Genomic DNA, 55,687 nt, shown 5'->3' on the forward strand with positions numbered 1-55,687 from the left:
CGGCATCACAGGGCCGATCGAGAGCCTCATGCCACCGATCACCAATGCGGCCAAGCTCGCAATTGCCGAGGTGAACGAGCAGGGCGGCATCGGCAAGAATGGCGCGAAGGTCGAGATGGTTATCGGCGACGATGGCTGCATCGACGCGGCCCGCGCTTCCGACGCTGCCGACCGTCAGGTGAACTCGGAAAAGGTGGCGGGCATCGTCGGCGCCATGTGCTCGGGTGCGACCATCGCGGCGGCCAATGCGGCGGCTATTCCGGGCGGCGTCGTCATGGTCTCGCCGGCCTCGACCTCGCCCGCTGTTTCGGCGTTGAAGGACAAGGATCTTGTCTTCCGCACAGCGCCCTCCGACGCCTATCAGGGTGAGGTTCTGGCGCGCGTCGTCAAGAAGAACGGCATCAACGAAGTCGCCGTCACCTATGTGAACAACGATTATGGCACCGGCTTCGCCCAGTCCTTCAAGACCGCCTTCGAGGCGGCAGGCGGCAAGGTGCTGGCCTCCGAAGCGCATGAGGACGGCAAAGCCGATTATCGCGCCGAGATCGGCTCGCTGGCGTCTTCGGGCGCGCCGGCGCTCGTCGTTCTCGCCTATGTCGATGGCTCGGGCGGGCGCATCGTTTCGCAGGCCCGCGAGACCGGCGACTTCTCAACCTTTATCGGCGGCGACGGCATGGTCGGCGCGGCGCTGACCAATGTCAGCGGCGGCGACGAGAAGCTGATCCTGACCCGGCCGGGTGGCAGTGCGGCAGCGGGCGCGGCGAAGTTCGCGGAAGCGGCGAAGGCGGCCAATCTCGACCCGGCGGCAACCTATGCCGCAACCTCCTACGACGCGACCTTCGCCCTGCTTCTGGCGCTCGAAAAGACCGGGGGAAGCCGCGACGGCCTGTCGGCGGCGTTGCGCGAGGTGACTAGCAATTCCGGCGAGGTCATCCTGCCCGGCGAATGGAAGAAGGCCAAAGCGCTGATCGATGCCGGCCAGAAGGTCAATTACGAGGGCGCGTCCGGCTCGCTTGAGTTCGACGCCAATGGCGACGTGCCGGGCTCCTATGACGAGGTTACCGTCAAGGACGGTAAAATCGTTCCGGTCGGTCCCGCGCAGTAAGATTAAGAAGGCCCTGTCCGCGAAATCGGACGCGGCCTTTTTCTCAATCCTTCAAGGGGTCGTGGCCCCAGTTCATCAGTGAATAACGCCAGTTCGTATCTTTGATGTCGCCCTTGGGCTTCTGCTTCGAATGGCGTTTGATGTAGCCGATGACCTTCTGCATATGCGCCCACTGATCGTCCGTCAGATCGGCTTTCTTGGTGTGTTTGATCTCGATGATCGCATGGCCGGACTTATGGCCGACGGACTCACCGCCCGACTCGCCCTTCTGGCCGACCTCTTTCGACTCTGCGGAGTCCAGCCATTTTTCGAGTTCGCTCGGCGTCATATTCACCAGCGAACGAAACTCGTCCCAAATCTCCTGATGGTCATCTGTCGCCATGGCTCTGCTCCGTTGCCCGATCTTGGCTGGCGCAACGGGATGATGCGGCGGCGGTTCCGGGACAGCCGCCGCATCTGCCTGATCTAGTGTCGCAGCCGTTCGGGCAGAACCCCATCAGGCGCAAAGCGCAGGACGAGCGTGATGGTGAGGCCGATAACGAAGACGCGCATCTGCAGCGCGCGCGAGTCGAGATCGGCGGGCGGGACCCAGCCGAACCAGGACGAGCCCCAATCGCGCGCCAAGGCGAAGAGCGACAGGGCGGCCGGCTCCGACATGGTCCAGACGATGTAGACGAAGACCGCGCCGAAGATCGCGCCTCGATTGTTGCCCGCGCCGCCAAGGATCACCATCACCCAGATCAGGAACGTGTGGTTCAGGTCCACGAAGCCGGACGGATCGAAGATCGAGGTGAAATGAACGAGGATCGCGCCGCCGAGACCCATGAGCATGGCGCCGAGAACAAAGATTTCCATCCGCCGCCCGTCCACGTTCTTGCCCATCGAACTTGCCGCCGCCTCGTTGTCCCGGATGGCGCGCATCATACGCCCCCAAGGGGCGCGGTAGGCACGTTCCAGAAGCAGCGTGACCACGATCAGGATCAGAGCCGTCAGCGCGAGATAGAGGCTGCGCGCCCAGAGGAAACCGATCTCGTTCGGCGTCGGCACGGGCCAGGGCAGGGGCGAGACGGTGAGCGTGCCGCGTGTCAGCCAGTCGGCATTCTTGAGAAAGGTCTTGATGATCTGCGCGATGCCGAGCGTCGCGATCGCGAGGTAATCGGCGCGCAGACCGAGGCAGATCTTGCCGATCACGAAGGCGATGCCCCCCGCGACGATGCCAGCCGCGATCCACCCGACCGCGACAGGCAAGCCGAAGCCGCCGATAAAGCCAGCCTCGGCTTCGATGGCCGTGGTGGCCGGGTCGAACTTCGCTGAGACCAGCATGAAGGCGATGGCCGCCGTCGCTAGCGTCAAGGCAGTGGCGAGCCCCTTCGGCACACCGATGCGCCTCGCCTGCGACACGAGGGCGACAAGCGCCACCGCGCCGATCAACCAAACCAGCGCCTCGCCCAGCATCGGCGCGCCCGTGCCCGCCCAGAAGGCCGGGTTGACCGGAAAGGTCATGAGGACCGAGGCCGCCGCGCCGGCGACGATGAAGCCCATGATGCCGACATTGAAGAGGCCGGCATAGCCCCACTGGATGTTCAGGCCGACAGCAATGATCGCGTAGGCGGCCGCTTCCACGAGCATCCGCGTCGCATAGGCCGAGCCTTGCAGCGCATAGATGAGAAGCACGAGCGCCAGGAGCGCTGCGACGAGCAGGATTTCGCGGCGAAGCCCGCTGGCCGGGTGAGCACGGGAGACAGAAGCATCGGTCATCAGAACACCCGTCCCTTGAAGATGCCAGTCGGCCTGTAGATCAGAACAGCCACAAGGATGAAGAAGGGCACGACGAGCCGATATTCCGTCGGAACCATGGCGAGGCTCGCCGGGATTTCCGTGCCGGCTGGAAGCCAATCGCGGAAGGGCCGCAGTAGAACCGAGAAGTTGAAGACCGCCAGCGTCTCGGCAAAGCCGATGAGATAGCCGCCCGCGATCGCGCCATAGGGCTGGCCGATGCCGCCGACGATGGCAGCGGCGAAGATCGGCAGCAGGATGTTGTAGGCGAGGTCGGGCTTCAGCTGCACGTCCATCGCCAGCATCGTCCCCGCGATGGCGGCGAGGCCTCCACCGATCGCCCAGGTCGCCTTGACGACACGCTCGATCGGAATGCCCGTCACGCGCGCCAGATCGGGATTGTCCGAGACGGCGCGCATGGCCTTGCCAAGGCGCGAGCGCGTCAGAAACAGATGCAGCGCGATGACCGAGAGAACGGTGAGCGCGATCAGCACCAGCTGCGGCTCGGTTAGAATGATGGGGCGTCCGCCGGTCGGGATGCGATAGATCGCCTTGGGAGCCTCCAGATACATGTCGCGCGAGCCGGTGCCGCCGAACAGGCGGATCACGCCTTGGAGCATCAGCGTGACGCCGATCGACGCCATGACCAGCACGACCGGCTTCGCCCCGCGCCGGCGCAGCGGCTGATAGAAGGCCTTGTCCAGCCCGATGGCGAATAGCGCCGTCAGCCCCATCACGACAGGCAAGAGCGCCAGTACAAGCGGAATGGGCAGGCTGACGCCGAGCGTCGAAAGAAGGCCTGCCAGTGCCAGCGCGATGAAGGCGCTCGCGGTCATCATGTCGCCATGGGCGAAATGCGCAAAGCGCAGGATGCCGAAGATCAGCGTCACGCCGACCGCGCCCAGCGCATAGACCGAGCCGATGATCAGCCCGCCGACCACGCCGCGATTGATGAAGAAGATCAGCTCGTCCACGGCTGGCCCCGTTGTCTTGATGCTGGCGTCAGCCGCCGAGGAAGGATTTCGCGACGTCGGGATCGGCGAGAAGCGCCGCGCCGCTATCGGTGAATCGATTGCGCCCGCCGGCGAGCACGAAACCCTTGTGCGCGATCCCCAGCGCCTGCTTGGCGTTCTGCTCCACCATCGCGACGGTCACGCCGGTCGCGTTGATGGCGAGGATGCGATCGAAGATTTCGCTCATGAAGAGCGGTGATAGGCCGGCCGTCGGCTCGTCCAGAAGGATCAGCTTGGGATCGATCATCAGCGCGCGACCAACCGCCACCATCTGGCGCTGGCCGCCCGACAACTCGCCCGCCGGCTGGTTTTGCTTGGCCTTCAGCGGCGGGAAGATCTCGTAGACGCGATCGAGAAGGGCAGACACGTCATCCTTGCGGACATAGGCGCCCATTTCCAGGTTTTCGTGCACACTCAATGTCCGAAAGACATTGTGCTCCTGCGGCACGAAGGCCATGCGGAGAGCGCTGAGGCTCTCGGTCGGGCGGTTGGTGATGTCCTGCCCGTCGAAGGTGATGGAGCCGGAGGACACGCGCAGCAGGCCGAAAATGGCTTTGAGAGTCGTGGACTTGCCCGCGCCGTTGGGTCCGACGATAACGCCGATCTCGCCCGCTTCCAGCGAAATGTCGACACCGTTCAGGATGGTGGCCGCGCCATAGCCGGCGACGACGCCGCGAACCGAAAGAAGGCTCATGCCGTGGCTCCGGGCAGGCTGGTGGCGTGTCCCGTGGGTGAGCCGCCGAAATAGGCTTCCACCACACGCTCGTCGGCCTGGATCTCGGCGAGCGAGCCCTTCATCATGACCGATCCGGCCGCCATGACGACGACGGGGTCGCAGAGGCGGCCGATCAGGTCCATATCGTGCTCGATGACGAAGAACGTGTAGCCGCGCTCGCGGTTAAGCCGTTCGATATTGCTGGCGAGGTCGTTCAGAAGCGTGCGGTTCACGCCGGCGGCGATTTCGTCGAGCAGCACGACCTTGGCATCCACCATCATGGTCCGGCCGAGTTCGACCAGCTTCTTCTGGCCGCCAGAGAGATTGCCGGCCAGCTCGTTTTGCACATGGCCGATCTGGAGAAAGTCCACGACCTCATTGGCGCGCTCGCGCACGCCTCGCTCAAACTCTCGCACCTTGCGACCGCGAAACCAGGCGTCGAACAGGTTCTCGCCGGGCTGGCCCGCCGGCACCATCATCAGGTTTTCCAGAACGGTCAGGCGCGAGAACTCATGGGCGATCTGGAAGGTGCGCAGGAGGCCACGGCCGAAAAGCTGATGCGGCTTCAGGCCCGTGATCTCCCGACCATCCAGAAAGATGGCGCCCGAACTCGGCTCCAGATTGCCGGCCACCATGTTGAACAGGGTCGACTTACCGGCACCGTTCGGCCCGATCAGCCCGGTGATGCTTCCCTTCTCGACGGAAAGATTGCAATCGTTGACCGCCACGAAGCCGCCGAAGCGACGGGTGACGTTCTTGACTTCGATCATTGGAGCCATGACGGGTCGCTCCGTTCGGCGGGCGCATGTGATGCGACGATGAAAGGCGAAGCGGCCCCCATACGCGATGCCGGTGATTTGTCAAATCTCGAACGACCGCGAAAGGACCGGGCGCAGGGCCATTCATTCTTCAACAGACTCTTCTATCTAAAGCGGACGACTTGCATCCTCCGCGAGTCGGGAAGCTCTGGGAAAAGCCTTGTGTTGAAGTCCGGTGTCGCCTCTCATCCCCCTGCCGACCGCGTGCATTTCCGGGAGGCGATGAGCCATTTCGCCGCGCCGGTCTGTCTTGTGACGACGGATGGTCCGGCCGGCCGACGAGGCGTGACGGTGACGTCGGTCTGTTCCGTCTCGGACGAACCGCCGACGGTTCTCTTCTGCTTGAACCAAACCAGTCTGGCGAACACGCGCTTCGACCAGAACGGCGTCTTTGCGGTCAATCTTCTGGCATCCCATAACGAGCCGGTCGCGCGCGCCTTCGCGGGAGAAGGCCAGTTGGAGCTCGAAGCGCGATTTGCCGCAGGGCGCTGGACGCGTCTCGTCACGGATGCACCCGTTCTCATGGATGCGCTGATCAGCTTCGATTGCCGCGTGATCGACAGCCGCCCGGTTGCTACGCACCGCGTGATCGTCGGCGAGGTTCTGGCCATCGGGGAGCCGACCGCCGGCAACAGCCTTTTGTATCGCGCGCGAAGGTATCATAGCCTCTGAAACGGTTCCGCGCGGGCGAAGCCACTGTCATCTGGGAGGATGAAGACCGTGAGTGATCTGCCGGCCCATATCGATGAGACCATCGAACTCCTGGCGGCTGCGGACTATGTGGCCGATCGCTCGTTGGCGACGGTTCTGTTTCTGGCGCTTAGGATGGGTCGCCCCTTGTTTCTTGAAGGGGAGGCGGGTGTCGGCAAGACCGAACTCGCCAAAGTTCTGTCGAAGGCGTTAGACCGCCCGCTGATCCGTCTCCAGTGCTATGAAGGGCTCGACCTCTCGTCCGCCGTCTACGAATGGAACCACGCCGCGCAGATGATCGAAATCCGGCTGCGCGAGGTGGCCGGCGATGCCACGAGCGAGGCGCTTCGGGCGGATATTTTCTCCGAACGTTTCCTGATCCGCCGGCCCGTCCTCCAGGCGCTCGAAGGCGAAGCGGGCCGTACGCCGGTTCTGCTCATCGATGAGCTCGACCGAACGGACGAAGCCTTCGAAGCCTTTCTGCTTGAGGTTTTATCCGACCATCAGGTGAGCATTCCCGAATTCGGGACGATCCGGGCGCAAGAGCCGCCGATCGTTATCATCACGACCAACCGCACGCGTGAGATCCACGACGCGCTGAAGCGGCGCTGCCTGTATCATTGGGTCGATTATCCCAGCGCCGAGCGGGAACTGGCGATTATCAGGTTGAAGGCACCCGGCGCGAGCGATGATCTCTCCCGCGAGATCGTCAGCTACGTGCAGAAGCTGCGCGCGGCCGATCTCTTCAAATCGCCGGGCGTGGCCGAGACGATCGACTGGGCCACCGCGCTGACCGAACTCGATGCCATCGCGCTCGATCCGTCGCTGGTCTCCGACACGCTCGGGGTTCTCCTGAAATATCAAGACGACATTGCACGGATCGAGAAGGGCGAGGGCCGCGAAATCCTGAATGCGGTGAAGCGTGAACTGGCAGTCGGCTGACGACATGCCAGCGACGGGCGACTTAGGCACCAACCCGGATGGCGGCCGCTTCGGCGACAACATCGTCCATTTCGCTCGGGCGCTACGCCGTGCGGGCTTGAAGACCGGGCCGGCCGAAACGCTGGACGCGATCGAGGCGCTCCGCCTCGGCGGGATCGGCTCGCGCGAGGATGTCTATTGGGTTCTGCATTCCGTTTTCGTGCATCGGCGCGAGGACAGCACTGTCTTCGCGGAAGTCTTCGACACGTTCTGGCGGTCGCGCCAGCTGATCGAAAAAATGCTGGCTCTGTTTTCCGGTCGTGCCCCAGCACGGCCGGCCGAGAAGCGGGCGGGGGCGCAACGGGCCGCTGACGCTTTCTCTCAGGAAGCACAGCCCGGAGCCCCGCGTGAGAAGCCCATTCTCGACATCGACGCGCGTTTTTCCATGTCGGGTGACGACGTGCTGCGAACCAAGGATTTCGCGCAGATGACGGCGGCGGAGCTGGAGGACGCCAAGCGAGCCGTGCGCCGCATCGCCTTCTCGGGCGACGAGCGGCGTACACGCCGCTTCCGCCCGGCTCCTCATGGCGAGCGGATCGATATGCGCGAAAGCCTGCGCGCCAGCGTGCGAACCGGCGGCGCCTTGCTTCTACCGAAATGGCGAACCGCCCGAACGCGTCCGCCGCCACTCGTGGTGCTCGCCGATATTTCCGGCTCCATGAGCCAGTATAGCCGGCTGTTCCTGCATTTCTTTCACGCGATCACAGCGCATCGCCGGCGTGTCCATACGTTTCTGTTTGGGACGCGGCTGACCAATATCACGCGCGAACTGACCCGCCGCGACCCGGATGAAGCGGTCGATCGTGCGGCATCGGCCGTGCGGGACTGGTCGGGCGGAACAAGGATCGGCGAGGCTTTGGAAATCTTCAACAAGGTTTGGTCGCGCCGCGTCCTGTCCGGCGGCGCGACGGTGCTACTGATCACCGATGGTTTGGAACGCGATCAGACGGAACGACTGGAAGAGGCGATGGTGCGGCTCCATTTGTCCTCCCGTCGGCTCATCTGGCTGAACCCGCTGCTGCGGTTCGACGGGTTCGAGGCCAAGGCCAAGGGAATGAGGGCGATGCTGCCGCATGTCGATGAGTTTCGCCCCGCCCACTCCGTCGCCTCGTTGGATGCGCTCTGCCAAGCTCTAACGGAAAACCGGGCGAATCGCGGCCACCTATCGCCGCAGCACTGGTTGCGCTCCGATCCGTTGAACCGCGAGATGGCTTGAGGACGAGACGATGGAAACGCTGCATGCATTGAGCGACGTCCTGCAAATCGCCGAAGACTGGAGCCGGGACGGGCCCGGCGTCGCCTTGGCCACCGTCGTGGAAACCTGGGGCTCGGCGCCGAGACCCGTTGGGAGCCATCTGGTGATCGATGCCGCCGGGGACTTCGCCGGGTCCGTTTCCGGCGGCTGTGTCGAAGGCGCGGTGGTGGCGGAAGCGCTGGACGTGATTGAAACCGGCGCGCCACGCATGCTGGAATTCGGCGTGGCGGACGAAACAGCCTGGCGGGTTGGCCTGTCCTGCGGCGGGCGCATCTGCGTCTATGTCGAGAAGGTGGCCTGATGGATCTCGCGCTTCTCAAGGCCTTGAACGAAGAGCGCCTCGCTCGCCGCGCCTGCATTCTGGTCACGGATCTGACCAGCGGCGCGCAGCGCCTCGTTCGCGAGGCCGAGGTCGAAGCGGACGATCTCGCGCCGGACCTTTCGAAAGCACTTCGAAGTGGAAAGTCTGGGCGGCGGGGCGATGACCTCTTCCTGAACGTGCATCTGCCTCCACCGCGCATCGTCGTGATCGGGGCGGCGCATATCTCGCAGGCCTTGGTGCCCATGGCGGAACTCGCGGGGTTCGACATCGAGATCATCGACCCGCGCACGGCGTTCGCGACACCCGAGCGCTTTCCTGGCGTTCGCCTCCAAGCCGAATGGCCTGACCTCGTCCTGAAGGATCGGCCGCTCGATTCCTATTGCGCGCTGGTGGCCGTGACGCACGATCCCAAGATCGATGATTTGCCACTGATCGAAGCGATCAAGGCCGGCTGTTTCTATATCGGCGCGCTGGGAAGCCGGAAGACCCATGCCAAACGGCTGGAGCGGCTGGCCGCAGCGGGGCTGCCGGACCATAAGACGGCTCGGATCGAAGCGCCGATCGGGCTCGACATCGGTGCTTCGACGCCCGCCGAAATTGCGGTGGCGATCCTCGGCTCGGTTATTTCCGCTTTTCGCAAGCGGAAGATGCACGCCGAGCGGCGCGGCGAAACGGAGGCGTCGTGAAGTTCGGGCCGGTCGAGAGTCGGTCAGCTCAAGGCTGCATTCTCGCCCACGCGACGCAGGTCGGCGGCAGCAAACTGCCCAAGGGGCGGTGTCTGACGTCAGATGATGTGGAGCGTCTTCTGGCGGCCGGGATCGATCGCGTCATCGTCGCACGGCTTGGTCCAGACGATCTGCCCGAAGACGAGGCCGCCGCCACGATTGCCGACGCCCTGGCGAGCGACGAGATCGGCGCGGCGCCGGCCGCCACGGGCCGAGCCAATCTCTTCGCGGGCGAGGCCGGGGTGTTTCTCGCCGATCGCCGTCTGGTGAATGCGATCAACCGCGTTCATCCCGGCATCACGCTCGCGACGCTCGACGATTTCGCGAGCGTCGAGGCCGGCCGCATGGTCGCGACGGTGAAGATCATTCCGCTGGCCGTGCCGCGTGCTACGGTCGAGCAGGTCGCCGACTTGCTGGCCGGCGAGGCGGCGTTCCGCCTCGCGCCGTTTCGCGGGCGCGGCGTCGGCTTGGTGCAGACCGTTCTTCCAGGGATGAAGCCCAGCATTCTCGACAAGACAGCCTCCGTGCTGGCTGAACGGTTGAAGCGAACGGGCTCGAATATCCTGCGGGAGGGGCGGGTCGGGCATGACGAAAACGAATTGAGGCGAGCCCTCTCGCAGGCTCACCCGGACGAAGCGATGACAATCGTCTTCGGGGCTTCGGCCGTGATCGACGAGGATGATGTCATCCCGGCTGCGATCCGGCTGGCCGGCGGCCAAGTCGATCACCTCGGTATGCCCGTCGATCCCGGCAATCTCCTGCTGCTGGGGCATCTTGGAGAGCGGATCGTCATCGGCGCACCGGGCTGCGCGCGCAGTCCGCGTGAGAACGGATTCGACTGGGTTCTCGACCGCTTGTTGGCCGATCTTCCCGTCTCGTCGCGGGAGTTGACGGGTCTTGGCGTGGGAGGCCTGCTGATGGAAATCGCCTCGCGCCCGCAGCCTCGCGAGATCAATCGCTTGGAGGCCCGTACCCCGAGGGTCGCGATCGTCGTCCTAGCGGCAGGCCGCTCCAGTCGCATGGGCGGGCCGAACAAACTCCTCGCGAGGTTCGATGGTCAGCCGCTCCTTCGCCGCTCCGTGGAAACGGCGCTGGCGTGCGGCGCGGTATCGGTCCACGTCGTTCTGGGTCACAGGTCGAGCGAGTTGAGGCGCGCGATCGAAGGGCTGGACGTCGTGCTACACGACAACCCCGATTATGCCGAAGGCCTATCGACCTCGCTCAAACGCGGCTTCGAAGCCGCCTCCCAGGATGCCGATGGCGTCCTCGTCATGCTTGCCGATCAGCCCCTTCTGACGTCCTCCCATCTCGACACGCTGATCGCAGCCTTCGAACCCTCCGGCGAAGGTTCGATCGTTCTGGCCTGCGACGGAGAGCGACGCGCCAATCCCGTGATTCTGTCGAGTGATTTCCGCAATGACATCGCCAGACTCGAGGGCGATGTCGGTGCGAGACAACTCGTGCAGCAGCATCACGACATCGTTCGCGAGATCGACATCGGCCCCGCCGCCTCGTTCGACGTCGATACGCCCGAACTGATGGAGCAAGCGGGAGGCATTCTCCCCCCGGCTTGATCCATCAGTTCGGCGGTGCGCGGGTCGTTCGATCCGTCTGAGCCGTTCCGCCATGCCGTTTGCGGCTGGCCTCTTTCTGGCAGCGATCCGAGCAGTAGAGAACCTGATCCCAGGTGCGCGCCCAAGCCTTGCGCCAAACCATCGGCTTTTGGCATTCGCGGCAGAGTTTGGAGGGGAGATCGGATTTCTTTTTCATTTTCGGCATGAGGCGGAGATGGTCTGTCGCTGGACCGAGACCAGCGCCCTGCGGCAACTTACCTCTATGGTTGGCCTTTCGCGTTGCACAAATTTTGTGCCGGCCTCTTAATTAGCTAAACCGCAAGGCTTCGTTAAGCTTGGGGGCGCAGCCTTGTCTTAGGCGCAGTTCAGCGCCGCCTGCGAAAGGATGCGACATGCCGACTGCACGCGTGCCCGACCCGCAATTCCGGAAGATGCTTTCGGGCTTCGGAATGACCTTTGCGGAGATCCTCTACCGGATGCCGGATCATCCGAGCTTCCTGCAAAGCTTCTCCTGGCAGTTCGAGGATATGGCGCCGGACTATCCGCGCCTGCGCCGCTTTCTCGACCACTGGGAGTGGGAAATCGAAGCGAAGATCCATTCGGTTCGCATCTCGCACGAGCGGCTCATCCGCCCGCAGGAAATCCGCCTCATGCGCGAGGTCGGACATCTGCATTGATCACATCAGGCGCAGGCTCTTGAAACTCGTGTGCCCGTTGCGGCCGATGATCAGATGATCGTGGACGGTGATGCCGAGCGGTCGGCATGTGTCCACGATGATCTTGGTCATCTCGATATCGGCATTGGACGGCGACGGGTCGCCTGACGGGTGATTGTGCACGAGCACGAGCGCACAAGCCGAAAGCTCCAGTGCGCGTCGAATGATCTCTCGCGGATAGACTGGGGTATGGTCGACCGTGCCGGTCTGCTGCACCTCGTCTGCGATCAGCGCGTTTTTCTTGTCGAGAAAGAGAACACGAAACTGCTCGCGCGTCTCATGCGCCATCGCCGCATAGCAATAGTCGATAACGGCCGACCAAGACGACAAAACCTCGCGCGAGCGCAGGCCGGAGCGAATGGCGCGCTGAAGGAGGGCGGCGATGATGCGAAGATCCAAGGCAGAGGACCGACCCATTCCGTCCACTTCCTGAAGGAGATGGATCGGCGCGTTCAACACATCTTCCAGCGTGCCGAAACGCTGGAGCAATGCCTTGGCGATCGGTTTCACGTCCCGTCGCGGAATGGAGCGGAACAGGACGAGTTCCAGAAGCTCGTAGTCGGCGAGAGCCGTCGCGCCAGCGTCCGCGAACCGATCGCGCAGCCGGTCGCGATGCCCGTCATGATGCTTGGGTTCGGGCGCGGGTTTGGCGGGCGCGACAGGTATGGGTTCGGCCGTCCGAAAAAGCTCGGTCGGCAGGAAGCCCGAGGCTTCATTCAGTCCCTTGCGATCCTTGCGGGGCGGCACCGGCAGCGAGCTTTCAGGCGGAGATTTCTGCCAGACGCTCGGCCGAGAAGCCGGGCATGTCGAGCCCGGCCGGAGAATAGGTGAAGACCTCGCACCCACCCTCGGTCACGCCGACCGTGTGTTCGTACTGCGCCGTCAGGCTGCGGTCGCGCGTCACAGCCGTCCAGCCGTCGGGCAGAACCTTCACATGCGGGCGACCGAGATTGATCATCGGTTCGATCGTAAAGATCATGCCCGGACGCATCTCCACGCCTTCGCCGCGCCGGCCATAATGCAGGATATTGGGCGAATCGTGGAACAGTTTGCCGACGCCATGGCCGCAGAAATCGCGCACGACGGAGCAGCGCTCGCCCTCGGCATAATCCTGAATCGCCGCGCCGATATCGCCGATATGGCCGCCCGGCTTGACCTCTCGAATGCCCAGAACGAGCGAGCGATAGGTGATTTCGCAAAGCCGCTCGGCCGCGCGCTTCACCTTGCCCACCAGATACATACGCGAGGAATCGCCGTAGAAGCCATCGACGATGAATGTCACGTCGATATTCACGATGTCACCTTCGCGCAGCGGCTTGTCGTTCGGAATACCGTGGCACACGACATGATTGATCGAGGTGCAGACGCTTTTCATGTAGCCGCGATAGTTGAGGGTCGCGGGCAAGGCACCGGCATCCATCGCGAACTGAAACACGAAATCGTCGATCGCCTGCGTGGTGACGCCGGGCTTCACGAGATCGGCGAGCTTGTCGAGGCAGGTCGCCGTCAGCAGGCAGGCGCGGCGCATCCCCTCGAATGCTTCGGCTCCGTAAAGGCGGATCGAGCCGGTGTTGCGCAGGGGCTGGGCTTCGGCTTCAAGATAGATGGTCATCGGGCAGCAATTCGATCCAAGACCGCGACAAGGCGGTGTTTTCTGGAGATGTCGCACCGATAGGCCCCGGCTTCAACCCCGCCCGCTCTGTGCGGCAGCGTGGACGGCCAGAGCGGAACCGGATCGGTTCGTTCAACCTCTGACGTAGCGCCCCGGCGCGTTTTCGATCGGTGTGAGAACGCCGCCGCCCGGCTCGCGCGCCGGTACACGCTCTCCGGCCATCGGCTCGATCCAGATCTGCCAATGCGGCCACCAAGAGCCGGGCGTTTCTTCGGTCGTGTTCCACCAATCCTGAAAGCTCACGTCCCGCGACGGCGCGGCCCCGGTCCAGAAGCGGTACTTCTGCTTGGATGGCGGATTGACGACGCCGGCGATGTGGCCTGACGCGGCGACCACATAGGTGGATGGTGCGCCGAAGGCGAGGCTTCCCTCATAAACGCTGATCGCGGGCGCGATGTGATCCTCTTTGGTCGCGAGATGGTAGACCGGCAGATCGATGGTCGAAAGGTCGAGACGAACGCCGCCGATCTCCATCTCCTTGCGGGCCAGCCGATTCTCGAAATAGCAGGCGCGCAGATAGAAGAGGTGGTTGGCCTTGGCCATGCGCGTGGCGTCGGCATTCCAGAAAAGAAGGTCGAACGGCGCGGGCTCTTTGCCCTTCAGATAATTGCTGACGACATAGGGCCAGATCAGCTCGCCCGAGCGCAGGAGATTGAAGGTCGCCGCCATGCGCGTACCTTCGAGATAGCCGCGCTCCATGGTCTTTTCGAGCTCGGCTAGTTGCTGCTCGTCCACGAAGACCTTGAGGTCACCCGAATGGCGAAAGTCGATCTGGGTCGTCAGAAAGGTCGCGGAGCGGATGCGCTCGTCGCCTCGCGCCTTGAGATAGGGCAGCGCCGCGCCCAGAAGCGTGCCACCCACGCAATAACCGACGGCATTCACCTCGCTTTCGCCCGTCACCTGCTGAACGGTGTCGAGGCCGAAGACGAGACCTTCCTCGACATAGTTCTGCCAGTCCTTGTCTGCGTGCCGGGCATCCGGATTCACCCAGGAGATCACGAACACGGTATGGCCCTGCTCGACCATCCAGCGGATCAGAGATTTTTCCGCGTTGAGATCGAGAATGTAGAAGCGGTTGATCCAGGGCGGCGAGATCAGGATCGGCCGTTTGAACACCGTCTCGGTGGACGGCGCATATTGGATGATCTGGCACAGTTCGTTTTCCGCGATCACCTTGCCGGGCGTGGTCGCGACGTTCTCTCCGACTTTGAAACTGTTCTCGCAGGACTGGCGCAGCTTCAGGAAGCCTTCGCCGCGCGCCATATCCTCTGCGAACATGCGCATCCCGCGAACGAGATTCTCGCCGTTTTCGGCCATGGTCTCGCGATACAGTTCGGGATTGGTGGCGAGGAAATTGGCGGGCGACAGCGCGTTCACGATGGCGCGGGTGTAGAAGATCGCCTTGTGCCGCGTGTGCGGATCGACCCCTTCGGCATCCTGCGCCAAGCCGTTGGCCCATTCGCTGACGACACCATAACTCTCCCGCAGGAAGGCGAAGAGCGGGTGGCGCTGCCAATCTTCGTCGGCAAAGCGTTTGTCCGGCGCGGGCGGGGCAACCGGCTGGCCCGCTGCGCGAGCCATGGAATTGGCCCAGATGCCCATGAAGCCCGACATCAGCTTGGCCTGGGCCTGAAACGCGCGCTGGTGGTCGCTCAGCCAATAGTCTCCGACCTCCGACAGAGTCGAGACGACGTCCGTGTAGCTAATCGGCCCATCGCGCACTTCGCCCCGTTCGCGCGGCTCCACCCACGCGGCCGCCGCCTTGCCGAGATGTTCGAGCATCCGCGCCGCGTTGCGCGCGAAGGCCTCGGGGTCGCGCACGGCATAGCCTTGGAAACTATCGATCCCGGCTTGGAAGGGGGCGGAGCGTTGGTCGTTCATGAAGTCTCCTCGTCGGTCGGAGATAAGCATGTTTTGGTGATCGTTTCAGCGATTGCCAGCGTTTCCGCTCCGGTTTTCGTCGCGGCATTGCAGCAAGACACGCGATGGAACGGCACCATTCCCAAGGGCGCGTGGTTTAGGTAAAGAGAACGCGGTGTGGAGCGGGAAGCGGTGTATGGCAATGCTACGGTTGAGAATGGCGGCGACGCTCGCCCTTATCGGCGCGCCTCTCTCGGCCTGCCAGCCGCTTTTGCCGCGCGACGACACGCCCACCATTCTTCCGCGTCTGGGCGCTGCGCCAGCCTCCGGCCCGTCGGCCCAGCGGCTCGATGAAAATGGCTATCCATTGATCGGCGCATTCCCCAAGGCGGCGGCGCCGCAGGTTTCGAACGAAGAGGTACAGGCGACGCGCGACCGTTTTGCGAATGTTGCCGCACGCGCCACGCCACCCAACGACGCCGCCTATCAGCGCCGTGTCGGCGAACTCAGCCAGATCGCGGCGCAGCAGCAGAGCGAAGCCGAAGCGCGGCTTCGAGCGGCGACCACCGGATCGGCGGCGGACGCCGCCAGCAGCCGGGCGCAGTAGAGCGCCGCCGACCGAACCCAAGGTCGATGTGCCCGGCTTCAGCGGACGCTCAAAGCGAGTGAACAGTGACGCGCGCCTCCCCATGGCCCAGCGCGTCCGATCGTCCGTACCGATTCGAAAGCAAATCCCATGACCGAAGAATTCCACAAAGTCCGCCGTCTCCCTCCCTATGTCTTCGAGGAGGTGAACAAGAAGAAGGCGGCCGCTCGCGCGCGCGGCGTCGATATTATCGATCTCGGTATGGGCAACCCGGACCTGCCGACACCGTCCTTCGTGGTGGACAAGCTCTGCGAGGCGATTCGCGATCCGCGCACCCATCGCTATTCCGCCTCCAAGGGCATTGCCGGCCTGCGCCGCGCCCAGGCCGCCTATTACGCGCGCCGCTTCAATGTGAAGCTCAATCCCAACACGCAGATCGTCGCGACGCTGGGCTCCAAGGAAGGCTTCGCCAATATGGCGCAGGCGATCACCGCGCCCGGCGATGTCGTGCTCTGCCCGAACCCGACCTATCCGATCCACGCCTTCGGCTTCCTGATGACGGGCGGAACGATCCGCTCAATTCCGGCCCGCCCTGACGAGGACTTCCTGCGGGCGATTGACCGCGCAGTGCGCCATTCGATCCCCAAGCCCATCGCGATCATCCTGAACTATCCGTCGAACCCAACGGCCTATGAGGCGACGCTGGACTTCTACGCAGAGGTCGTGAAATTCGCCAAAGAGCATGAGATCATCATTCTCTCCGATCTCGCCTATGCCGAAATCTTCTTCGACGGCGCGCCGCCGCCCTCCGTCCTCGAAGTACCCGGCGCGATGGATGTGACGGTCGAGTTCACCTCCATGTCCAAGACTTTCTCCATGCCCGGCTGGCGCGTGGGATTCGCCGTGGGCAACGAGCGCCTGATCGCGGCTCTGGCGCGCGTGAAGTCCTATCTCGACTATGGCGCCTTCACGCCGATCCAGGTGGCCGCTACGGCCGCGCTGAACGCCGGCGATGCGGCCATCGAAGAGGTGCGCTCGGTGTATCGCCATCGCCGCAACGTTCTGGTCGAATCCTTCGGTCGCGCCGGCTTCCATGTCCCGCCGCCGTCCTCGACCATGTTCGCCTGGGCGCAGATCCCCGAGGCCTACCGGCATATGGGGTCGGTGGAATTTTCGAAAATGCTGATCGAGAAGGCCGATGTTGCGGTCGCTCCGGGTGTCGGCTTCGGCGAATATGGCGACGATTTCGTCCGCATCGCTCTGGTCGAGAACGAGCATCGCATTCGGCAAGCCGCCCGAAACCTGCGACGCTTCCTTGCAACGGAGCAGGATCAGGGCCAAAAGGCCGCAGCCGGCGCTTAACGCGCGACGGCTGCAGCAACCCATTCGCAGAGCTTTGACCCAAGGACATATCATGGATCGCCCGATGCGGCTCGGCATTGCCGGGCTCGGTACGGTCGGCGCCTCGCTCGCCCGGCTGATCGCCTCGAACAAGGATGCCTATGCATTGCGCGCCGGGCGCCCGGTCGAACTCGTCGCGGTTACCGCGCGGGATCGCTCGAAGGATCGTGGCGTCGATTTGTCCGGGGTCGAGTGGTTTGACGATCCGGTCGCTCTGGCGTCTCATGCTGAGATCGACCTCTTCGTGGAGCTCGTGGGTGGGGCCGAAGGGGCTGCCTTCGACAGTGTGAAGGCCGCGTTGAATCGTGGCCTTCCGGTCGTTACCGCCAACAAGGCGTTGCTCGCCCATCATGGCGTGCAACTGGCCAAGCTGGCGCAGCGCAAAGGAACGACCATCTTCTTCGAGGCGGCCGCCGCTGGCGGCATCCCCATCATCAAGACGATGCGCGAGGGCCTGCGCGGCAACAAGGTCAGCCGCGTCTATGGCATTCTGAACGGCACCTGCAATTACATGCTGACGCGCATGGAGCGGGAGGGCATCGCGTTCGACGACTGCCTGAAGGACGCGCAGCGTCTGGGCTATGCCGAGGCCGACCCGACCTTCGACATCGGCGGTTTCGACGCGGCCCACAAATTGGCGCTTCTGACCTCGCTCGCCTTCGGCTGCGAGATCGACCTCGATTCGATCTTCATCGAGGGCATCGAGGCGGTGACGACCGAAGATATCGAGGCGGCGGCCGATCTCGGCTATCGCATCAAACTTCTGGCCGTCGCCCAGCGCACGGAATCGGGCATCGAGCAGCGTGTTCATCCGACCATGATCCCGGCCCATTCGGCCTTGGCTCAGGTCGATGGCGTGACGAACGCTGTGGCCGTAGACACCGATCTTCTCGGCTCGATCCTCCTGGTCGGGCCGGGGGCGGGCGGCAGTGCGACGGCCTCGGCCGTTCTGTCGGATGTTCTGGACGCTGCGCGGGGCGTTTCCATGCCGGCCTTCGGTCTGGAGCCTGCAAGTCTCGCGCCCTACAAGCGGGCCCGGATGCGCGCGCATGAGGGCGGCTATTACATCCGCCTCAGCGTTCTGGATCGTGTCGGCGCTTTTGCCTCGATCGCGCGCCGCATGGCGGAGAACGAGATTTCTCTGGAATCCATCGTCCAGCGCAAGCGAGACGGTGCGGGCGAGCGGGACGCCGCGCCCGTCATCCTGATCACCCATGAGACGACGGAAGCGGCGGTTCGCAAAGCGCTCGATGCCGTCTCGAAGGATGGCCACCTCAAGAGCGAGCCCCGCATGGTTCGTATCGAGGCTTTGGACTAAGAAAAAAGGCAGGAGCGCCTATCATATGTCGGCAACGGAACGCCGACATATCGGGCCTTAGCTCTCGAGCCGGAGGATGGAAGCGATGTCGGAGCGAGTGGACGAAGACTTGCAGTCGCTCGACCGTGTTCTGTCGATCGAGATCGCGCGTGTGACCGAGCGTGCCGCCGTGGCCGCCGCGACGCTTCGCGGGCGCGGCGACGAGCGGGCGGCCGACCGCGCGGCCGTCGATGCCATGAAGCGTGAACTGGCAGCCTTGGCCATCCAAGGCACGATCGTGGTGGGCGAGGGTGAGAAGGATCAAGTGCCCTCGCTCTATATCGGCGAACAGATCGGCGCCGGCGGCTTCTCGGCCGACGTGGCGCTCGACCCGCTCGAGGGCACGACGCTTTGCGCCAAAAGTCTGCCCGGCGCTCTGACGATCCTCGCCATCGCGCGACAGGGAAGCCTGATGCACGCGCCCGATGTCTATATGGAGAAGATCGCGGTCGGTCCGGGCTTTCCCGATGGCATTGTCAGTTTGGACCGCAGTCCGGCAGACAATCTCAACGCACTGGCCGCCGCAAAAGGCGTGTCGGTCGGTCAGATCACGGCCTGTATTCTCGATCGCCCGCGCCACGCGAAGCTGATCGAGTCGATCCGCGAAACCGGCGCGGCGATCCGGCTGATCGGCGACGGGGACATTGCGGGCGTGATCCAAACCACCAGTCCCGCAGAGACCGGCATCGACATCTATATGGGGATTGGCGGCGCACCGGAGGGTGTTCTCGCGGCGGCGGCTTTGGCCTGTATGGGTGGCCAGATGGAAGGTCGTTTGCAACTCAACACCGGCGAAAAGCGCACCCGAGCCGAGAAGCTCGGTCTCGGCGATCCCGACCGCATCTATCGGCTGGCCGATATGGTGCGGGGCGACGTCGTGTTTGCCGCAACGGGTGTGACCGACGGTAATCTCTTGGACGGCGTTCGCTTCCACCAGGGGCGGATCGAGACGCATACGCTGGTGATGCGGATGCAGACGCGAACGATCCGCGATATTCGCGCACGCCATTACGAGTTCGAAAAATTCGGGCTTTGACGCAAGGCTAATGGCTTCTGCTCGCTGAAAGCGATGGGGGATCATCATGGCCGCGTCACGCCCATATAGGCAGATATGACCGCCGAGCACAGAACGTTTCTTCAAGTCGAGCAGTCGGCGTCTCGCCGTCGCTGGGTTCACGCATTGAACCTTCGAGATGAGGCGGCGGCCTCGCGGATCGCGCAGCTTCACGCGATACCCGATATGGTGGCTCGCGTTCTGGCAGCTCGGCGCGTCGGACCGGACGAGGCGGCGCGCTTTCTGGAGCCTACTATCCGCGACCTCATGCCGGACCCGTCCAGCCTGACGGATATGGACAAGGCGGCTGCGCGTCTGGCCGACGCGATCGCCCGCCGAGAGAAGGTCGCGATCTTCGGCGACTACGACGTGGACGGCGCGGCTTCATCGGCCTTGCTCGCTCGTTATCTCCAGCATTTCGGCCTCGACCCCATCGTGCGCATTCCCGACCGTCTGACAGAGGGTTACGGACCCAATCCCAACGCCATGCGGGACCTGATGGACGCTGGCGCGCGGCTGATCGTAACCGTCGACTGCGGTACGGGCAGCTTCGAAGCGCTGGAGGCCGTCGCCGCGCGGCGGGTCGATCTGCTTGTTCTCGACCATCATCAGACGGGCGGCCTTCTGCCGCCCGCCCATGCCATCGTCAATCCGAACCGGCAGGACGATCTCTCGCAGCAAGGGCATCTTTGCGCGGCGGGCGTGGTGTTCGTGACGCTCGCGGCCGTATCGCGCGAACTTCGCCGTCGCGGCTACGATCCGTCCAGCCTGCCGCCCCTCATGGACGATCTCGATCTCGTTGCCTTGGCGACGGTCTGCGACGTCGTGCCACTGCAAGGATTCAACCGGGCGCTGGTGGTGCGCGGGCTGGCCACCATGCGCCATCTCCGCAAACCGGGCATCAAGGCTCTCGCTGAAATCGCGCGCCTGTCCGGTCCGATCGACACGTTCCATCTCGGCTTCCTTCTCGGCCCGCGCATCAACGCGGGCGGTCGCATCGGCGAAGCCCATTTGGGCACAAGGCTTCTCGTAACGTCGGACGATCTGGAGGCGCGCGCGCTCGCCGAGCAACTCAACCTCCTGAACGCCGAGCGTCAGGCCATGGAACGCGTGATGCTGGACGAAGCCGAGGCCGAGATTCGAACGGAAATTGGGACGGGTGAGGGGCCCTCGGTCCTGATCGCCGCCCGCGCGAACTGGCATCCGGGAATCGTCGGGCTTCTGGCAGCGCGTCTCAAAGAGCGCTTCTCGCGCCCGGCTTTCGCCATTTCCTTCGACGCGACCGGCCGTGGAACGGGATCAGGGCGCTCGATCCCCGGTTTCGATCTCGGACGCTTTGTGCGGCGCGCGGTCGAGACGGGAATTCTCGTGAAAGGGGGCGGACATGCGATGGCCGCCGGTTTGACGATCGAGCGCGCGCGTCTGGGGGACTTCCGCGCTTTGGCGGAGGAACAGGCCGGCAAGGTCGTTCCGGACCTGATGGCGAGCGATGTCATTGAGATCGACGCGGCCATGTCCGCTTCGGCGCTGTCGTCCGAGACCTATTCGCTGGTGGAGAAGGCAGGCCCTTATGGCGCGGGTCATGCCGCGCCCATTTTCGCCTTGCCGCGACATCGCCTGATCCAGGCGTCCTATGTCGGGACGGGTGGTCACATTCGGATGACATTGAAGGCTGCCGATGGTGCGCAGGCGTCCGCCATCGCCTTCCGGGTCGAAGGGACGCCCCTCGGTGAGGCGTTGATGGCGTCACGAGACAGGGCGATCCATGTGGCTGGGACGCTGTCCATGGACCGCTATGGCGGGCGTGAGAAAGTGACGATGCGGGTCGTAGATATGGCTATCCCGTCGGAGTGACACAGGTTCGGAGCCTGATCGACCAACGATCCTCGCTCAGCCCAAAGTGAGCGAACCCATTGCGTGCCTAGTCGGGCGAACGCCGCAAGACACAAACTAGATCATATTACGGAGGCTTGTGGTACGCCCGAGGGGAATCGAACCCCTCTCTCCACCGTGAAAGGGTGGCGTCCTAACCGATAGACGACGGGCGCGGACAAGGGCGTCTATAAGGTGAGTCGCGTGTTATGGCAAGCCATTATTGCACTTCAAAGACGCACCACCGCTCGGTAAGCGGCACACAAAAGGAGCCCGAGCCAAACTCGGAAGCACGCTTGAATGGCTTGAGACGGACAGAAGAGTGGTACGCCCGAGGGGAATCGAACCCCTCTCTCCACCGTGAAAGGGTGGCGTCCTAACCGATAGACGACGGGCGCGGACGAGGGTCTCTATAAGGTGAGTCGCGTATTATCGCAAGCCATCATTGCAATTCGAGGACACGCCACCGCTCGAAAAACAACGCTCATAACGAGACCGAGCCAAACTCGGAAACACGCTTGAATGGCTTGATACGGGAAGAATGTGGTACGCCCGAGGGGAATCGAACCCCTCTCTCCACCGTGAAAGGGTGGCGTCCTAACCGATAGACGACGGGCGCGGACGAGTGTTCGTATGCAAGGAACGAAGCAGATTCGCAAGCCCCCTTGAATGAAAATCACCCGGTTCGGCGCATGCCTCGGCACGGCCAATTCCAGTCCCGGCGCGGGCCGACATCAATATGGATGGAGGCCGTATGGCAATAGGTCCCGACGCCGCCGCGCACGGGCAAAGCGCGCACGAAGCGAGCCACTTCCTGCCCATTGACGCCCGGCACATGCAGGTCGGCGGCCTTGCATTGCATATGCAGCGATGCCTTCGCGCCGTTGACGCGGCGATTATGCGACGGTGAACGGAAGCCTGACGTGATGACCACCTTCTGATGAAAGCGCGTCTCGATCTGCGAGATCAGCGACATCAGATTGGAGTCGAAGCAATTCGTCACGACGTCTTCCCGCTGGATCAGAAGGCCACTCGGCGCGAGGCGTGCGATGCCGCTGAGCGACGCCAGCTGATAGCTGTCTCCGAGATCGTCGATCAGTTCCGAATCCACCGACGCGCGCTGGCCGATTTCGAAGAGGGACTTGGGGTTGACGCCGGGAAGCCCATTGTCGGCCGGGCTCTGCTTGTCGTCGCTTCCCGCCTGATGAATGATAACCCGCTTGCTCTTGGTGCGATCGGCGTTGCGCAAGGGGACCTTGGCCTCGGACTGCGTATAGAGCGATGCGTAAAGAGAATGATCCGCTTCTGGCCCGCCGCTGCGCGGCTGCGAGAAGGCCGTAACGACCGGCGCCGAAAGTGGCGTCAGCAGGCTGCGCGATTTGGCGTCTGCCGGCCGATCAGCGGTCGCTACCTGCATTGGCGCCTGACGATCAGCAGGGGCGGGGGCTGCGATCGATTTGGCGATATCGCCCGACGCCACCTTTCGGAGCGTCTCCGCCTGTTTTTTGGCCGGTTCCACTGGACTGAGCGCTGCCGCCTCAGGAGGGCTGGTGACGTCGGGCGTCGACTTTCCATCCGATTGGATGATCGATGCGATGTCCTTGGGTTCGTTCGCCTTCGGGGCATGAGAGAATCCGAAGGCCGATGTTTCATCGACAGCGGACACACATCCCGTCACCAGGGACGAGGCACTCGCGAGGCCCGCGACAATCCAAACGCAACGCGCTTGTCGCCAGTAACTCTTGGTCGTCAATCGCTCGTCCACCCTTTGATGCGTCGCAGAACCGGCGTCTTAAAGAACAGCGCCGATCCGAGGATCGGCGCGACCGGCCTTGCGAGCGTCTCAAGTTCCCATGCGCCCGCCTGTTCGGCGCAGCTCCTGACATGGCGAAACATTAACACCGAATGAAGCCGGGTGCCACTACTCGGCGCCTCACCAGGAACCTGTGTTCTCCATGCTCGCCCAAGGTTCCTGCGGCGGCTTGCTCGAACCTTTCTGGAGAAGTTCGAACGATATATTGTCGGGCGACTTCACGAAGGCCATGCGCCCGTCGCGCGGCGGCCGATTGATGGTGATGCCCGCATCCATCAAGCGCTGGCACGTTTCGTAGATGTCGTCGACCTCATAGGCGAGGTGGCCGAAATTCCGGCCACCGCTGTAGGTTTCCGGGTCCCAATTATAGGTCAGTTCCAGAAGCGGGGCGCTCTGTGCGCGACCTGTTTCGACGTCGTCCGCCGCTGCGAGAAAAATCAGTGTGAATCGACCCGCTTCGCTTTCCGAGCGCCTGATTTCCACCATGCCCATATGGCGGCAGTAGAAATCGAGAGAGCGATCGATGTCGGTGATCCGAACCATAGTGTGGAGATAGCGCAAGGATTCCCCCGTCGTAATGTGTTCGCGCTATCTGGTGCCCGAAACGATGCCGAAAAGGGTTCGGCGGAATTGTTCCGGTCTCCCGCCAATTTCGGACAGTTTATTTCGCAGAGCATCCGTTAGCTGCGACTGTGACGTAAGGGGATCGCCTGTCGGGAAAATCGTTAAAATTCGACCAAAAGGATTTCCAAAAGCACTTGATTATCTATTCTCATCAAAAGAGGCGGTGTCGAAGGACGATTGGCGGCGAATCGATGTGAGACCAGCGTGTCGCATGCGGTTTGGACAGGGGTGGAAATGCGTGTTGTGTATCGGCAAGCGAAGCGATGGCCCATATGACGGGGCACGCCTGTTCTTGCCCCACCGAAACGACTGACGGTCACGCGGAACTGGCGGAGCCGGCGCAGGTCGTATCCGGTCGCATCAAATGGTTCGATGTCGCGAAAGGGTTCGGGTTCGTCGTGCCCGATGACGGATCGGCGGATATCCTTCTCCATGTAACCTGCCTGCGGAGGGATGGTTATTCCACCGTTCTCGAGGGCGCGACCATTGTCTGTGAGGTTCAGAAAGGCGGACGTGGGCTTCAGGCTTCGCGCGTTGTTTCCATGGATGCGTCGACGGCCGTTTCGTCCGGCACAGTTGGCGCCCCGATGCGAACCCATGTTCAAGTCGATCCGTCGAGTGATCTGGAGCTGGCGAGCGTCAAATGGTTCAATCGGACCAAAGGCTACGGCTTCCTCTCGCGTGGCGAGGGCACCGAGGACATTTTCGTCCATATGGAAACGCTGCGTCGTTATGGCATGACGGAGCTACGACCCGGCCAGTCGGTGCTTGTCCGATTCGGTCTCGGCTCGAAAGGCTTGATGGCAGCCGAAATCCAACCTCTTGGGCCGACTGCTGACGAACACGGCGGTGAAGAAACATGATGCTACGGACCAAATCGACAGTCGCGGCCCTGGGATTGGCGGCACTGGCCATTGCGGGCGTCCTGGCCGTCACCACGCAATCCTCGGGGTCTACCGCAACACTGGTGACTTCGAAAGGGCGCTTTCCGATCGAGGTTGAAGTGGCCGATACCCCGGGTCAGCGCGAAGTCGGCCTCATGAACCGCGAGTCGCTGCCGCATGATACGGGGATGCTGTTCGATTTCGGTCAGACACGCGATGTCGATATGTGGATGAAGAATACGCTGATTCCGCTCGACATGCTGTTTCTGGACGAGACGGGACGGATCGTGCGGATCGGCGCCAATGCCCAGCCCTTGTCCTTGGACCTGATCTCTTCGGGCGGCCCGGTTCGCTACGTGCTTGAGATCAATGGGGGCGCGGCAGCCCGTTATGGAGCGACACGCGGCGACCGGCTGGAACACGCCGTCATCCCGTCCCGAAACTGATCGTTCACACAGCTCTTGGAAAGCTGGAATGAGGCGCGGGCGTCTCTTGACCGGAGCTCATCCGCAGGGCATACCCCAGATCGTTCCAGTCGTTTGGGGCCGTTCGGAGCGTAGCGCAGTCTGGTAGCGCATCTGGTTTGGGACCAGAGGGTCGCAGGTTCGAATCCTGCCGCTCCGACCATGTCTTGAAAGGACTGGTTGGCTCAAGAGGTTGGAGATCGTTTTCATGGTGGCCCGGATTTATCGTCCTGCACGTACGGCGATGCAGTCCGGCAAGGCGAAGACCAAGGAATGGCTGCTCCAATACGAGCCTGCCGCACCGAAGGTCGTTGAGCCTCTGATGGGCTATACATCCTCGTCCGATATGCTGTCGCAGGTCCGTTTGTCCTTCGAAACGAAGGAACAGGCGATTGCCTATGCCGATCGCTACGGTATCGCGTATCGCGTCGAGGAAGAGCACGTGTCGGTTCGTCCGAAAGTGTCCTATTCCGACAATTTCCGCTACGATCGCATCGCGCCCTGGACGCACTGAACCATCGGAGCGCCGCCGACGCGGCGCTCACCGGGCCCCGTAGCTCAGTGGATAGAGCACCGGCCTTCTAAGCCGATGGTCGCAGGTTCGAATCCTGCCGGGGTCGCCATTCTTTTCTCGAATTTTCCGGTCGATGTACGGCGATCAGCCTTTTACGTCGTAGTTTCGCTTAGCATCCGACGCCCGAACAGCGTTTGGAGATATCGCGCTGCCACCTGAGGCGGTGGTTTTTATCGATCCGACCTTCAGAAGCCCTGTAGACCGCAGGGTCGATCCTCCATGCGATGGATAGCCGAGGGTGTCGCGCCACGGAGCGGGAGCTTTGTCGTGGCGCGACTCGATCAGAAAGCGTCGCCGAAGCCTTCGGTCCAAGCGCGCCAGTCGGCGCTGCCTGGCCGGTATGGGTTGTCCTTACGGGTGCGGTGCCTAGCTTTGGCGTCTTCGCCTTCCCGTCTTACGATGTCGTTTCGAGTCATGGTGGATCGTGCGTCGTGCATCGCGGAGCTCCTTTCGTCCGAAGGCGCGCGAAATAGAGCATGGATGGTGCAAGATCAAGGCGAAGACCGAAAGGTCGATTTTTCAGTTTGAGGAATGGATCAAGATGAGAGTCGAAGGCGAGCTCGAAAAGCTGGAAGCCTCGGTCTGGCGGCGATGGGAAGAAGCGGTCTTGGATCGCCGTCATCCGTTCAGGCTGCTGACGGTCTCGACGATTGGGGTGGAAGGAGCGCCTCGTGCAAGGATGGTGGTCCTGCGAGACGTCGCGTCTCCCCAGAGACGGCTCTCGTTTCATACGGATGCAAGATCGTCCAAGGTTGGAGACATCGCGGCGGATACGCGCGTCAGCCTTTTGGTGTGGGACGAGCAAGATCGTGTTCAGCTGCGCGCGGAAGGCGAAGCATCCCTTTGGCGAACGTCGAGCTCAAAGGGCGCGGCAGCCTTCCGCGGACTGAGCGACGATGCGCGAAACGCCTATCGAGGTCCTGTTGCCGCTGGTTTGCCAATCGATCATCCAGACGCCGCGCGGCTGGAGAGCGTAGCGGGCCAGGACACAGCGGAGCAGAATTTCGTTCTGGTCCGCTGTGTCATACGACGTTTGGAATGGTTGCAGCTCCAGGACGGGCGGCAGAGGCGAGCTGAGTTTCTCTATTCCGGACGAGGCGCGATCCGGCATTGGATTGCGCCCTGATCGCTTTCAGCCGAGCGCCGAGATGGCCGCGAAGCCGGCTTCGAGGTCTTCCTGAAGGTCGTCGATGTCTTCCAGCCCAACCTGGAGCCGAATGACAGGTCCTTCCGATGGGGCCTTCGCGAAAAGCCGGTCCGACAGATCCACCTGCAAGGCGAGGCTCTCGAACCCGCCCCAGGAGTAGCCGAGGCCAAAGATGCGCAGCGCATCCAGGAAGGCGTCGGCTTCGCGATTTCCCCCTCCATCGAGAACGAAGGAGAACAAGCCGCTCGCGCCTTTGAACTGCCGCTTCCAGAGGTCGTGACCGGGGAAGGAGGGAAGGGCGGGATGAAGGACCCGAGCGACGCCGCTATGTCCCTCCAGCCATTGCGCCAGACGAAGCGCCGCCCGCTCGTGGGCGCGCAAGCGAACTTCCATCGTCTTCAAACCGCGAATGGCAAGATAAGCATCGTCGGGCGCTGCGTTGATGCCGATCTGCATCTGCGCCTCACGCAGCCTGGTATAGGTTGCGGCCGTCGCCGAGACGCTGCCCAGCATGATGTCGGAATGCCCGCCCGGATATTTGGTCAAGGCATGGATCGATAGATCGACTCCGAAGTCCAACGGGCGAAGGAAGAGCGGCGTCGCCCACGTGTTGTCGATCATCGAAACGGCATTGCCGGCTCTTGCGATGTCGGCCATCACACGGATGTCGATCATTTCGAAGGTGTTGGAACCCGGCGCTTCTAGGAAGACGACGCGGGTCGTATCGCGCATCAAGTCTTTCAGCCCCGCACCGATCGCGGGATCGAAATATTCGACCTCGACCCCCATTCGCGTCAGCAGCGTATCGCAGAAATGGCGGGTCGGACCATAGACGCTGTCGATCACCAGACAATGATCGCCATGAGACAGAAAGGCGAGCAGAGGAATGCTGATCGCGGCGAGGCCCGAAGGAACCAGGATCGTGCCCGCTGAGCCTTCGAGATCGTCCAGCGCGGCCTCGAGCGCATCCGTCGTCGGCGTTCCCCGCAGCCCGTAGAGATAGCTGTGATCGCGCCGCCGCATTGTCGCGGCGTCAGGAAATAGAACTGTAGAGGCATGGACCACGGGCGGATTGACGAAGCCATGGTATTCGTGAGGATCATAGCCCGCGTGGATGAGCCGGGTCGATGCTCTGAACTGGTGCTTATTGTCAGTTGGGCTGCTCACGCTACGGGCATCCTGAGAGAGATTTAAACAGGGTCGGTTCGAGCCAGGACAAAATCTTGGGAGAAAATTTGTCACCTGCTTGACCTGCGCAGTTTTATGGCATGAACCTGACGCTCGCAACGTTTCGAATTGCCCTTGTTGGGATCAGCAAGCGGTGAACGATCCTCCACCCGAATGCAAAAAGGTATTGGGATGAAACTGAAGCTTCTAGCCGCCGCGCTCTGCCTGTCCGCCGTTGGAGTTGCTGCGACTGGCGCTTCCGCTGGAACCTTGGACGACACCAAGGCGCGCGGGACCGTTCGTTGCGGCGTGAACACCGGCCTGCCGGGCTTCGGCTACCAGAACGACAAGGGTGAATGGGCCGGTCTGGACGTCGACTACTGCAAGGCCATTGCGGCCGCGATTTTCGGCGATGCGAGCAAGGTCGTTTACTCGCCGCTCTCGGCCGTTCAGCGCTTCCCGGCCTTGCAGAATAGCGAGATCGACGTTCTCGCCCGCAACACGACCTGGACGATGAGCCGCGATACGGCGCTCGGGCTAACCTTCGCGGGCGTCAACTTCTACGACGGCCAGGGTTTCATGGTCCGCAAGTCGCTGGGTGTGAATTCGGCGCTGCAGTTGTCCGGCGCCACGGTCTGCGTGCAGAGCGGAACCACGACGGAACTGAATCTGGCGGACTACTTCGCCGCCCATAACATGCAGTACAATCCGGTCGTCATCGAAGCGCAGTCGGACGTGAACGCCGCCTATGAGAGCGGCCGCTGCGACGTCCTGACCACCGATCAGTCGGGCCTCTACGCGTCCCGCCTGGAACTGGGCAGCCCGGACGATAACGTGGTTCTGCCGGAAATCATCTCCAAGGAACCTCTCGGTCCTGCCGTTCGCCAGGGCGACAGCCAATGGTTCAATGTCGTGAAGTGGACGCACTTCGCGCTGCTCGATGCCGAAGAGCTCGGCGTCAATCAGGCCAATGTCGAGGAGATGAAGAACTCGACCAATCCTGAAATCCGTCGTCTCCTGGGCGTCGAAGGCACGTTCGGCGCGGATGCCGGTCTGACCAACGACTTCGTCGTTCGCATCGTCAAGGCTGTCGGAAATTACGGCGAGATTTTCGAGCGTAATGTCGGTCAGGACTCGCAGCTGAAGATCGCGCGTGGCCAGAACGCTCTGTGGACCAAGGGCGGCCTCCAATACGCTCCGCCGGTGCGCTGATCGGGCTTGTCTGATGAATCCCGTCGCCGGCTTCTAGCCGGCGACGCTACCTTATCTCCCACTACAGGGACGCCCATGACGGTCGATACCGGAACGATGCCAGCCAGTCGCTCTCGCGATTCGATTTTCACCAATCCGAAGGTGCGCAGCGTCGTCATCCAGGTCGCCCTGATCCTGGGCCTCAGTGTCTTCGTCTGGTGGATCGTCGGCAACACCGCGCAAAATCTTCAGAACGCCAATATCGCATCGGGCTTCGGCTTCCTCAGCACGCGATCCGGCTTCGACATCTCGCAGGTGCCGATCCCCTACACCAACAATGCCACCTATGGGCGAGCCATCCTCGTTGGCCTGACCAACACGCTGATCGTGGCCGGCACAGGCATTGTCTTCGCGACCATCCTCGGTTTTCTCATCGGCATCGGCCGACTGTCGCATAATGCGCTCGTGCGCGGCATATCGACCGTATACGTCGAAACCTTCCGCAACATCCCTCCGCTTCTGGTGATCCTGTTCTGGTATTTCGGGGTTCTGGCCGTGCTGCCGCAGCCGCGACAAGCCATCGAACTGCCCTTCGACAGTTACATTTCCAACCGCGGTCTCCAGACGCCCAGCGTTCAGTTCGGCCCCGAGGCCTGGCTCACCTTTGCGGCGTTCATCGTCGGCATCGTCGCCACGATCGCGTTGTCCTCGGCCTTCAAGGCGCGGCAATTGCGCACCGGCGAACGGCCCGGGCTCTTGCTGCCCGCGCTGGCCCTCATCATCGTCTTGCCGATCGGCGTGTTCGTCGCGACGGGCCTCCCCGCAACGCTCCAAATTCCGCAACGCGGGACGTTCAATCTGACGGGTGGGTTCCAGATCAGACCCGAGTTCCTGTCGATCTTCCTGGCCCTGTCGGTCTACACGGGCGCATTCATCGCCGAAATCGTGCGCGCGGGCATCTTGTCGGTGTCCAAAGGTCAAACGGAGGCGGCGGCCGCTCTGGGCCTGCGCCGAGGGCAGGGGCTGCGCCTCGTCATCGTCCCCCAGGCCTTCCGCGTCATCATCCCGCCGCTCACCTCTCAATATCTCAACCTGATCAAGAACTCGTCGCTCGGACTGGCGATCGGCTATCCTGATCTCGTTGCGGTCGGCTCGACGGTGCTGAATCAATCCGGGCAGTCGATTGAGGTCGTGGTCATCTGGATGGCGGTTTATCTGGGCATCAGCGTGACGGTTTCGATCATCATGAATCTGTTCAACCGCCGCATGAAACTGATCGAGCGCTGAGGACGAGACCATGGAAGAACAAGTCTCACGCTTCGTCGCCGGAAGCTATCTACAGCCTCTTCCACCGCCAGCCGCTGAAGGCGGTTGGACCGGACGAATTCGGAAAAGCTTCTTTGCGACGCCTTTGGACGCCGTTCTGTCTCTTCTGTCGGCCCTGCTGATCGGATATATCGCCGTCGGCCTCTATCAATGGGGCATCGCCAACGCGGTCTTCACCGGCGAAAATCGAAGCGCATGTTTGGGTGACTCGGTCGGGGCTTGCTGGGCCTTCATCGGTGCACGCTTCCAGCAGTTCATTTTCGGGCTTTATCCTGTCGAAGAGCGGTGGCGGGTGGTTCTCGTCTTCGCTTTGCTCGTGGTGCTCCTGGTTCCCCTGGCGATCCCGCGCGCGCCCTTCAAGCGGCTGAACGCGTCCTTGATGTTCTTCGTGTTTCCGCTGGTGACGATCGTTCTCCTGACCGGCGGACGTTTCGCCATGACGGGTTCTTCGATCGCGCTTGCCTTTGCGTTGGCGGCGGCCGTCACGCTGTTCCTTTGCGTCGGGATCAGCAGTCGCGCCGGTTCCTATGGCCTGACGAAAGTAGCTGTCGGACTGACGGTCTTCGGCCTTTTGGCCGCTTTCATGGCGCCCTATTTGAACTTCGATCGCTTCAGCGTTCTGACCTTCCGCTTCGACACCCTGTCCTTCATCGCGCTTGTCGCATCGCTGTTGGCGATCACTCTGTCCTTTGTCACAGCTCTTGCGACCCTGGAAGAGAAGTCCGGCGCTTTGCGCTTGGTCTATCCCACGCTGGCGGCGCTCTTCTTCGTGGCCACCCTGACGACGGATTTCGGTTTGGCACCCGTGCCGACCAATCTCTGGGGCGGTCTCCTCGTGACGCTGGTGGTCGCTCTGACCGGCATCGCCTTGTCCTTTCCGCTGGGCATCCTTCTGGCGCTCGGCCGTCAGTCGAGTATGCCGGCGGTTCGCCTGCTTTCGGTCGTCTTCATCGAGTTCTGGCGCGGTGTTCCCCTGATCACCGTTCTGTTCATGGCGACCTTCATGTTGCCTCTGCTTCTGCCGAGCGGCGTCAGCTTGAACCAGCTTCTTCGTGTGCTGGTCGGCGTCTCGCTGTTCGCGGCCGCCTATATGGCCGAGGTCATTCGCGGCGGGCTGCAGGCCATCCCCAAAGGCCAGTATGAGGGCGCCGATGCGATGGCGCTGACCTATTGGCAGAAAATGCGCATGATCATCCTCCCGCAGGCTCTCACGCTCGTGATCCCCGGTATCGTCAACACGTTCATCGGTCTGTTCAAGGACACGAGTCTGGTGTCGATCATCGGCCTTGCGGATCTTTTGGGCGCTGTCCGGCGCGGCTTCAACGATCCCGCCTGGATCACGCCGACCACTCCGGCGACGGGCCTTGTCTTCGCGGCCTTCTCTTTCTGGATCTTCTGCTTCGGCATGTCGCGCTATTCCATCTTTATGGAGCGTCGCCTTTCGAGGGGACACAAGCGCTGAGCCCTCTCAGCCTTTCCTCTTGCCGCTGATCGGTTCGGGCCGATCTCTATCAGCACCCCATTTCTGGACGATACGCCATGACATCCTCCGCTGCCGAATCCACCATCGTTCCCGCCGGGCAACTCGGCCCGGTCGCCATCGAACTCACCCAGGTCAACAAGTGGTACGGCGAGTTCCATGTGCTGCGCGACGTGAACCTGAAGGTTCAGCGCGGCGAGCGCATCGTGGTCTGTGGGCCATCGGGCTCGGGCAAATCCACGATGATCCGCTGCATCAATCGGCTGGAAGAGCACCAGAAGGGAACGATCGTCGTGGACGGCGTCGAGCTCACGAACGATCTGAAGAAGATCGACCTCGTACGTCAGGAGGTTGGGATGGTGTTCCAGCACTTCAATCTCTTCCCGCACCTGACCATCCTCGAAAATTGCACGCTCGCCCCGATCTGGGTGCGCAAGATGCCCAAGAAGAAGGCCGAGGAGATCGCGATGCACTACCTGACGCGGGTGCGCATTCCCGAGCAGGCCAACAAATATCCAGGTCAGCTATCTGGTGGCCAGCAGCAGCGCGTGGCCATCGCGCGCGCGCTCTGCATGCGCCCGAAAGTGATGCTATTCGACGAGCCGACCTCCGCACTCGACCCTGAAATGGTCAAGGAAGTGCTGGATACGATGGTGGGTCTCGCCGAAGAAGGCATGACCATGATCTGCGTCACGCACGAAATGGGTTTCGCGCGTCAGGTCGCCAACCGCGTGATCTTCATGGACGCCGGGCAGATCGTGGAGCAGAACGAGCCGAACGCCTTCTTCAACAACCCGCAACACGACCGCACCAAGCTCTTCCTGAGCCAGATCTTGCACTAAGACCGGTTCGGTCTGTCGGCTGGGGTGGGCTCGGCTGGTAGTCTTCGATCGTCACCATGCCATAGGGAACAGGCGGGAGAGGGCGGCATTTTCCTTCAAACAAGGACATGCCGCCATGACGGACGACGGAGACAGGCCGAAGCGGGAGACGACACGGATCGTCTCGCCCCATATCGGCCTGATCAACACGCAGACGATCCAGATCGGCCCGCGTTGGGCGGTGATCGGAATTTTCTTGATCCTGTTTTTCGGCGCGCTTTATCTTTCCCGCGACTTTATTCTGCCGGTCGTCTTCGCGCTTCTTTTCATGCTGGTGCTGAGCCCGATCGTCCGCGTCGCCAAACGGCGCCTCGGGTTTTGGGAGCCTGTGACGGCGGCAGCCCTTGTCTTCGGCACGCTGCTCGTCATCCTTTCGTCCTTCTATGCCTTCAGCGGCCCCATCGCAGAGATCGCGCAAAACGCGCCCCGTTATATCGAAGCGGCGAACGAAGAGGTTTCGGTTCTTCGGGAGCGCTTTGCCGTGGTTCGCGACGCCAAGCGCGAGGTGCATCAGGCTGCGGGTAAGGATACAGGCGCGGAGCCGCCCGAAGATGTCGTCACCAGCGGCCCGAGCCTTCTGGGAAACATGGCGGCAGTGATCCCGCGCATCGGGGCCAGCATCGCTTTCGCGCTGATCTTTCTGTTTTTCCTTCTGTCCTCGGGAAGCCTGTTCTACCGCAAGACGGTCGAGGCCCTTCCTAGCCTTTCGGACAAGAAGCGGGCCCTCTCGATCGCATCCGACATCGAAACCGAATTGTCGCGCTGTCTCTTCGCCATCACCCTCATCAATCTCTGCCTAGGCTTGGCGATCGGCTCGGCCATGGCGCTGGTCGGGCTTCCCATGCCGGCAGTGTTCGGCGCGCTGGCTTTCGTTCTGAACTTCATTCCCTATCTCGGCGCCATCGCAGGGATTGGTCTTGTCGGGCTGGTGGGGCTTACCGAGTTCGGGAGCGACGCCTATGCGCTCGTGCCGCCTTTGGTTTATCTCCTGATCACCTCGATCGAGGGACAGTTCATCACACCCATTCTGGTCGGGCGGCGGCTGCGCATGAACGCGGCCGCGGTCTTTCTGTCCGTCGCCTTCTGGGGCTGGATCTGGGGTGTCGTCGGTATGTTTCTGGCGGTGCCGCTCATGGTCTGCGTCAAGATCGTGGCGGGTTATATCGAGAGCCTGCATCCCCTTGCCAATTTCCTCGCCGCCGAAGAGGCGCAGGAGGAGACGCCTCCTTCTCCCTAACGATCGTCCAAAAAGAACGGGGCCGGGCGCATCTGCGGCCCGGCCCCATCATCTGCGCTTATCCGGCGTCAGCGGTTGCTGGTCTCAACTGGTTTGACCAACGATGTGATGCGCCGCAGCGTCACGCGACGGTTCTCGCGGTTCGGCTCCTGCGTGTTCACCTTCAGATTCTCCTCGCCATAGCCCTGCGTCACCAGATTCTCGGCTGGCACTTCGAAATATTCGGTGAGAGCACTGGCGACCGCTTCCGCGCGCCGATCCGACAGGGCCAGATTGGCGACATTGCTGCCGACCGCGTCCGTGTGACCTTCAAGCAGGAAGACCTCGCCCGGATTCTCATCGATGACGCGTTTCACGGCGTCGGCCAGAGCTTGCAGGTTGCGAGCTTGGGCCTGCTCGATCGTCGCCGAACCGAAGCCGAAATTGATTGTGTTCAGATCGATCCGCCGAACCTTGTCGCGAATGCGGGTCGAGCGTCGCACCTCGTCGACGGAATAGATACGTTCCACCGTCTCCACTGGAGGCGCGACGATCGTTTGATAGTAGAGATCCTCGTCGGGGCGGGACACATCCACGACATAGCGGTCTTCGGGAATGGTCAGGCGCAGGGGCGGAAGGTCCGCGCCCACGTCGGCATAGTCGTTCCGCCGCGTGTCGTCCTCGGCATAGGGGTCGTAGAAGAGAACGACTTCCCGGCCGTCCGGCATGATCCGAGACCGCTGGACGATGTCACCATATTCGTTTTCGATCGTGACGACCTCGACACCGTTCGGCCGCCGGATCGTCTGACGCGTCAAGCCACGTGGCAACTGCTCGAACCGAACGTCCTGCGACCCTTGCGTCAGGCGCGGATTGTCGTCCGAGCGGATGAAATAGGCTGCCAGACCGCCCGCCGCCGCGCCTGCGACGCCTGCGCCGACCAAGGACAGGATGTCTCGGTTCCCGACCCGCTCCACGACCTGAACATTGGGCGGGAGCACAGGCGCAGGCGGAGCCTGAATGGGTTGCCCTTCGGCTTGTCGCACAGGCGGTACGGCGATCGGCTGTTGCAACTGCTGCACGCGGGCATCGCTCCGACTAACGCCGCCTTGAGGGACCGGCGCGGTCTGAACTTCGACGGGAACGGGCTGGGGAGCCTCGGCCGCCGGGGGCGCAAGTTGCGCCGCAGCTGGATTGGCCGGCGCAGGGGGAGGCGTCGCCCCGTCCTGCACCGGCGGAGCGGGAACGCTGCCGGGCGCAGCTGGCGGAGTGTCGCTTCCCGCCGGTGGAGGCGGAGCCGGTGGCGTGCCCGGTACGACCGGCGCGGCATCGGGCGCTGCCGGTGCGGCGGTTGGCGCGGTGGGCGCTGCGGCAGGAGCGGCTCGTGTGGCGGGGTCCGCATTGGGCGCGGCCGGTTCTTGCCCAGGCTGCGGAGGGGCGGGCGGTACAGGCTCCGTCTGTGGCGGTGTTGCAGATGGCTGCGCCGCCGGTGCGTCCGCTGGAGGCGGCGTTTCGACTGCAGGCTTAGGCGGCGGAGGTGGGGCGTTTGGTGTCTGGGAAGCCGGGGCTGCGCGTCGTTGAGGCGCCGGCGCAGGCTGCTCGTCTGCCGGCGGGAACGCCTCGGAAGCTTCGGGCTTCGCTGGCTCTGGCGCGGCAGGGGCCGGTTCTGGGCCTGGATTGGGGGCTGGGGCTGCGTCGTTGAGCGTGCCCTGATCCGTCGGCATGTTGCCGCGAGTTCCCTCCGGCGCATTGGTCGGAGGGCCGGAATCGGGAGCGGCAGGCTCGGACGGCGTCGAAGCGCCACCGGGGCGCGGCGCGTTGGGCGTGGCGGGCGGGGTTGGCGTGTCGCGGGCGGGCGCTTCCGGCTCCGGCGATGCGTCAGGCTTCGGCGGCGCTGGTCGCTCGGGTGGTGCCGGTCGTTCGCGAGCGGGCGGCTCGGCGGGTTCTGCGGCAGGCGGCGGCGGAGGTGCAGAATCAGGAGCAGGTTCCCTCGGCGGTGCAGCGTCCGGAGGAGCCTGCCCTTCGGCGGGCGGAGGTGGTTGCTGCGCAAGGGCAGCCAGAGGGCCCGTCAGTGCGGTCGATGCGGCGAGCGCCGTGATCGCCAGAAGACGCCCTGCACGTTCGAAATTCGGCATAAAAGACCTTTCCATCTGTCCCTTGCGGTTTCCAGCTCGCGAAAGCGCCGCGCCGCCATCGCAAACCGGATGCGCGTTCGGAAAACCGAAACACAGGTGGAAGGAGCTAGGTCGTGGGAGGCGGAGGGAAAGCCGCGTCCTGTGCGGCGGAGGCCCACAGACGCGTGAACGGGACACTGGCTGCTGGAAGGTCTGGCATTAAACGGGCCACAAAGACAGCCTCGGCTTTCCTTGTGTAGCTCAGAGCGGCGGCGCGATCGGTTCGGCACGCCAATCATAAAGCCAGGACAGGTCCGCCCGCATGGCGGCCTCCGGGCGCACCCGCATTGCGAGGTTACGCGCCAAGCTGAGCGGCCAACCCAGATGATAAACCCGCCGGTGGAAGCTGACACGTTTCAGCACCCGCTGAATGCGCGGAAAACGGGTCGCGGCATAGGCGGCCAACCCCTCTTGGATCGTCGCTTTTGTCGCGAGACAGGATGCCAAGACCCAGGCGTCCTCCAGAGCCATGGCCGCACCCTGCGCCGCGAAAGGGAACATGGCATGGGCGGCGTCGCCGATCAGAACGATGCGCTCTCGCGAGCGAAGGCGATCGTCTGCATCGACCGTCAAGAGCGGCCAAGCCCCGAGATAGTCTCCACGCGTCAGGAAGTCGCTCAGACGCGGGTTCCAATTCCGAGCGTCGAGAGCGCCGTGATGGAGGCCGGCGGTTTCGACGACGACTAGATTGCGCTCTCCGGACTTGCGCATGGGGTAGGACACGGCGTGAGACGAAGGCGCCAGCCAAGCCTCGATCTCCGGACCGGGTGCATCTGCAATCGAAAAGCGATGTGCGACGAGTCCGCTATCGACCGGCGGCTTGCAACCCGCGAAGGCTGCGACGGGCGAATGGACGCCATCGGCACCGATCAGCAGCGAGGTTTCGACTGCGGTCTGCGAACCATCCGCGCCTAGAAACCAGACGGACAGTCCGTTCGCCTGGAATTCTACGCGCTGAAATCTGAGCCCCAGCCGGACTTCCACGGAGGGGTCGGCCATCGCCGCGTCCAAGAGGACAGATTGGAGATCGGCACGGTGAACGGCGATATAGCCGTCCTGCCCCGACTCGACGGGAACACGCGCCAGAAGCCGGTCACTCGCGCCATCGCGCACCGCGACGCTGCGCGCCGAAAACCCACGTTCCGCCAATGCGGCTTTGAGGCCGAGCTGATCGATAACACTGAGGGCGTTAGCGGACAGTTGCAGCCCCGCGCCAACCGGCTGGAGGCTGGGCGTGCGTTCGCAGACGAGGCTGCGATAACCCGCTTTGGCCAGAGCCAGGGCGCAGGCAAGACCCGCCACGCCCGCTCCGACGATCAGGAGTGGGCGTGACGCGAGCTCCGTATCCTTCAAAGCCGAGGCCTGTCAGGCGGCCTTGTCGTGATAGGCGCAGCCCGCTGGGAGCGTTTCGTCGCGCTTCAGCGCGGGATTGTAGCGATAAAGGGTCGAGCAATAGGGGCACACCTTCTCGCCTTCATCGCCCATGTCCAGATAAACATGGGGATGATCGTAAGGCGGGTGGGCACCCACGCACATGAATTCAGCGACGCCGATCTCGATCACGTCGTGCCCGGCGCTGTTCTGGAAGTGAGGCGTGCCATAACCGGCCATGAGGCTCTCCATGCGACCCTTGGTCTGAAATCGGCCGGACCTTAATCCCGCGAGCGTTAAAAGAACAGGGTGGTCGAGCGGCTCGGATCGCGATAACGGGTCGAAGCATCGCGAGTTGGAAGGGCTGTCATGGCTGAGTTCGAGAACGGCGGCTTTCGCCTTCATTATATCGATGAGGGTGACCCGGAAGCCCCGGCGATTGTCCTCGTTCATGGCTTCGCTTCCAGCCTCAAGGTCAATTGGGTCGATCCCGGGTGGGTGAAGACCCTGACCGACGCGGGTTATCGCGCGATCGCCTTCGACCATCGGGGCCATGGCGAGAGCGACAAGCCGAGAGCCGGCGCTGCCTATACGCCCGAAGCCATGGCGTCGGATGTGCTGGCTCTCGCCGACAGGCTCGACCTTCGGACTGCAGCCCTGTTCGGCTATTCCATGGGCGCCCGCGTCTCGGCCTTTGCGGCGCTTCGCTATGCCGAACGTTTTCCGCTCCTGATCTTCGGCGGCCTCGGGATCGGTCTGGTCGAGGGTGTGGGGAATTGGGACCCGATCGCCGAGGCGCTTCTCGCGCCCTCGCTGGAGGATGTCTCGCACGAGCGAGGACGCATGTTCCGGGCTTTCGCCGACCGAACGCGAAGCGATCGATTGGCGCTGGCAGCCTGTATCGAGACGTCAAGGAAGGAACTCACGGCAGAAGACGTCTCGCGCATTGTCCAGCCGAGCCTGGTGGGCGTCGGGACGAAGGACGATATTGCCGGCTCCGCTGAAGCCCTGGCGGACCTCCTGCCGAACGGCGAGGCCTTCGACATCCCCAACCGCGACCATATGCTGGCCGTGGGCGATCGCCTCTTCAAGGCCAAGGTCCTGGAATTTCTCGACAGGCACCGGGCGCTGATCGAGCGCTGAGCGGGCGAGTTGGAACGGGCGGCGTTTTTAAGTTAAGGCAGGGTGCTGGCAACGGTCGGGCGCAGGCTTACCTTCTGGTGAGCCGGCGTCGAAACGCACATGAGACGAAAGCGACAGGACGATGACTGTGATTCCCGCTTCCTTCGCGGATCGTGTTCATTCGGTCGATCCGATCTGGACGCGTATGCGAGAGGAAAGTTTGCGTGCCGCCGAGCGCGAACCCGCGCTGAGCGGTTTTCTCTATGCGGCAGTGCTTAACCAACGCTCGGTGGAAGCGGCCGTGGCGCATCGCGTGGCGCAGCGGCTGGATCACCCCAATGTGCCGGCGTCTCACATCGAGCAGGCCTTTGCCGACATGGCGACGGCCCATTCCGAATGGTCCTACGAAGTACGAACCGACCTTCAGGCCGTGTTCGACCGCGATCCGGCCTGCGAGCGCTATATCGAGCCGCTCCTGTTCTTCAAGGGTTTCCAGGCCATCCAGACGCATCGTCTGGCGCATTGGCTTTGGCATGTCGGGCGGACGGACTTCGCGCTCTATCTCCAGTCCCAGTCCTCATCCGTTTTCCAGACGGATATTCATCCGGCCGCACGCATGGGGAAGGGTATCTTCCTGGATCATGCGACCGGGCTCGTGGTCGGCATGACCGCCGTTGTCGGCGACAATGTTTCGATCCTTCAGGACGTGACGCTGGGCGGGACGGGCAAGGAGTTCGGCGACCGGCATCCCAAGATCGGCTCCGGTGTGTTGATCGGCGCGGGCGCCAAGATTCTCGGCAACATTCATGTGGGCGCCTGCTCCAAGATCGCTTCCGGCTCGGTGGTCCTGAGGGAGGTGCCGGCCAACTCCACGGTTGCGGGCATTCCTGCCAAGATCATCGGCACCTCCGGCTGCGCAGAGCCGGCATCCGCCATGGATCAGAATTTCAGCCGCGAGGATTGAGGTTCCGTCCTCGTGACCGACAAAGGCCCATGAGGCCTGATATCCCCAAGCCTTGGCTACCATCCCTGCCTCGGCCGTCCCGACAAGGAGTTCTGGACTTGAAACCCGACGAAATCCGCAAGCTCGAAGCCTTCTTCAAGCGCACCTTCAAGGGTGTCGAGTTGAAGGTGCGCCCGATGCCCAAGCGGAACGATACGGCCGAGGTCTATCTCGATGACGAGTTCGTCGGGACGATCGGGAAGGATACGGACGAGGGCGAACTCTCCTATCACTTCACCATGACGATCCTCGACATCGATCTCGACTGAACCGACAAAGGCCGGCGTTCTCGCCGGCCTTTTGTTGAGCGCAGGCCTTCGTTAGCGAACGCTGCCGACCAGCATTTCGCGGCCGTCGTCGATCGAAACCCATTTCGACGAGTCGCGCTCCGACTGGCGCTTGAGATACTGATAGGGGGTCAGCGTCCAATCCAGAACACGCTGATCTAGATTGTCGAGGATCATGTCGCCGCGATCGGTGCGAACGGTCAGCACCGCATGACCTTCGCCATTGCTCTGGCGCACGACGGTGAGCAGGAGAGCCGAGCGCGGAAAGCCCTCGCGTTCCAGCATATACTGCTTGAGCAGCGCGAAATCCTCGCAGTCGCCCTCCGTCGTCGGATAGGCCCAGTGCTCGGGAACCCCATAGATTTCTTGATCGGTCTTGGCGGTGATGCCGATATTGACCGATGAATTGACCTCCATGATCGCGGCCCAGGTCCGATCCGTGATCCGAACGCTGGCGACCTCGGTATTGGGCCCGCATTCCGCCGGATAGGATTTGCAGAAGTCGAAATGGCCGACGGGCTGGGAGGTCGGGCCGCGCGTCACCATCGCAGCTTCCGCGCCCATGAGAGGCGTGAAGAGACCGACGAGGAGAGCGGCAAGAGCCAGAAGCGATTTGGTCGAGGTGAGCACGATAGACCTCCCGAGGACTTGGGAGGACCTTCGCAGCCCAGGTTGACGAATTCTCGAACGAGAACTGCCGGATTTTACGCAAGTCCGAAGTCGAACAGCAGGTTTTTGCCGCTATTACCACTTCGATACTTGTGTCAACGAGGCCTTATAGCCGTTGAGACTTTGTTCGCCATCAACTCTTTCGGTTACGAAGGTGAAGGTCATCGATCACCTGAGGCGCGGCGAAACGGGGCGCGGCGGTTCGGCCGTTAACACATCAGGCGGCCTGACGTTAAGACCTCTGAACACGAAAAAGGCGGTGCGACCTTCGCCGCCCGCCGCTGCACCGATGTTTCGGACGCGCTGGTCCGTTCCGAGCCTCGGACCGGGTCTCCTGAGCTAAATTGCGTTATCCACAGAAGCTTCGCCCGCTTTCGGCAGGCAGCCCCGATCCAGACGCGAGGTGCTTCGTTCAGCGGAATGATTCGTTGAGCGTGTCCGCCGTCTGGAGCGTACTGAACTCGATTGCGAGACCGTCTTCCAACTGACGCACGACCCGTCCCGGCATGGTGCCGAGCGTGAGCTTCGACCCATTGGCGGGCCGCACGGCGCAGGCGACGGCCGCGCCGGAGAGCGAAAGATCGATGATCTTGACCTGATAGCGGCGTCCGTCGTCCAGAACCATCTCGATAATGGGGTTGCGCGGCTGGATACGCTCGTGCCGGCGATCCTCGGGCAGGGCGAGTTCATGCCGGTTGGCGAGCCACGTCAGCTGCGCTGCGAGTTTCTCACGCTTGCGTTCCGTCGCTTGAATCTGGACGGCGAAGCCGCCGCGGAACTGCCGCACCACGTTTCCCTCGATCCGCCCGATGTGATCGACATAGAGGATCACACGTTCGGACGTTCGAGGCTCGACGGCCGAAATCACAGCGATGCCGCCGGGGCTGACATTGTCCACGCGGCACGGAAACTCGTTCTGGTTCTCCAGCATGAACCGGCCCAGCAGATCCACCTTCACGCGGTTGTGGTGCCGTCGGTCTTCCGTCACGAGCGGAACTGCGGGGAGAACGTCCAGCATAAGGTTTCGCTGCCATCTGATCGCTGTGCTGAACGAACCCTATCGAAGAATGGTTAAGAGTTCCGGTTGCGAAAGGATGGACGTGGCGTTCGTACCATCAGGTCGGTCCGTTGGCCTTTGCGCCGTCCCGACGTAGAACAGAACCGCCAATCCAAGGAGTGCCGCGTGTCTCTCGACCCTGCCCATATGTCTGGCGAGAGCCGCCCGCCTCGCTCCGTATCGCCCGTCAACGTGCCCGGTATCGTTCTGGCGCTGATCGCGATCTTCGCGGGAATTCACTGGCTTCGAACCAGTTGGTTGTCGCCCGAGAACGATGTCTGGACGCTTGTGAACTTCGCCCTGATCCCCGGGTGCTACAGCGATCTCGATCAGATTTGCGCGCTCCGCGAGTCATGGGCCGGCCTCGTTTCTCCGCTCAGCCATGCGTTTCTTCACGGCGACTGGACGCATTTTGCGACCAACGCCATCTGGCTGCTCGCCTTTGGAACGCCCGTCGCGCGGCGTTTGGGAACGGGCGGCTTCCTGATCTTCTCCGCCCTCGGCGCGATGGCCGGCGCGGCGCTGTTTTATGCGCTGAACCCGACACTGATCCAGCCGATGATCGGCGCATCCGGCGTGGTCTCCGCGCTGATGGGGGGCGCTGCGAGATTCGCCTTGGGATCAATGGGTCGGCTGCAATCCTCCGACGTGGCCTATGCTCCGAGACTGTCAATCCGGCAGAGCCTTTCGGACCGGACCATTCTGTTCTTCATCCTCATCTTCTTCGGCACCAATCTCCTGCTCGGCTCCGTGGGCGGAGCGATCTTCGGGGAAGCCGGCGCCATCGCCTGGGAAGCGCATGTCGGGGGCTTCGTGTTCGGTTTTCTGGGGTTCGCGCTGTTCGATCGTCGCCAGCACATCTGGCAGGAGCGCTTCTAGACGCGCTGGAGCGCCGAGGTTGCCAGCAGGCCTCTCTCGTCGCAGGATGCACTGTCCGATGGAAAGGGAGGTCCAGATGACAGTGCAGACCATTCTTGAAGCCAAGGGGCGCGATGTCGCCACGGTCGATCCCTCGCACAGCCTCGCGGAGGTGATCGAACATCTTCATGAGAGGCGGATCGGCGCGCTGATTGCGCTCGATGCCGACAATCGGTTGCTGGGTCTGATCTCGGAGCGAGACATCGTTCGCCTTCTGGCCGAGCACGGTGCCAAGGCTTTGTCGCAAAGCGTCGGGGACGTGATGACGCGCCAACTCGTGACGATCGACGAAGCGGCGACGATCGATGACGCAATGGGACTGATGACGCGCGGCCGGTTTCGCCACCTACCAGTGGTCCGGGACGGGCGATGCGTCGGCATCATCTCGATCGGCGACGTGGTGAAGCGACGGATCGAGGACGCCGAGCGCGAAGCGGAAGACCTGAAAACCTATATTCACGCCGGCGTATAAGCGGTCCTCAACGACCCGGCAGGGAGTGGCAGAGACGCTCGATCTCGTGCATTCCCCGCATGGCTTCCTCATAGCCGAACGCGATACATTCGCGCGCCCGAAAGAACTCGGACAGTCCGATTTCGCGGACGCGCGGATGAACGGTATAGTCGGGCGGGTCTCCCGCCAGACGCGAGCGCGAAATGCGGTCCTGAATGATGTTGAAGGCATCGACCATCGAGCGGCCGATGCCGATCCGATCCGGCTCGCGCGCGCCCCGCGCCGATTGAGCCAGGGACGGATCGATTGCGCTCGCGTCGTCCGGGCGATGCGACAAGGCATTCTCCGCGCTCATGCGCAGCACGGCCGCCCGCCCGAACAGGTCGTAGTGGAGATTGACCGCCACCACCAAAGGCTCTTCCAAGGCCCGACAGACCGAGACCGGCACCGGGTTCACAAGCGCACCGTCCAAGAGGCGTCGGCCATTGCATTCGACCGGAGGGAAGACGCCCGGCAGCGCGTAGGAGGCGCGCATGGCCAGAACCAGAGAGCCGGAATCCAACCAGACCTCGTGCCCGCTTCGCGCCTCCGTCGCCACACAGACGAGCGGCCGGGTGAGCTCTTCGATCCGAAGATCCGCCAATTCGGCGGCCAAGCGACGATGCAGCCGCGCGCCGCCGATCAACCCGCCACCGCCCCAGCGAATATCGAAGAAGCGCATCATGCCGCGCCGCGTCAGCGAAAGGGCGAACTGCTCCAGTTCATCGAGATGACCGGCGAGATAGCAGCCGCCGACAAGCGCGCCGATCGATGTGCCGGCAATCATGCTGATTGGGATTTCGGCTTCCGTCAGGGCCCGGATGACGCCGATATGCGCCCAGCCCCGCGCCGCGCCGCCGCCCAGGGCCAGTGCAACGCCGCGCTTGGGCGCGGCGGGCTTCGGCGAACTCTTGGCCGACTCGCCGCCCATGCTGCCACCGGCCGGAGCACTCCGCCTGAAAACCAGATCGAGCATGGGGGCCTCCCGTCACCGTTTCGGCTCGTTGGTTCGAGCTTATGCGACCACCGCTTTCCAGTTTGCTGACCGGAACGGTTGACGGTCTGCTAACTATGCTGCGTTGCAGCGCGTGGCTCCGTGTCTAGCAAGCGATAACGACCGTTTGACGAAACGACCTTTCGATAGAAACAGGTCGTGCGGCCGGTGTGGCAGGTGTCTTCCGGCTTGGCGACATCGACTTTCAGCCAGACTGCATCCTGATCGCAATCGACTCGGACTTCACGAACCGCCTGCAGCGCGCCCGACGTTTCACCTTTTTTCCAGAGGCTCTGACGCGAGCGGCTGAAATAATGCGCGATCCCGGTCGAGAGGGTGAGATCGAGGGCCTGCGCGTTCATGTGCGCGACCATCAAGAGCTCTCCGGAAGCGGCATCGGTAACAACAGCGGTGACGAGCCCCGATGCGTCGAAACGAGGCAGGAGTTCCACCCCTTCCTCCAATTCGGCCTTGGTCGCTGCCGTGGCAAAAGGTGCGGCGTCGCTCACTTTGCGCCGACCATGGTCAGGAAGCGGGTCTGCTCGCTTTTATCGTCCCGGAAGGTCCCGTAGAAAGAGGTGGTGATCGTGGTGGAGCCCTTGGTGCGAATGCCGCGCATGGACATGCACATATGCTCGGCTTCCAGCATCACGGCCACGCCGCGCGCGCCGAGCGCGCCGTCGATGATGCCGGCGATCTGTTCGGTCAGTGCTTCCTGCGTCTGCAGGCGGCGAGCATAGACTTCCACGATGCGTGGAATCTTGGAAAGGCCGACCACGCGCCCGCCATTGGGCAGATAGGCGACATGCGCCTTGCCGATGATCGGCACCATGTGGTGCTCGCAATGCGAGGTGAAATCGATGTTCTTCAGGAGAACCATGTCGTCATAACCCGCCACCTCATCGAAGGTGCGGTTCAGGATCGACGCGGGCTCCTGCCGATAGCCGGAAAACAGTTCCTCATAGGCTTTGACGACGCGCCTCGGCGTGTCGAGCAGGCCTTCGCGTGAGGGGTCTTCGCCGATCCAACGCAGGAGAGTTTCCACCGCCGCTTCGGCTTCTTCCCGCGAAGGGCGGTTCGTCTCGTCCGGCTGCATGGTCTGACTGGTCTTTCTGACGATCGCGTCCATCACTTCATCCCGAACTGGTTTCGGGCGCGGCTTTTCTCGCGGCACAAGCACCGCAAGCCCCACCGACATCGAACCGCTTGATGTTGGAAAGCTTCGATGGCGTCAAGCAAAGACGTTTCTCTGCTGGCGCTGCCGCTTCCTGTCATCTTGTCCGACCCCTATATGACGGGGACGATCGACGGTTTGAAGAGGACCGTCGGTGAACTGTCTGTCGCGAGGCCGATCATGATCGACGATCTCTACAATGCCCGGATCCTCGAATTCGCCGGCAACATCTCTCGGCTCGGGCGGTTGGACGATCCCGACGGCACGGCAAAGGCGCATTCCAAGCTTTGCGGCTCGACCGTCATCGTCGATCTCAAGCTGAAGGACGGCGTGGTGGCCGAGTTCGCGCATGAGGTGCGCGCTTGCGCGCTGGGGCAGGCGTCGTCCGCCATCATGGCGCGCAATATTGTCGGCGCTTCGCCGCAGGAATTGCGCGATGTGCACCGGGCCATGCAGGCGATGCTCAAGGCCGGCGGCGCGCCGCCCGAAGGTCGCTTCGCGGATTTGAAATATCTGGAGCCCGTGCGCGATCACAAGGCGCGCCATGCCTCGACGCTTCTAACCTTCGAGGCCGTGGAAGCCGCCCTCGATATGGCGGAAGCGGGCCGGGCCGGCGCGGCGGCGTGAAACGGCTGGGACGCAACTATACCGGCCCCTGGCGCAAGACGCCCGGTCGGCTCCTTGGCGTCGGGGTCGTTCGGTTCTATCAGATCGTCTTCTCGCCGCTCGTCGGCGGGCATTGCCGCCATGTGCCGACATGCTCGGAATATGGATACGAGGCGATCGCGCGCCACGGGCTTTGGCGCGGCGGATGGTTGACCGCGCGCCGCGTGGCGCGCTGCGGACCGTTCGGGTGCGCGGGACACGACCCCGTCCCGGATTGAGCACTGTCTCTAGCAAGCTCAGGAAAGGCTTCGCGCTTGCGAAGGCTCTTACGCGCGCCTAGAAGCCAAAGCCTCGCAGACAGAAGCGCTGCGGCCATCGATCGACAGGCTTTCCCGCATGGTAGGCGGGGGTGAGCGGAAAGGATATTCATGATCGACGTCACGTTTCCCGACAATTCCGTGCGTTCTTACGAGCCCGAAACGACTGGCGCGGCTGTCGCCGCCGGCATTTCGAAGTCGCTCGCCAAGAAGGCCATCGCCTATGCGCTGGATGGCGAAGTGCGCGATCTCTCGCAGCCGCTTGGCGGCGCGGGCCGGATTGAGATCGTCACGCGCGAGGACGTGCGTGCGATCGAGCTGATCCGCCACGACGCGGCCCATGTCATGGCCGAGGCCGTGCAGGAACTCTGGCCGGGCACGCAGGTCACGATCGGTCCCGTCATCGAGAATGGCTTCTATTACGACTTCGCCAAGGAAACGCCGTTCACTCCGGATGATCTGCCCGTCATCGAAAAGAAGATGCTGGAGATCATCCGCCGCAACGCGCCGTTCACGCGCGAGGTCTGGTCGCGCGACGAAGCGCGCCGCGTGTTCGGCGAGAAGGGCGAGACGTACAAGGTCCAACTGGTCGATGCGATTCCGGAGGATCAGGACGTCAAGATCTATCGTCAGGGCGAGTGGTTCGATCTTTGCCGTGGTCCGCATATGGCCTCCACGGGCCAGATCGGCGAAGCCTTCAAGCTGATGAAGGTGGCCGGCGCGTATTGGCGCGGCGACTCGAACAACCCGATGCTGACGCGCATCTACGGCACGGCCTGGCGCACGCCCGAGGAGTTGAAAGCCTACCTCACCATGCTGGAGGAGGCCGAGAAACGCGATCACCGCCGCCTCGGCCGCGAGATGGACTTGTTCCATTTCCAGGAGGAAGGACCGGGCGTCGTCTTCTGGCACCCCAAGGGCTGGTCGCTATTCCAGGACCTCATCGCCTATATGCGTCGCCGTTTGCGGGCCGATTACGCCGAGGTGAACGCGCCCCAGGTTCTCGACAAGTCGCTTTGGGAGACCTCCGGCCACTGGGGCTGGTATCGCGAGAACATGTTCCAGGTGCAGTCCGCAGGCGACGAAGCCGAGGACAAGCGCGTCTTCGCGCTCAAGCCCATGAACTGTCCAGGCCATGTCATGATCTTCAAGCATGGCTTGAAGTCCTATCGCGAACTCCCCATTCGCTATGCCGAATTCGGGACCGTTCATCGCTATGAGCCGTCAGGTGCGATGCATGGTCTCATGCGCGTTCGCGGCTTCACGCAGGACGACGCGCATATCTTCTGCACCGACGAGCAGATGGAAGCCGAGTGCCTGAAGATCAACGATCTGATCCTCTCGGTCTATCGCGACTTCGGCTTCGAAGAGATCATGGTCAAGCTCTCGACGCGCCCGGAGAAGCGCGTTGGCACGGACGAGATGTGGGACCGCGCCGAGGCGGTCATGCGCGACGTCCTCAAAACGATCGAGGCGCAGTCGGGAGGCCGCATCAAGACGGGCATCAACGAAGGCGAGGGCGCGTTTTACGGGCCGAAGTTCGAGTATACGTTGAAGGACGCGATCGGCCGTGAATGGCAGTGCGGCACGACGCAGGTCGACTTCAACCTGCCGGAGCGGTTCGGTGCCTTCTATATCGACTCGAACTCCGACAAGCGCCCGCCGGTCATGATTCACCGCGCCATCTGCGGTTCGCTGGAGCGGTTCCTCGGCATTCTCATCGAGAATTTCGCCGGCCATTTCCCGCTCTGGATGGCGCCCACGCAGGTCGTCGTCGCGACCATCACATCCGAAGCGGATGAATATGCCGCTGGCGTCGTGCGCGAACTGCGGGCCGCGGGGATGCGGGTGGAGAGCGATCTTCGCAACGAGAAGATCAACTACAAGGTCCGCGAGCATTCGCTGGCCAAGGTTCCGGTCATTCTCGTCTGCGGCAGGCGCGAGGCGGAGGAGCGTTCGGTCAACCTGCGCCGGCTCGGCTCTCGCGATCAGGAAGCGATGAGCCTGGATGCAGCCAAGGCGCTTCTCCTGGCGGAAGCTGTCGCGCCGGACCTTCGCTTGGCGGAGGCTTAAACGAAAAGGGCGGCTTCTCGGAGCCGCCCTTTTTTTCAGAAGCGCCGGATCAGTCGCCGGTGCCGATATCGGGGCTGTTGGGATCGACCAGATCGCTCGTCAGCACCTCGACATCTGAGTCTACGCCGCTTTTGACGGCGAACTGGCGTTGGAACAGCCGGTCCTTGTTGCGCGCCACGATCACATAATCGCCTTCCGCCAGAACCATGGACGGAAAAGCACCGACGCTTTCGCTGATCAAATCACCCTGCATGCTGGTGATCGACCAAGCCGTGTCGGCCAGAGCTTCGCCGCCATGTTCGCGCACGAGCTTCATGGTTAGTTGCGCGGCGCGCTGGGTCATGACGGCATCCGTGATGCGCCCCGACTCGACTCGTACTTCCGCTCGGGACACGGCATTCACATCGCCATAGCGCGACACGACATGGTAGTTCCCGGAGTTCAACCTGATGACGACACCGGGCTCGACTTCGGATGCGACGAGCCGGCGATCATGCTCGTCGGTCGCCTCGCTGAAGATATCGAAGTGAACCTTGTCCTTGGTCAGCACCGCGTCCGCCGAGGCTTTGGCCGACAGGCGCAGTCCGCCCGCGTCGATCGCGACCGTCTCGCGCGTTTCACGCCCGTTGAAGTCGATGCGCTTAGTGACGCCCGCTCGCCCGAATCCGACATGCAGAATATAGGAGCCGGGCGGAACGTCGAAGACCGCTTCGCCACCCTTGGCCACCGCAATCACCGGCAGCTTTCCATCAGCAGCGGGATCGGGCGAGAACAGGCGCCAGACGAGATCGGACGGGATCGACGGGCCGTCCTTGCCAAGCGTCGCATGCAAGGTCAGCGCGTTGGGCGGTCTGGTGATGTTGAGGCTGGGCTGGGGCTGGGGCGCAAAGGCTGGAATCGTCGGCAGCTTGAGGTCCGACCCCTGCAGACTGGGCGGGGGTTGGGGCAGGGCGATCGGCTCCAGCTTCTTCAAGCCGCGCGATGTCGGAATGCCGAGATCGACAGCGGCGGGGTCCTTGGGGATGGCGGAGGGAGAAGCGTATGCGCCAGGCCCTTCGGGTTCGTGCCCACCGCCGCCGGGAGGCGCCTGCTGCGCGAGGGCTGGCTGTAGAAACAGGATGGAGAGGGCGAAAGACGCGGTCCCGAAACCTGGGCGCATGTTCGGTCTCCCTTTTGCATGATCGCTCGTCTGTTGAGCGAGAAGGCATAGCTCATTTCAAGGCGAAAAGGCGACCGTTCCCCTCATCGAAGGAGGCGGTTTGCAAAATGCACGCTTTCGCCTAGCTCTGTGCCAGCACGAGAGAGGATAGTTCCGTGATCGAAGCCAAGACCCTTCTTGCGACCCGACGCTCCGTCCCGATTCCCGCCCTGACGGCCCCCGCACCAGACGGCGCGGAACTGACCGACATCCTCACCGAAGCGACGCGCGTGCCCGATCATGGCAAGCTCGCGCCCTGGCGCTTTATCCTGTTTCGCGGCGACACGGCGAACGCCATGGGCAAAGCTCTGGCCGACTTGGCCGAACGTCGCGAAGGGCAGGCTTTGAGCGAGGGACGGCGGACCTTCGAGGAGAATCGCTTCACGCGCGCTCCGCTCGTGGTCGGTGTCGTCTCCACCGCCAAGCCGCATTTCAAGATTCCCGAGTGGGAGCAGGTCTTGTCCGCCGGTGCGGCGACGATGAACCTGATCCATGCCGCCCATGCCCGTGGATATGGTGCCAACTGGATCACCGAATGGGTGGCCTATGACGACGAGGCCAAAGCCTTGATGGGAATTGCGCCCGACGAAAAGGTCGTCGGATTCGTCTACATCGGCACGCCGACGGAGAAGCCGAGCGATCGTCCGCGCCCGGATCTGTCGACCGTCGTGTCCGAAGCCTCGCTTCCGGCCTCAGCCTGATGTTCTACGAGACCGCCCACAACGACCATGGTCTGCCGCATGATCCGTTCAAGGCCATCGTCGCGCCCCGGCCGATCGGCTGGATTTCAACGCGAGCGAAGGATGGTTCGGTCAATCTCGCGCCCTATAGCTTCTTCAACGCGATCGCGGACGATCCCAAGCTCGTCATGTTCTGCTCGTCGGGTCTGAAACACACCGCGAGCTTCGCCATCGAGAGCGGCGAGTTCGTCGTCAACCTCGCGACCTTGCCACTGGCCGAGGCGATGAATCGATCCTCCGCGCCGGCTCCACGGGGATCGAGTGAGTTCGAGATCGCCGGGCTGACGGAAGCACCCTGCCGGCTCGTATCGGCACCGCGCGTTGCCCAGTCCCCGGCCGCGCTGGAATGCAAGGTCACCCAGTCGTTCCGCCCGCTCGGGCTCGATGGCCCGTCGCCTTCTGCCGTCATGGTGATCGGGCAGGTCGTCGGCATTCATATCGACGAGCGAATCCTGCGAGATGGGATGCTCGCGATGGACCTTGCCGAACCGCTCACACGGCTCGGTTATCTCGACTATGCCGTAACGCGAGAGGTCTTCGCCATGACGCGGCCCAAGCGCCCGGACGCGAGCGACCAAGCCCCGCGCCATCCTTAGCAACAGGTTCTTAAACGTGGTGAAGATTTGTTAAAGAATTTGGGTGCAGAAATAGGGCCTATGCCCTGTTTCCGAGGCCAGTTCGAATGCTCGCTCATCACTTCGTCAAATGGTGTGAGACCGCCAGCACAGCGGAGCGCTGCGCTGGCGTAGCCTTGTTGGCCGATGCCGTTACGGAACAGAAGTTCCTACCCAAGGAAACGCGGGAGGCGGAAGCGGCCCTCTTATTCGCGCTGGACGACATCTCGCCGCGCGTCCGCCGTACGATGGCGGTGCATGTCGCCGCATCCGAGCGGGTTCCCCGGCAGTTGATTCTGTCGCTGATCAAAGACGTGGACGATGTGGCAACCCCCGTCATCGGGCAGTCTCCTCTGCTGACGGGGGCGGATCTGGCGGGCCTCGCGCGGACGGGCAGTCGGGCTGCCCGGCTCGCTTTGGCGCGTCGGGCTGGACTGCCGGACGAGGCCTGCCGCGCACTCGCCCATGGCGACGATGCCGATGCGGCACGCGAAATGATCTGCAACCGTCAGGCCGCTCCGTCCGCTGACACGCTGCGAATTGCGGCGCAGCGCTTCGGCGGGGACGGGCGTATTCGCGAGCTCCTCCTGGAGCGCGGCGATCTTCCTGCCGATGTCCGCCATGGTCTTCTCCAGTCTTTGTCGGACAGCCTGACCCAGTCCAACCTCGTCACCGGACTGCTCGGAGCGAAGCGAACCGAGCGGCTGAGGATGGAAGTTCAGGATCGGGCGATCTCCGCCGTGATCGAAGAGCTCGCTCCGGAAGATGTGGTGGAATTCTCTCAGCACCTGCGCGCGCAGGGCGCCCTGACGGTGGCCGTTCTCCTGAAAGCCGTGTGCTCGGGCCGGATCGATCTTTTCGCCGCAGCGCTCTCGCTACTGACCGGCCATTCGGAGCGCCGCGTTCGCGCCATCATCGCGGAAGCGCGCGAACCCGCCTTTGCCGCTCTGGTGCGATCGGCCGGGTTTCCGCCCGCCGTCGTCCCGCTGCTTCTCGCCGCCATTCGAGTCTGGAAGGATGCGTCCGGCCAGGACGAGATCGACGCGGCCGATGTCGCGGCATCCGTCATTCAGCGGCTGGTCGGTCGGCAAAGGCATGAAGGCACCGCCGCAGAGGCAGCTCTTCTCGATCTCCTGGAAATTCTGTCGAGCGAGACACAGCGCTCCGCGATGCGCCATCGCCTCGAACGTCATCTTGCGGCTTGATGCGTTTCGGACGGCCCGTCAGTAGCGGAACTGTTCGGCCAGGATACGCTCGTCCCAGGAATGTTCTGGGTCGAAGAGAATCAAACTGCTGAGATCCCGAACCTCGCGAATCTCGATCCGCTGAACTGACTTCACCTCGCGATGATCCGCGACCGCGTTGACCGGTCGCTTCTCCGACTCCAGCACTTCGATGTCGACCACCTGCCTGTTGGCCAGCAGCGCGCCGCGCCAGCGACGCGGACGAAAAGCGCTAACGGGCGTCAGCGCCAGAAGCGGCGCTTCGATGGGAATGATAGGCCCCTGAGCGGAGAGGTTATACGCCGTGGAGCCGGTGGGGGTCGCCACGAGCACGCCGTCGCAGACCAGTTCCTCCAGCCGCGTGCGCCCGTCGATCGAAATTTTCAGCCGCGCGGCTTGGTAGGATTGGCGGAACAGCGCGACTTCGTTGATCGCAAGCGCGGTATGTCGCATTCCCACTTCATCGATCGCCGTCATCTGAAGGGGGCGAATCTCGCTCTGAACGGCTTGGTCCAAGCGCTCGGCGAGATCGTCCTCCCGATACTCGTTCATGAGGAACCCAATCGTTCCCTTGTTCATGCCGTAGATCGGCTTGCCCGTGTCCATGAAGCGGTGAAGCACGTGGAGCATGAAGCCGTCGCCGCCCAGCGCCACCACAACTTCGGCCAATTCAGGATCGACGGTCTCGTAAAGACTTTGCAGACGCTGGAGAGCGTCCTGCGCCTCCGCGCTTTCGCTCGCCAGCAGGGCCACGGGTCGGCTCGTCTGTCGCATGGGCATCCAATATCCGAGGTTGGTGGGTGCCCACCCCTTTGAGCATCGCTGCGAACCTAATTCCTATCCCGCAGGACGCAAGCCATTCCCACGCGTTTCTTCCCCAACCCGAAAGCACGACGGCATGCGTCGGTATCATGGGCGGCATCTGGCTGTTATGCCTGAGGGTAAACCCCAGAGTTCGAGGCTCCGTGTCATGTCCCGATTCGCGATTTCCGGTATCGATATCTTCGACGGCGTTCGCACGCTTCGAAACGCCGCGTTGATCGTGCGGGACGGTTTGATCGAGGCGTTGCAGGAAGAGCCGGTCACCGACCCCGACGTCACCGTGGAATATGGCGATGGCGGCGTCATCGCGCCCGGCTTCGTGGATATTCAGGTGAATGGCGGTGGGGGCGTTCTCCTGAACGACCAGCCGACAGTTGATGGCGTGCGCGCGATCTGCGCCGCCCATCGAACGTTCGGCACGACCTACCTTCTGCCAACCGTTATCACGGATCGCGAAGAGGTCACGTTCGCGGCGATCGAGGCTGTTCGCAAGGCTATGAGCGAGGGCGTGCCGGGCTGCGGCGGCATCCATGTGGAAGGGCCGTTCATCGCGCTCAAGCGCAAGGGCGCGCATGAGGCCGCGTGCGTGCGCGCCATGTCGGACGAGGATGTCGTCAAACTCTGCGCGGTGGATGTCAGACCGTTCCTGATCACGGTTGCGACGGAATCCGTGCGGCCGGACCAGATCGCCAAACTCGTGCAGGCCGGCATCCGCGTTTCGATCGGCCATTGCGACGGGAGCTACGAGGACGTTCGAGCCGCCATCGCGGCGGGTGCCAGCTGCGTCACGCATCTCTTCAACGCCATGAGTCAGCTCGGCCATCGTGCGCCCGGCGTGGTGGGCGCGGCGCTGGATTCGCCCGATGTCTGGGCCAGCATCATCGCCGATGGCCACCATGTCCATCCCGCCATGGTCGATCTCGCCCTTCGCGCCAAGAAGGGCGCGAATCGCATGATCGCCATTTCCGACGCGATGCCAACCGTCGGCAGCGCCGGCAATGTGTTCGATCTGGGTGGACGCCGAGCGACGCGCGAAGGCGGGCGTCTAACGCTGGACGATGGCACGCTGGCAGGCTGCGACATCTCCCTGCATGATGCCGTGCGCTATCTCGTGGATACGACCGGTATCGCCAGGGAAGAAGCGTTACGAATGGCGACCGCCAATCCGGCTCGCTTCCTTGGCATATCGGACAGCCGAGGTTTTCTGCGTCCCGGCATGAGCGCCGATTTCGTCTGGCTGCGGCCAGACCTCTCGCTCGGGCGCGTCTGGATCGCGGGCCGCGAGTAGCGGCGTCGCCCAGCGGACGAGACGGGGCGGCTGACGTTAGCCGAGCGAGAGAATTTCCTCTGCCGCCCGAAGGCCAGTTTCCCATGCACCGTGCGCCGTGGAGAAGGCGCTTTCATGCGTGGCTTCTCCCGCCCAGGCGATGCGATCGTCCAGTCGCTCGGCGAGGATGCGTCGCGCCTCCGCATGGCCGGGCAGGGCATGGGAATAGGACCCGCGTGAAAACGTTTCCTGTCCCCAATGAGTCTCGCAATCCGGGGTGATGGTTTTGACGATGTCGCTGCCGTAAAGGCCGCGCAGTTCTTCAAGAGCGAAGGCCGTCGTGGCGCCCGGTCCCTCGGTCTCCAAAGCCGCAGCGTGCCGGCCACCAAAGAAGGCTTCGATCAGCGGACGGCCGAAGGGGCGTAGATTGTAGCTGCCTGTCGCCGCCCTATCGATCCGGCCGAACAGATGCCCTTCCTCGGAGAAGGGCTCAGGGTTGCCGAGCTTGAGGAAAGCCTTGTTGGCGAGCCCCAGCGGCAGGCCAGCGGCCGCCTCGATCTTGGCGGCATAACGAGAGGGGAGCTTCAGATCGCCCTGCGCGAGGATGGCGGTCGGCAGCGTTACGACGACGTGCCTCGCTTCGAGATCGCCCGCGCTGGTTCGAAGCACTGAGCCGCCGACGCGATCTTCGATTGCCAGAACGCGGACATTCAGTCGGTATGACAGGCCCTTCGCCAAGGACACGAGCGCCGCGCCGTAGCCGCCCGGCAAACGCCAGTTTTCGCCCGTATCGACATAGCGCCCGTAGTCGAACACCGAGACTCGCTCGAACTCGGTGCCATTGTAATAGCTGCTGATGGCGTCGATCAGTCCGTTCCAGCGGCAGCCGGGTTCGAGATAGGCAGAGGCGGGGCCGTCCGTCGCATTCTTCGAAGCGGCTTCCAGCCGGTCGTCGAACGCATCGAAGGCCGCCGCGAACTCGGCCTGCTCCGCCTTGGTGAAGCCACGGTTTCCCTCCTGCTCATCCCAGCGCGGGCGGGTTCGATCCACCTCCAGTCCCTTGCTTTCGAACAGGGGAACCAGGGGATTCCGATCGGCGGAATGGAGCCATTCGCAACCGAGATCGATCGGCGCTCCATCTCGGGACAAAACCGTGTGAGCCCGACCGCCCAATCGGTCTCGCGCCTCCAGAAGAAGGATTGAACGCCCCGCTGCCGCAAGTCGCGTGGCGGCGCCGAGCCCAGCCGCGCCAGCGCCCACAATAGCTACATCGCAATGGTTCATGAATGAAATGGCTTTCAGGACAAGG

The 55,687-nt window shown here is 63.0% G+C and carries 56 protein-coding genes, 5 tRNA genes and 1 pseudogene; 36 read left to right on the forward strand and 26 right to left on the reverse strand.

Annotation, left to right across the window (positions count from 1 at the left end; translation table 11 throughout):
- Positions 1–1,105 (forward strand): ABC transporter substrate-binding protein (locus AUL36_RS16230; RefSeq protein ID WP_062222434.1); only part of this gene is annotated, 1,105 nt, incomplete at its 5' end.
- Positions 1,106–1,148: 43 nt separating this feature from the next.
- On the opposite strand, the gene AUL36_RS16235 is transcribed toward AUL36_RS16230, so the two are convergent.
- The 5 genes from AUL36_RS16235 to AUL36_RS16255 form a co-directional block, all read right to left on the reverse strand.
- Complete coding sequence (locus AUL36_RS16235) at positions 1,149–1,487, reverse strand: DUF3140 domain-containing protein (RefSeq protein ID WP_062222436.1); 339 nt, start codon at positions 1,485–1,487, stop codon at positions 1,149–1,151.
- 83 nt (positions 1,488–1,570) lie between these two features.
- On the reverse strand, positions 1,571–2,863 hold the full coding sequence (locus AUL36_RS16240; protein ID WP_062222438.1) for a branched-chain amino acid ABC transporter permease: 1,293 nt from the start codon (positions 2,861–2,863) through the stop codon (positions 1,571–1,573).
- Entirely contained in the window at positions 2,863–3,855 is a 993-nt protein-coding gene (locus tag AUL36_RS16245) for a branched-chain amino acid ABC transporter permease (RefSeq protein ID WP_062222440.1), read from the reverse strand. The genes AUL36_RS16240 and AUL36_RS16245 overlap by 1 nt, the downstream gene beginning before the upstream one ends.
- Positions 3,856–3,883: 28 nt before the next feature.
- Positions 3,884–4,588, reverse strand: coding sequence for an ABC transporter ATP-binding protein (locus AUL36_RS16250; RefSeq protein WP_062222442.1), 705 nt, complete (start codon positions 4,586–4,588; stop codon positions 3,884–3,886).
- Complete coding sequence (locus tag AUL36_RS16255) at positions 4,585–5,379, reverse strand: ABC transporter ATP-binding protein (RefSeq protein WP_244497153.1); 795 nt, start codon at positions 5,377–5,379, stop codon at positions 4,585–4,587. Before AUL36_RS16255 ends, AUL36_RS16250 begins: the two co-directional genes overlap by 4 nt.
- Before the next feature lie 210 nt (positions 5,380–5,589).
- Here AUL36_RS16255 and AUL36_RS16260 point away from each other — a divergent pair, with 210 nt between their 5' ends.
- From AUL36_RS16260 to AUL36_RS16285, 6 genes are read left to right on the forward strand one after another with little or no spacing between them, the layout of a single operon-like run.
- Positions 5,590–6,099 carry a flavin reductase gene (locus AUL36_RS16260; RefSeq protein WP_306302839.1) on the forward strand — a complete coding sequence of 170 codons (510 nt, stop codon included), beginning with the start codon at positions 5,590–5,592 and terminating at the stop codon, positions 6,097–6,099.
- Between the two features lie 39 nt (positions 6,100–6,138).
- On the forward strand, positions 6,139–7,059 hold the full coding sequence (locus tag AUL36_RS16265; protein WP_156418430.1) for an AAA family ATPase: 921 nt from the start codon (positions 6,139–6,141) through the stop codon (positions 7,057–7,059).
- A 4-nt stretch (positions 7,060–7,063) separates the two neighbouring features.
- A complete protein-coding gene (locus AUL36_RS16270; RefSeq protein ID WP_062222542.1) occupies positions 7,064–8,314 on the forward strand; it encodes a vWA domain-containing protein in 1,251 nt (416 codons plus the stop codon).
- 10 nt (positions 8,315–8,324) lie between these two features.
- Positions 8,325–8,654, forward strand: a complete 330-nt coding sequence (locus AUL36_RS16275; RefSeq protein ID WP_062222446.1) for an XdhC family protein — start codon at positions 8,325–8,327, stop codon at positions 8,652–8,654.
- Entirely contained in the window at positions 8,654–9,361 is a 708-nt protein-coding gene (locus AUL36_RS16280) for an XdhC family protein (RefSeq protein WP_062222448.1), read from the forward strand. Before AUL36_RS16275 ends, AUL36_RS16280 begins: the two co-directional genes overlap by 1 nt.
- Positions 9,358–10,974, forward strand: a complete 1,617-nt coding sequence (locus AUL36_RS16285) for an NTP transferase domain-containing protein (protein ID WP_062222450.1) — start codon at positions 9,358–9,360, stop codon at positions 10,972–10,974. Before AUL36_RS16280 ends, AUL36_RS16285 begins: the two co-directional genes overlap by 4 nt.
- A 4-nt stretch (positions 10,975–10,978) precedes the next feature.
- Here the strand turns inward: AUL36_RS16285 and AUL36_RS16290 are convergent, their stop codons facing one another.
- Positions 10,979–11,179, reverse strand: a complete 201-nt coding sequence (locus AUL36_RS16290; protein WP_062222544.1) for a DUF2256 domain-containing protein — start codon at positions 11,177–11,179, stop codon at positions 10,979–10,981.
- Positions 11,180–11,366: 187 nt separating this feature from the next.
- Between AUL36_RS16290 and AUL36_RS16295 the strand changes: the two genes are divergently transcribed.
- Positions 11,367–11,651 carry an usg protein gene (locus AUL36_RS16295; protein WP_062222451.1) on the forward strand — a complete coding sequence of 95 codons (285 nt, stop codon included), beginning with the start codon at positions 11,367–11,369 and terminating at the stop codon, positions 11,649–11,651.
- Here AUL36_RS16295 and radC read toward each other — a convergent pair whose 3' ends face one another.
- The 3 genes from radC to phaC form a co-directional block, all read right to left on the reverse strand.
- Complete coding sequence (radC, locus tag AUL36_RS16300) at positions 11,652–12,437, reverse strand: RadC family protein (RefSeq protein WP_062222452.1); 786 nt, start codon at positions 12,435–12,437, stop codon at positions 11,652–11,654. It lies immediately after the preceding gene.
- A 13-nt stretch (positions 12,438–12,450) separates the two neighbouring features.
- Positions 12,451–13,302 carry a type I methionyl aminopeptidase gene (map, locus tag AUL36_RS16305; protein ID WP_058635372.1) on the reverse strand — a complete coding sequence of 284 codons (852 nt, stop codon included), beginning with the start codon at positions 13,300–13,302 and terminating at the stop codon, positions 12,451–12,453.
- A gap of 132 nt (positions 13,303–13,434) precedes the next feature.
- Positions 13,435–15,243, reverse strand: a complete 1,809-nt coding sequence (gene phaC, locus AUL36_RS16310) for a class I poly(R)-hydroxyalkanoic acid synthase (protein ID WP_062222453.1) — start codon at positions 15,241–15,243, stop codon at positions 13,435–13,437.
- A gap of 175 nt (positions 15,244–15,418) precedes the next feature.
- Between phaC and AUL36_RS16315 the strand changes: the two genes are divergently transcribed.
- The 5 genes from AUL36_RS16315 to recJ all read left to right on the forward strand — a co-directional run bounded on the left by AUL36_RS16315 (position 15,419) and on the right by recJ (position 21,474).
- Positions 15,419–15,829, forward strand: a complete 411-nt coding sequence (locus AUL36_RS16315; RefSeq protein ID WP_153003878.1) for a hypothetical protein — start codon at positions 15,419–15,421, stop codon at positions 15,827–15,829.
- A gap of 129 nt (positions 15,830–15,958) precedes the next feature.
- Positions 15,959–17,170, forward strand: coding sequence for an LL-diaminopimelate aminotransferase (locus AUL36_RS16320; protein ID WP_062222454.1), 1,212 nt, complete (start codon positions 15,959–15,961; stop codon positions 17,168–17,170).
- Between the two features lie 52 nt (positions 17,171–17,222).
- Complete coding sequence (locus AUL36_RS16325; RefSeq protein WP_062222456.1) at positions 17,223–18,527, forward strand: homoserine dehydrogenase; 1,305 nt, start codon at positions 17,223–17,225, stop codon at positions 18,525–18,527.
- Positions 18,528–18,612: 85 nt separating this feature from the next.
- On the forward strand, positions 18,613–19,602 hold the full coding sequence (glpX, locus tag AUL36_RS16330; RefSeq protein ID WP_058602126.1) for a class II fructose-bisphosphatase: 990 nt from the start codon (positions 18,613–18,615) through the stop codon (positions 19,600–19,602).
- A gap of 75 nt (positions 19,603–19,677) precedes the next feature.
- The gene (gene recJ, locus AUL36_RS16335; RefSeq protein WP_062222458.1) at positions 19,678–21,474 is read left to right on the forward strand and encodes a single-stranded-DNA-specific exonuclease RecJ; all 1,797 of its coding nucleotides are present in this window, start codon (positions 19,678–19,680) and stop codon (positions 21,472–21,474) included.
- Between the two features lie 119 nt (positions 21,475–21,593).
- Here the strand turns inward: recJ and AUL36_RS16340 are convergent.
- The 5 genes from AUL36_RS16340 to AUL36_RS16360 form a co-directional block, all read right to left on the reverse strand.
- Positions 21,594–21,668 (reverse strand) — tRNA-Glu (locus AUL36_RS16340).
- Between the two features lie 147 nt (positions 21,669–21,815).
- A tRNA-Glu gene (locus AUL36_RS16345) sits at positions 21,816–21,890 on the reverse strand.
- A 146-nt stretch (positions 21,891–22,036) separates the two neighbouring features.
- Positions 22,037–22,111: transfer RNA gene (locus tag AUL36_RS16350), tRNA-Glu, on the reverse strand.
- A 57-nt stretch (positions 22,112–22,168) separates the two neighbouring features.
- On the reverse strand, positions 22,169–23,245 hold the full coding sequence (locus AUL36_RS16355; protein ID WP_156418431.1) for a YcbK family protein: 1,077 nt from the start codon (positions 23,243–23,245) through the stop codon (positions 22,169–22,171).
- 180 nt (positions 23,246–23,425) lie between these two features.
- On the reverse strand, positions 23,426–23,866 hold the full coding sequence (locus AUL36_RS16360; protein WP_058602108.1) for a VOC family protein: 441 nt from the start codon (positions 23,864–23,866) through the stop codon (positions 23,426–23,428).
- Between the two features lie 335 nt (positions 23,867–24,201).
- Here AUL36_RS16360 and AUL36_RS16365 point away from each other — a divergent pair, with 335 nt between their 5' ends.
- The 6 genes from AUL36_RS16365 to AUL36_RS23355 all read left to right on the forward strand — a co-directional run bounded on the left by AUL36_RS16365 (position 24,202) and on the right by AUL36_RS23355 (position 26,977).
- Entirely contained in the window at positions 24,202–24,792 is a 591-nt protein-coding gene (locus tag AUL36_RS16365) for a cold-shock protein (protein ID WP_156418434.1), read from the forward strand.
- The gene (locus AUL36_RS16370; protein WP_156418432.1) at positions 24,789–25,259 is read left to right on the forward strand and encodes a DUF192 domain-containing protein; all 471 of its coding nucleotides are present in this window, start codon (positions 24,789–24,791) and stop codon (positions 25,257–25,259) included. Before AUL36_RS16365 ends, AUL36_RS16370 begins: the two co-directional genes overlap by 4 nt.
- Before the next feature lie 104 nt (positions 25,260–25,363).
- Positions 25,364–25,440: transfer RNA gene (locus tag AUL36_RS16375), tRNA-Pro, on the forward strand.
- Positions 25,441–25,485: 45 nt separating this feature from the next.
- Entirely contained in the window at positions 25,486–25,791 is a 306-nt protein-coding gene (locus tag AUL36_RS16380; protein ID WP_058602124.1) for an ETC complex I subunit, read from the forward strand.
- Positions 25,792–25,824: 33 nt separating this feature from the next.
- Positions 25,825–25,900, forward strand: a tRNA-Arg gene (locus AUL36_RS16385).
- A gap of 492 nt (positions 25,901–26,392) precedes the next feature.
- Positions 26,393–26,977: a pyridoxamine 5'-phosphate oxidase family protein gene (locus AUL36_RS23355; RefSeq protein ID WP_082655892.1), complete on the forward strand. Its 585-nt coding sequence runs from the start codon at positions 26,393–26,395 to the stop codon at positions 26,975–26,977.
- A gap of 6 nt (positions 26,978–26,983) precedes the next feature.
- On the opposite strand, the gene metC is transcribed toward AUL36_RS23355, so the two are convergent.
- Positions 26,984–28,165, reverse strand: a complete 1,182-nt coding sequence (metC, locus tag AUL36_RS16395; RefSeq protein WP_062222466.1) for a cystathionine beta-lyase — start codon at positions 28,163–28,165, stop codon at positions 26,984–26,986.
- 192 nt (positions 28,166–28,357) lie between these two features.
- On the opposite strand from metC, the gene AUL36_RS16400 reads away from it, so the two are divergent.
- The 5 genes from AUL36_RS16400 (at position 28,358) to AUL36_RS16420 (ending at position 34,280) form a co-directional block, all read left to right on the forward strand.
- Complete coding sequence (locus AUL36_RS16400) at positions 28,358–29,377, forward strand: amino acid ABC transporter substrate-binding protein (protein ID WP_058602104.1); 1,020 nt, start codon at positions 28,358–28,360, stop codon at positions 29,375–29,377.
- A 75-nt stretch (positions 29,378–29,452) separates the two neighbouring features.
- Positions 29,453–30,643: an amino acid ABC transporter permease gene (locus tag AUL36_RS16405; protein WP_062222468.1), complete on the forward strand. Its 1,191-nt coding sequence runs from the start codon at positions 29,453–29,455 to the stop codon at positions 30,641–30,643.
- Between the two features lie 124 nt (positions 30,644–30,767).
- Complete coding sequence (locus AUL36_RS16410) at positions 30,768–32,144, forward strand: amino acid ABC transporter permease (RefSeq protein WP_374700783.1); 1,377 nt, start codon at positions 30,768–30,770, stop codon at positions 32,142–32,144.
- A gap of 77 nt (positions 32,145–32,221) precedes the next feature.
- The gene (locus AUL36_RS16415; RefSeq protein ID WP_062222472.1) at positions 32,222–33,004 is read left to right on the forward strand and encodes an amino acid ABC transporter ATP-binding protein; all 783 of its coding nucleotides are present in this window, start codon (positions 32,222–32,224) and stop codon (positions 33,002–33,004) included.
- A gap of 115 nt (positions 33,005–33,119) precedes the next feature.
- Complete coding sequence (locus AUL36_RS16420; protein ID WP_062222474.1) at positions 33,120–34,280, forward strand: AI-2E family transporter; 1,161 nt, start codon at positions 33,120–33,122, stop codon at positions 34,278–34,280.
- A gap of 68 nt (positions 34,281–34,348) precedes the next feature.
- Here the strand turns inward: AUL36_RS16420 and AUL36_RS16425 are convergent, their stop codons facing one another.
- The 3 genes from AUL36_RS16425 to AUL36_RS16435 all read right to left on the reverse strand — a co-directional run bounded on the left by AUL36_RS16425 (position 34,349) and on the right by AUL36_RS16435 (position 38,044).
- Positions 34,349–35,341, reverse strand: a complete 993-nt coding sequence (locus AUL36_RS16425; protein ID WP_082655893.1) for an OmpA family protein — start codon at positions 35,339–35,341, stop codon at positions 34,349–34,351.
- A gap of 1,293 nt (positions 35,342–36,634) precedes the next feature.
- Positions 36,635–37,786: an FAD-dependent monooxygenase gene (locus AUL36_RS16430; RefSeq protein ID WP_062222476.1), complete on the reverse strand. Its 1,152-nt coding sequence runs from the start codon at positions 37,784–37,786 to the stop codon at positions 36,635–36,637.
- Between the two features lie 12 nt (positions 37,787–37,798).
- Positions 37,799–38,044 (reverse strand): zinc-finger domain-containing protein, encoded by a 246-nt coding sequence (locus tag AUL36_RS16435; protein WP_058602390.1) that lies wholly within the window; start codon positions 38,042–38,044, stop codon positions 37,799–37,801.
- A 129-nt stretch (positions 38,045–38,173) separates the two neighbouring features.
- On the opposite strand from AUL36_RS16435, the gene AUL36_RS16440 reads away from it, so the two are divergent.
- From AUL36_RS16440 to AUL36_RS16450, 3 genes are all read left to right on the forward strand, one after another.
- Entirely contained in the window at positions 38,174–38,947 is a 774-nt protein-coding gene (locus AUL36_RS16440) for an alpha/beta fold hydrolase (RefSeq protein ID WP_062222480.1), read from the forward strand.
- Positions 38,948–39,068: 121 nt separating this feature from the next.
- Complete coding sequence (cysE, locus tag AUL36_RS16445) at positions 39,069–39,890, forward strand: serine O-acetyltransferase (RefSeq protein WP_062222482.1); 822 nt, start codon at positions 39,069–39,071, stop codon at positions 39,888–39,890.
- 98 nt (positions 39,891–39,988) lie between these two features.
- Complete coding sequence (locus AUL36_RS16450) at positions 39,989–40,198, forward strand: DUF3126 family protein (protein WP_058602374.1); 210 nt, start codon at positions 39,989–39,991, stop codon at positions 40,196–40,198.
- Between the two features lie 51 nt (positions 40,199–40,249).
- Here the strand turns inward: AUL36_RS16450 and AUL36_RS16455 are convergent, their stop codons facing one another.
- Positions 40,250–40,846 (reverse strand): transglutaminase-like cysteine peptidase, encoded by a 597-nt coding sequence (locus AUL36_RS16455; RefSeq protein ID WP_244497150.1) that lies wholly within the window; start codon positions 40,844–40,846, stop codon positions 40,250–40,252.
- A gap of 451 nt (positions 40,847–41,297) precedes the next feature.
- The gene (locus AUL36_RS16460) at positions 41,298–41,903 is read right to left on the reverse strand and encodes a PilZ domain-containing protein (protein WP_062222484.1); all 606 of its coding nucleotides are present in this window, start codon (positions 41,901–41,903) and stop codon (positions 41,298–41,300) included.
- Positions 41,904–42,068: 165 nt separating this feature from the next.
- Here AUL36_RS16460 and AUL36_RS16465 point away from each other — a divergent pair, with 165 nt between their 5' ends.
- Complete coding sequence (locus AUL36_RS16465; protein ID WP_062222486.1) at positions 42,069–42,821, forward strand: rhomboid family intramembrane serine protease; 753 nt, start codon at positions 42,069–42,071, stop codon at positions 42,819–42,821.
- Positions 42,822–42,897: 76 nt separating this feature from the next.
- The gene (locus tag AUL36_RS16470; protein WP_062222550.1) at positions 42,898–43,332 is read left to right on the forward strand and encodes a CBS domain-containing protein; all 435 of its coding nucleotides are present in this window, start codon (positions 42,898–42,900) and stop codon (positions 43,330–43,332) included.
- 7 nt (positions 43,333–43,339) lie between these two features.
- On the opposite strand, the gene AUL36_RS16475 is transcribed toward AUL36_RS16470, so the two are convergent.
- The 3 genes from AUL36_RS16475 to folE form a co-directional block, all read right to left on the reverse strand.
- Positions 43,340–44,326, reverse strand: a complete 987-nt coding sequence (locus AUL36_RS16475; protein ID WP_062222488.1) for a patatin-like phospholipase family protein — start codon at positions 44,324–44,326, stop codon at positions 43,340–43,342.
- Between the two features lie 89 nt (positions 44,327–44,415).
- On the reverse strand, positions 44,416–44,853 hold the full coding sequence (hisI, locus tag AUL36_RS16480; RefSeq protein WP_082655894.1) for a phosphoribosyl-AMP cyclohydrolase: 438 nt from the start codon (positions 44,851–44,853) through the stop codon (positions 44,416–44,418).
- Entirely contained in the window at positions 44,850–45,473 is a 624-nt protein-coding gene (gene folE, locus AUL36_RS16485) for a GTP cyclohydrolase I FolE (protein WP_058602379.1), read from the reverse strand. The genes hisI and folE overlap by 4 nt, the downstream gene beginning before the upstream one ends.
- Before the next feature lie 225 nt (positions 45,474–45,698).
- Here folE and AUL36_RS16490 point away from each other — a divergent pair, with 225 nt between their 5' ends.
- The 3 genes and pseudogenes from AUL36_RS16490 to thrS all read left to right on the forward strand — a co-directional run bounded on the left by AUL36_RS16490 (position 45,699) and on the right by thrS (position 48,514).
- Positions 45,699–46,145, forward strand: coding sequence for an iron-sulfur cluster assembly scaffold protein (locus AUL36_RS16490; protein ID WP_062222555.1), 447 nt, complete (start codon positions 45,699–45,701; stop codon positions 46,143–46,145).
- Positions 46,142–46,396 (forward strand): annotated as a pseudogene (gene yidD / locus AUL36_RS16495) (membrane protein insertion efficiency factor YidD); the annotation flags it as partial. The gene AUL36_RS16490 and the pseudogene yidD, both read left to right, overlap by 4 nt.
- Before the next feature lie 156 nt (positions 46,397–46,552).
- Positions 46,553–48,514, forward strand: a complete 1,962-nt coding sequence (gene thrS / locus AUL36_RS16500; RefSeq protein ID WP_062222492.1) for a threonine--tRNA ligase — start codon at positions 46,553–46,555, stop codon at positions 48,512–48,514.
- Between the two features lie 49 nt (positions 48,515–48,563).
- On the opposite strand, the gene AUL36_RS16505 is transcribed toward thrS, so the two are convergent.
- Positions 48,564–49,673, reverse strand: coding sequence for a hypothetical protein (locus AUL36_RS16505; protein ID WP_062222494.1), 1,110 nt, complete (start codon positions 49,671–49,673; stop codon positions 48,564–48,566).
- Positions 49,674–49,828: 155 nt separating this feature from the next.
- Between AUL36_RS16505 and AUL36_RS16510 the strand changes: the two genes are divergently transcribed.
- The 3 genes from AUL36_RS16510 to AUL36_RS16520 all read left to right on the forward strand — a co-directional run bounded on the left by AUL36_RS16510 (position 49,829) and on the right by AUL36_RS16520 (position 52,271).
- Positions 49,829–50,413 (forward strand): nitroreductase family protein, encoded by a 585-nt coding sequence (locus AUL36_RS16510; protein WP_062222496.1) that lies wholly within the window; start codon positions 49,829–49,831, stop codon positions 50,411–50,413.
- The gene (locus tag AUL36_RS16515) at positions 50,413–51,048 is read left to right on the forward strand and encodes a flavin reductase family protein (RefSeq protein ID WP_062222498.1); all 636 of its coding nucleotides are present in this window, start codon (positions 50,413–50,415) and stop codon (positions 51,046–51,048) included. The genes AUL36_RS16510 and AUL36_RS16515 overlap by 1 nt, the downstream gene beginning before the upstream one ends.
- 86 nt (positions 51,049–51,134) lie before the next feature.
- On the forward strand, positions 51,135–52,271 hold the full coding sequence (locus AUL36_RS16520; RefSeq protein WP_062222500.1) for a DUF2336 domain-containing protein: 1,137 nt from the start codon (positions 51,135–51,137) through the stop codon (positions 52,269–52,271).
- A gap of 18 nt (positions 52,272–52,289) precedes the next feature.
- On the opposite strand, the gene AUL36_RS16525 is transcribed toward AUL36_RS16520, so the two are convergent.
- Complete coding sequence (locus AUL36_RS16525) at positions 52,290–53,063, reverse strand: NAD kinase (protein ID WP_058635338.1); 774 nt, start codon at positions 53,061–53,063, stop codon at positions 52,290–52,292.
- 196 nt (positions 53,064–53,259) lie between these two features.
- Between AUL36_RS16525 and nagA the strand changes: the two genes are divergently transcribed.
- Positions 53,260–54,399 carry an N-acetylglucosamine-6-phosphate deacetylase gene (nagA, locus tag AUL36_RS16530; protein ID WP_062222502.1) on the forward strand — a complete coding sequence of 380 codons (1,140 nt, stop codon included), beginning with the start codon at positions 53,260–53,262 and terminating at the stop codon, positions 54,397–54,399.
- A 36-nt stretch (positions 54,400–54,435) separates the two neighbouring features.
- Here nagA and AUL36_RS16535 read toward each other — a convergent pair whose 3' ends face one another.
- A complete protein-coding gene (locus AUL36_RS16535; RefSeq protein WP_062222557.1) occupies positions 54,436–55,662 on the reverse strand; it encodes a flavin monoamine oxidase family protein in 1,227 nt (408 codons plus the stop codon).
- Positions 55,663–55,687 lie beyond the last annotated feature (25 nt).

The organism is Aureimonas sp. D3 (assembly GCF_001463805.1).
Lineage (GTDB): Bacteria > Pseudomonadota > Alphaproteobacteria > Rhizobiales > Rhizobiaceae > Aureimonas > Aureimonas ureilytica_A.

Coding starts and splice junctions, on each gene's coding strand:
- AUL36_RS16235 (WP_062222436.1), bottom strand. CDS start 1,487: ATGGCGACAGATGACCATCAGGAGATTTGGGACGAGTTTCGTTCGCTG.
- AUL36_RS16240 (WP_062222438.1), bottom strand. CDS start 2,863: ATGACCGATGCTTCTGTCTCCCGTGCTCACCCGGCCAGCGGGCTTCGC.
- AUL36_RS16250 (WP_062222442.1), bottom strand. CDS start 4,588: ATGAGCCTTCTTTCGGTTCGCGGCGTCGTCGCCGGCTATGGCGCGGCC.
- AUL36_RS16255 (WP_244497153.1), bottom strand. CDS start 5,379: ATGATCGAAGTCAAGAACGTCACCCGTCGCTTCGGCGGCTTCGTGGCG.
- AUL36_RS16265 (WP_156418430.1), top strand. CDS start 6,139: ATGAAGACCGTGAGTGATCTGCCGGCCCATATCGATGAGACCATCGAA.
- AUL36_RS16270 (WP_062222542.1), top strand. CDS start 7,064: ATGCCAGCGACGGGCGACTTAGGCACCAACCCGGATGGCGGCCGCTTC.
- AUL36_RS16275 (WP_062222446.1), top strand. CDS start 8,325: ATGGAAACGCTGCATGCATTGAGCGACGTCCTGCAAATCGCCGAAGAC.
- AUL36_RS16280 (WP_062222448.1), top strand. CDS start 8,654: ATGGATCTCGCGCTTCTCAAGGCCTTGAACGAAGAGCGCCTCGCTCGC.
- AUL36_RS16290 (WP_062222544.1), bottom strand. CDS start 11,179: ATGCCGAAAATGAAAAAGAAATCCGATCTCCCCTCCAAACTCTGCCGC.
- AUL36_RS16295 (WP_062222451.1), top strand. CDS start 11,367: ATGCCGACTGCACGCGTGCCCGACCCGCAATTCCGGAAGATGCTTTCG.
- map (WP_058635372.1), bottom strand. CDS start 13,302: ATGACCATCTATCTTGAAGCCGAAGCCCAGCCCCTGCGCAACACCGGC.
- phaC (WP_062222453.1), bottom strand. CDS start 15,243: ATGAACGACCAACGCTCCGCCCCCTTCCAAGCCGGGATCGATAGTTTC.
- AUL36_RS16315 (WP_153003878.1), top strand. CDS start 15,419: ATGGCAATGCTACGGTTGAGAATGGCGGCGACGCTCGCCCTTATCGGC.
- AUL36_RS16320 (WP_062222454.1), top strand. CDS start 15,959: ATGACCGAAGAATTCCACAAAGTCCGCCGTCTCCCTCCCTATGTCTTC.
- AUL36_RS16325 (WP_062222456.1), top strand. CDS start 17,223: ATGGATCGCCCGATGCGGCTCGGCATTGCCGGGCTCGGTACGGTCGGC.
- glpX (WP_058602126.1), top strand. CDS start 18,613: ATGTCGGAGCGAGTGGACGAAGACTTGCAGTCGCTCGACCGTGTTCTG.
- recJ (WP_062222458.1), top strand. CDS start 19,678: ATGACCGCCGAGCACAGAACGTTTCTTCAAGTCGAGCAGTCGGCGTCT.
- AUL36_RS16365 (WP_156418434.1), top strand. CDS start 24,202: ATGACGGGGCACGCCTGTTCTTGCCCCACCGAAACGACTGACGGTCAC.
- AUL36_RS16370 (WP_156418432.1), top strand. CDS start 24,789: ATGATGCTACGGACCAAATCGACAGTCGCGGCCCTGGGATTGGCGGCA.
- AUL36_RS16380 (WP_058602124.1), top strand. CDS start 25,486: ATGGTGGCCCGGATTTATCGTCCTGCACGTACGGCGATGCAGTCCGGC.
- AUL36_RS23355 (WP_082655892.1), top strand. CDS start 26,393: ATGAGAGTCGAAGGCGAGCTCGAAAAGCTGGAAGCCTCGGTCTGGCGG.
- AUL36_RS16400 (WP_058602104.1), top strand. CDS start 28,358: ATGAAACTGAAGCTTCTAGCCGCCGCGCTCTGCCTGTCCGCCGTTGGA.
- AUL36_RS16405 (WP_062222468.1), top strand. CDS start 29,453: ATGACGGTCGATACCGGAACGATGCCAGCCAGTCGCTCTCGCGATTCG.
- AUL36_RS16415 (WP_062222472.1), top strand. CDS start 32,222: ATGACATCCTCCGCTGCCGAATCCACCATCGTTCCCGCCGGGCAACTC.
- AUL36_RS16420 (WP_062222474.1), top strand. CDS start 33,120: ATGACGGACGACGGAGACAGGCCGAAGCGGGAGACGACACGGATCGTC.
- AUL36_RS16435 (WP_058602390.1), bottom strand. CDS start 38,044: ATGGCCGGTTATGGCACGCCTCACTTCCAGAACAGCGCCGGGCACGAC.
- AUL36_RS16440 (WP_062222480.1), top strand. CDS start 38,174: ATGGCTGAGTTCGAGAACGGCGGCTTTCGCCTTCATTATATCGATGAG.
- cysE (WP_062222482.1), top strand. CDS start 39,069: ATGACTGTGATTCCCGCTTCCTTCGCGGATCGTGTTCATTCGGTCGAT.
- AUL36_RS16460 (WP_062222484.1), bottom strand. CDS start 41,903: ATGCTGGACGTTCTCCCCGCAGTTCCGCTCGTGACGGAAGACCGACGG.
- AUL36_RS16470 (WP_062222550.1), top strand. CDS start 42,898: ATGACAGTGCAGACCATTCTTGAAGCCAAGGGGCGCGATGTCGCCACG.
- AUL36_RS16475 (WP_062222488.1), bottom strand. CDS start 44,326: ATGCTCGATCTGGTTTTCAGGCGGAGTGCTCCGGCCGGTGGCAGCATG.
- folE (WP_058602379.1), bottom strand. CDS start 45,473: ATGGACGCGATCGTCAGAAAGACCAGTCAGACCATGCAGCCGGACGAG.
- AUL36_RS16490 (WP_062222555.1), top strand. CDS start 45,699: ATGATCGACGATCTCTACAATGCCCGGATCCTCGAATTCGCCGGCAAC.
- thrS (WP_062222492.1), top strand. CDS start 46,553: ATGATCGACGTCACGTTTCCCGACAATTCCGTGCGTTCTTACGAGCCC.
- AUL36_RS16505 (WP_062222494.1), bottom strand. CDS start 49,673: ATGCGCCCAGGTTTCGGGACCGCGTCTTTCGCCCTCTCCATCCTGTTT.
- AUL36_RS16515 (WP_062222498.1), top strand. CDS start 50,413: ATGTTCTACGAGACCGCCCACAACGACCATGGTCTGCCGCATGATCCG.
- AUL36_RS16520 (WP_062222500.1), top strand. CDS start 51,135: ATGCTCGCTCATCACTTCGTCAAATGGTGTGAGACCGCCAGCACAGCG.
- AUL36_RS16525 (WP_058635338.1), bottom strand. CDS start 53,063: ATGCGACAGACGAGCCGACCCGTGGCCCTGCTGGCGAGCGAAAGCGCG.
- nagA (WP_062222502.1), top strand. CDS start 53,260: ATGTCCCGATTCGCGATTTCCGGTATCGATATCTTCGACGGCGTTCGC.
- AUL36_RS16535 (WP_062222557.1), bottom strand. CDS start 55,662: ATGAACCATTGCGATGTAGCTATTGTGGGCGCTGGCGCGGCTGGGCTC.